This is a genomic window from Actinoplanes sp. G11-F43 (genome assembly GCF_050589265.1).
Taxonomy (GTDB): Bacteria; Actinomycetota; Actinomycetes; order Mycobacteriales; family Micromonosporaceae; genus Actinoplanes.
The window spans coordinates 1-42,140 of the sequence record NZ_JBNZCE010000002.1; the positions used below are offsets into that span (position 1 = coordinate 1).

The window sequence follows — 42,140 nt, forward strand, 5'->3', positions numbered from 1 at the left end:
GCTTTGTGGCCCGAATCGGGCCACAAAGCGGCACACGAACTGAGGCCGGACGCACGAAACGCGGAGGCCGGGAGGGGCCTCCGCGTTTCGGGAGAACTTCGGGGGAAGGGTGTCAGACGGTGGCGCCCAGCCCCACCTTCGGCTTCGGGATGCGCATCCGGCGGAAGGTCAGGCCGCGCATGATGCCGTAGAAATACAGCCCGCCGAGCCGCTGCTGGGTCTGCGGGAAGCGGGTGGTGATCTGCTTCTTGATCCGGCGGGCGATGAAGATGCTGTCGATCAGGACGCCGAGGGCCAGGGCGGCCCACAGCAGGTTGCTGGCGAGCTGCACGGCCGGGATGGCGATCGACGAACCGATCAGGACGACCACCGCGCCACCGATGAAGTACGACCCGACGGTGCGGCGGGAGTCGACGATGTCACGCACCAGGGAGCGCTCCGGGCCGCGGTCACGGGCCAGCAGGTAGCGCTCGTCGCCGTTGCGCATGCCCTCGGAGGCTTCCAGCCGCTCGGCCCGCTGCCGCTCACGCAACTGCTTGTAGGCCTCTTTGCGGCTGGCCGGGGCGGGATCCTGCACCCGGCGGCCCTGGGCGACCCGCTTGGGCGTCGCCACACCGAGCTCTTTCTTGCTGGGGGTGTAGCCCTTGGGGTGCGCGACGGCGGGCTCCTCCGGCGTTACCGAGGAGGTCGCGTCGGCGACGAGGTCGTCTGGCTTGCGGCGAAACAGCGGGGACACGACAGAAGCGTAGCCAAACGGCGCGGCGTGTCACACACCGCGCCGTTGATCGTGACTAAATCGGGCTGATCCCGCCACCGGAACCGCCCGGCCGGAGCCGGGCGGCAGCCGAACGGCCGACAAATGAGCCGCAGCCGCGGCCGACAAAGAGCCGCGTCCGGACGGCCGACAAGAGAGCCGCGTCCGGGCGGCTGACGAATGAGCCGCGGTCGGGCGGCCGGCAGAAGAGCGGTGGCCGTTCGGCCGGCAAAAGAGCGGCGACCGAACGGCCGGCGGAGAACCGTCAGGGACGCTCGACGTGGGCGCCGAGGGCGGCCAGCTTGGCCTCGAAGTCCTCGTACCCGCGCTTGATCAGGTCGACGCCGTACACCCGGGAGGTGCCCTCGGCGGCGAGCGCCGCGATCAGGTGCGCGAACCCGGCCCGCAGGTCGGGGATGCGCAGGTCGGCCGCGTGCAGCTTGGACGGGCCGGCGATGACCGCGGAGTGCATGAAGTTGCGGCGGCCGAACCGGCACGGGGTGCCACCCAGGCAGTCGCGGTAGACCTGGATGGTGGCGCCCATCGAGTTGAGCGCCTCGGTGTAGCCGAGCCGCTGCTCGTACACCGTCTCGTGCATGATCGAGATGCCGTGCGCCTGGGTCAGGGCGACCACCAGCGGCTGCTGCCAGTCGGTCATGAAGCCGGGGTGCACGTCGGTCTCCAGCGCCACGGCCTTGAGCTCGCCGCCGGGGTGCCAGAACTTGATGCCGCCCTCGGCGCCGGACACGCCCTCGCGGGCCACCCGGTCGTCGGTGATCTTCAGCTCGCCGCCGATGGACCGGAAGACGTTGAGGAACGTCATCATGTCGGCCTGGCGGGCGCCGATGACCTCGATCTCGCCACGGGTGGCGAGCGCGGCGGCGGCCCAGCTGGCGGCCTCGATGCGGTCCGGGATCGGCTTGTGCTCGTAGCCGTACAGCCGGGGCACGCCCTGGATCTCGATGACCCGGTCGGTGTGCACCGTGATGATCGCGCCCATCTTCTGCAGGATGCAGATGAGGTCCATGATCTCCGGCTCGATGGCCGCGTTGCGCAGTTCGGTGACACCCTCGGCGCGGACGGCGGTGAGCAGCACCTGCTCGGTGGCGCCGACGCTGGGGTAGGGCAGTTCGAGCTTGGCGCCGTGCAGACCGTTGGGGGCGCTCAGGTGCATGCCCTCGGGGGTCTTGTCGACGATCGCGCCGAACTCACGCAGCGCCTTGATGTGAAAGTCGATCGGGCGCGGGCCGATGTGGCATCCGCCCAGGTCCGGGATGAACGCGTGCCCGAGGCGGTGCAGCAGTGGGCCGCAGAGCAGGATCGGGATGCGGCTCGAACCCGCGTGCACATTGATCTCGTCGGTGCTGGCGGACTCCACATTGGTGGGGTCCATCACCAGCTCGCCGTCCTCGACGCCGGCGGCGACCTTGACACCGTGCAGCTCGAGAAGGCCACTGACCACCTCGACGTCGCGGATCCGCGGAACGTCGAACAGGCGGCTCGGGGTCTCTCCGAGCAGCGCGGCGACCATGGCCTTGCTGACGAGATTCTTGGCGCCACGGACCCGGATCTGCCCCTGCAGCGGCGTTCCACCGTGCACGATCAGGACATCGTCGGTCAACGTAACCTCCAGCCGGTGGGCGCCGGAACGCCCGAGGATCGAGTAAGCAGAGCGCGGGCGGGGGTACCCGATTCTGCAACCGGGGAAGCATAGCGCTGAGTGACAACCACGGCAGCCGTGGCAAGGCGTGAATCGCCGTCTAATGCTCTTGACTAAGCAAGTCTTAAGACATCCACCGAAGGGGTGGATTCGTTTGACTACGGAGAGTCACGGCAGGGCGAGCATCTGGTCCAGGGCGACCCGGGCCTCGTGGGCCGTCTTCTCGTCGACGGTGATCACGTTGGGGACGCGGCCGGCGACCAGCTCCTCCAAGGTCCAGACCAGATGGGGGAGGTCGATCCGGTTCATCGTCGAGCAGTAGCAGACCGTCCGGTCGAGGAACATGATCTGCTTGTCCGGGTGGGCCAGCGCCAGCCGGCGGACCAGGTTGAGCTCGGTCCCCACCGCCCACGCCGAACCGGCCGGCGCCGCGTCCAGGGCCTTGATGATGTACTCGGTCGAGCCGACGAAGTCGGCGGCCCGCACCACCTCGTGCCGGCACTCCGGGTGGACCAGCACGTTGACCCCGGGCACCCGCTCACGGACCTCACGCACGCTGTCCAGGGTGAACCGGCCGTGCACCGAGCAGTGCCCGCGCCAGAGGATCATCCGCGCGTTGATCAGCTGCTCGTCGGTCAGGCCGCCCTTGGGCTTGTGCGGGTCGTAGAGGACGCAGTCGTCCAGCTCGAAGCCCATCTCCAGGACCGCGGTGTTGCGCCCGAGGTGCTGGTCGGGCAGGAAGAACACCTTGGAACCCTGCTCGAACGACCAGTCCAGAGCCCGCTTGGCGTTGGACGAGGTGCAGACCACGCCGGAGTTACGCCCGACGAAGCCCTTGATGTCGGCCGACGAGTTCATGTACGTCACGGGCACGATCTGGCCGGTGATGCCGAGGTCCTCGAAGTGCTCCCACGCGGTCTCGACCTGGCCGAGCACCGCCATGTCGGCCATCGAGCAGCCGGCCGCCAGGTCGGGCAGGATCACCCGCTGCTCCGGCTTGGTGAGGATGTCGGCGCTCTCCGCCATGAAGTGCACGCCGCAGAAGACGATGAACTCGGCGTCCGGCCGGGCGGCGGCCTGCTGGGCGAGCTTGAACGAGTCCCCGGTGACGTCGGCGAACCGGATCACCTCGTCACGCTGGTAGTGGTGGCCGAGAACGAACACCCGGTCGCCGAGCGCCGCCTTGGCCGCCGTCGCGCGGGCGACCAGATCCGGGTCGCTGGGGGCGGGGAGTTCGCCGGGGCAGTCGACGCCACGCTCCGAGGCGGGGTCCACGCCCTTACCCAGCAGGAGCAGGGTCAACGGGGAGTCAGAGGGTTCGGTCCAGGTCGACGTCACGCCGCCCATGGTCGCACAGCGTCTGGGACGGTAGCTGCGCCCCGGAGAGTGGGCTGCCACACTCGCGGGGTGCGCGTACTGATCTGCCCGGACAAGTTCGCCGGTACCCTCTCCGCCCCTGAAGTCGCCCAGGCCGTCGCGGACGGCTGGACCGTCCCCGGCGACGTTCTGATCCAACGGCCGCTCGCCGACGGCGGCCCCGGATTCGTCGAGGTCCTCGCCACCGCCCTGGAGGGCCGGCGGATCCCGGTGGAGACGGTCGACCCGCTGGGCCGCCCGGCCCGGGGCGAGATCCTCTACGCGGGCGGCGTCGCGTACGTGGAGAGCGCGCAGGCCTGCGGTCTGCACCTGCTCACGGTCGAGGAGCGAAACCCCCGGACCACCACGTCGTACGGCCTGGGCCTGCTGCTGGCGGCCGCGGTGGAGACCGGCGCGGCCGAGATCGTGGTCGGGCTCGGCGGCTCGGCGGTCAACGACGCGGGTGCCGGCATGCTCGCCGCTCTCGGCGCGGCGCCCCTGGACGTGGCCGGGCTGGCCCTGCCGTACGGGGGAGCCGCCCTGTCCGCCGCCACCGCGCTCGGTGGGGTGCCGCGGCTGCGCCAGGTGCGGCTGGTGGCCGCGACCGACGTCGACAACCCGCTGACCGGCCTGCACGGCGCCAGCAACGTGTTCGGCCCGCAGAAGGGCGCCTCCCGGGAGGACGTGCTGCTGCTGGACGCGGCGCTGGAGAACTTCGCCGGGGTGCTGGAGTCGGCGTTCGGGATCACCGGCCTGGCCCTGGCGCCCGGGGGTGGGGCGGCCGGCGGGATCGGCGCCGCGCTGATCGCCCTGGGCGGCCGGGTCACCTCGGGTATCAACCTGGTCACGAATCTGATCGGCCTGGACCGGGAGCTGGACGCGGCCGACCTGGTGATCACCGGTGAGGGCTCGTTCGACCACCAGTCGCTGCGCGGCAAGGTGGTGGCCGGGATCGCGGCCGGCGCCCAGGAGCGCGGCCTGCCGTGTGTGGTGCTGGCCGGGCGCAACGAGACCGGCCAGCGGGAGGCGTCGGCCGCGGGAGTGACCGAGACGCACACCCTGGTGGAGCATTTCGGCAGTGTCGAGACGGCCCTGAGTGAACCGGCCCGCGGGCTGCGGGAACTCGCTGCCCGGATGTCTGAGCAGTGGAGTAGGTGATCTGGATTTCCCCCGGATTGGGAATCCCTGGGAATGGGGTTAGCGTTGGTCCTGTACGGCACATGTCCGCACCTGGCAGGGAGATACCTACGTGACCACTGAAGCGCACACCGAGTCGACCGAGGCGACCGCCCCGACCGGCGTCGTCCTCACCGACGTCGCCGCGGTTAAGGTCAAGGCCCTGATCGAGCAGGAAGGGCGCGACGACCTGCGCCTGCGCATCGCCGTACAGCCCGGTGGCTGCTCCGGCCTGCGCTACCAGCTCTTCTTCGACGAGCGTTCGCTCGACGGCGACGTCGTGAACGACTTCGACGGCGTCGAGGTCGTGGTGGACCGGATGAGCGCTCCCTACCTGGCGGGCGCGACCATCGACTTCGCCGACCGGATCGACGCGCAGGGCTTCACCATCGACAACCCGAACGCGCAGAACTCCTGCGCCTGTGGTGACTCGTTCCACTGAGTCGACGCCGCTACCTCCGAACAGGCCGTCCCGTTGAACGGGACGGCCTGTTCCGTTCTCCCGCCCGGTAGTCTCTAGCCGTAACGACCCCCTGCTCCCCAACCCTGAGGGCCGACATGAAGATCGCCGTCACCGGCTCGATCGCCACCGACCATCTGATGCACTTCCCGGGCCGGTTCGCTGACCAGCTCATCGCTGACCAGCTGCACAAGGTCTCGCTCTCGTTCCTCGTCGACGACCTGGTGGTCCGGCGCGGCGGCGTGGCCCCGAACATCGCCTTCGGGATGGGCAAGCTGGGTCTGCGGCCGATCCTGATCGGTGCGGTCGGCGCGGACTTCGCCGACTACCGGTCGTGGCTGGAGCGGCACGGGGTGGACTGCGACTCGGTGCACATCAGTGACGTGGCGCACACCGCCCGGTTCGTCTGCACCACCGACGACGATCTGAACCAGATCGCCTCGTTCTACGCGGGTGCGATGTCCGAGGCCCGCAACATCGAGCTGGCCCCGGTGAGCGAGCGGGCCGGCGGCCTGGACCTGGTGCTGATCGGGGCGAACGACCCGGCCGCCATGCTCCGGCACGCCGAGGAGTGCCGCTCCCGGGGTTACCGCTTCATCGCCGACCCGTCGCAGCAGCTGGCCCGGGTGGACGGCTCGGACGTGCTGAGCCTGATCAGCGGCGCCGAGTTCCTGATGACCAACGAGTACGAGCGCTCCCTCCTGGAGACGAAGGCCGGGCTGACCGGCGACCAGGTGCTGGAGCACGTCAAGATCCGGGTGACCACGCTGGGCAGCGGCGGCGCGGAGATCACCGGCAAGGGCATCGAGCGGATCCACGTGCCGGTCGTCCCGGACGTGATCGGCGAGGACCCGACCGGTGTCGGCGACGGCTTCCGGGCCGGGTTCCTGGCCGGTGTCTCGTGGGGGCTCGGCCTGGAGCGGTCCGCCCAGATCGGCTCGCTGATCGCCGCCCTGGTGCTGGAGACGGTCGGCACCCAGGAGTACGACGTGGTCCCCACCGAGTTCGTCAAGCGGTTCGCCGGGGCGTACGGCGACGAGGCGGCTGCCGAGATCTCGCCCTTCCTGCCGAGCTGAGCGCGTAGACCTGAAGAAATGGTTCTAGCGGTATTCGCCGGACTCCCCGGAGTCGGCAAGAGCACCCTGGCCGCCGCGGTCGCAGCCGAGCTGCCCGCGGCGGTCCTCGCCGTCGACACCGTCGACTTCACCCTGCGGCGCTACGGCGTGCACGAGCACCGGCCGGGCTTCGCCGCCTACGGCGTGGTGGCCGCGCTCGCCGAGGAGCAGCTCCGGATCGGGCACCACGTGATCATCGACGCGGTCAACCCGGTCCGGGCGGCCCGTGAGCTGTGGACCGACCTGGCCGACCGGATGCAGGTGCCGCTGCGGGTGGTCGAGGTGGTCTGCGGCGACGACGACGAGCACCGGCGCCGGGTCGAGGAACGGTTCCAGAACCGCGATCACGAGGGCATCCCGGACTGGGTCCGGGTCCTGGAGCGCCAGGCGGAGTACGAGCCGTACCTCGGCCCCCGCCTGGTCGTCGACACCTATCTGGCCAAGGATCCGGTGCCGTCGGTGGTCGATTACCTCAAGTGACTCTGCGCACGTCGTAGGCGTGGCCGTCGGCCGCGACGAACTCCTGGCCCTTCATCCGGCACCAGGCGGGGATGTCGTTGGCCGCGGCCGGGTCGTCGGCGAGCACCCGCACCACCTCGCCGACCGCCACCCCCGGCATCGCCTTCGCCAGCCGGATGATGGGAATCGGACAGCGCAGCCCACGGCAGTCCAGGGTGATCAGAACCCGGCCTCCGCCCTGATGTCGGCCACCACACCGGGCAGCACGGCCAGGAACCGCTCCACGTCCGCCTCGGTGGTCTCCCGGTGCAGCGACACCCGCACGTTGCCGTGACTGAGCACACCCATCGCCTCCAGCACATGGCTCGGGCGCAGCGTCGACGACGTGCACGACGAACCGGACGAGACCGCGAAGCCACGCCGGTCCAGGGCGTGCAGCAGGGCCTCGCCGTCCACGTACAGGCAGCTGAAGGTCACCAGGTGGGGCAGCCGCCGGACCGGGTCGCCGACGATCTCCACGTCCGGCACGGTGGCGGCCACCCGCTCCCGGATCCGGTCGACGAGCGCGCTCAGCCGGACCGCCTCGCCCGCCGCCTCGGCCACCGCCGCCCGCAGACTCGCGGCCGCCGCGACCACTTGCGGCAGGCCGGGCGAGGCCGGGTCGCTGTTGGGCCGGTGCGGATCGTCCTCGGGGTACGGGGACAGCCAGCGCACCCCCTTGCGCACCACCAGCAGACCCACCCCGGCCGGGCCACCCCACTTGTGGGCGCTGGCGCTCAGCAGCGACCAGCCGGACGGCAGCGGAGCGCGCCCGGCGGTCTGCGCGGCGTCCACGAAGAGCGGCACACCGGCCGTGGCGCACGCCTCGGCGGCCTCGGCCACCGGCTGCACCGTGCCCACCTCGTGACTGGCGCTGATCAGGCACGCCAGGGCCACCCCGGGCCGCTGGACGGCGGCCGTCCAGGCGTCCAGGTCGAGCCGGCCCAGCCGGTCCACCCCCACCTCGGCGGCCTCGGTGGTCCGCGCCGCGTGCAGCACCGCCGAATGCTCGATCGCCGAGTGCACCAGGACCCTCCCGGCCCGCCGCCGGCCACCGAGCCCGCCGAGCACCGCCGCCTGGGCCGCCGCGGCCCCCGAGGGCCGGAACGTGAGCTCGTCCGGGCGTACCCCCAATGTCTCCGCGACGGCCTCGGCCGACGCCTCCCGCAACCGTTGCGCCCGCCGGCCCGCCGCATAAAGCCTGGTCGGGTCGGCCCACCCGTCCGCCAGCGACGCGACCAGCGCCTCCCGGGCTACCGGATGGAGCGGCGCGGCGGTAGCGGCGTCGAGGTAAGAGTGCGCCCCGGCCGGATCGCCTGTGTAATCCACACAGGGAACGGTATCGTCCGGTTGTCCGGGTGTTTTCCCGGACGACCCCTTGTCAAAAGGGGCCCATCGCCCCCCGGTGGCGGGCGGCCCGGTCCTGGTCGAGTAGTGTGCGACCGTCGGTGAGCCTTGCCGCCAGGTGTCCGGTTTCGGCAGGCGGCGCTGCTAAGGAGGCATGAGCAGGTGGGCGCAAGGAGTTCGGCCAGAAGGCCGCGGGCAGTAGGCCGGGCGGCCGGGCTGGGTCTCGGTGGCGTGACGCTGCTGATGCTGCTCTCGGGCTGTTCGATCGAGGATTGGGGCAACGCGTTCGGCCACTTCGGCTGGCCGAGCCGGGGCATCACGCTTCAAGCCCATGAGATGTACGACCTGTGGATCGCGTCCACGATCGCCGCCCTCACGGTCGGCATCGGGGTGTGGGGCCTGATCTTCTGGTGTGTGATCCGGTACCGCAAGCGTGGCGAAGAGCTGCCCGTGCAGACCCGGTTCAACATGCCGATGGAGATCCTCTACACGGTGACGCCGGTCCTGATCGTCGCGGTGCTCTTCTACTACACCGCGATCGTGCAGACCAACGTGGACAAGCTGTCCAAGAACCCCGACCAGGTCGTCGAGGTCGTGGCGTTCAAGTGGAACTGGCAGTTCAACTACCGCGACGGCATGGGTGAGCAGGCCAACACGGTCGCCTCCACGGTCGGTTCGTCGGACGTCATCCCGATCCTGGTCCTGCCGATGGGGCAGAAGATCCGGTTCGAGGAGACCAGCAAGGACGTCATCCACTCGTTCTGGGTGCCGGAGATGCTGTTCAAGCGGGACGTGTTCCCCGGATCGGTGCGCAACGTCTTCGAGGTCACCCTCGACAAGGACGGCCGTTACGTCGGCCGGTGCGCCGAGCTGTGCGGCACCTACCACGCGTTCATGAACTTCGAGCTGGTGGTGACCACGCCGGAGAAGTTCGACCAGTTCCTCGCGGCGAAGACGGCCGGCCAGTCGACGCAGGAGGCGCTCACCGCCATCGGTGAGGATCCGTACGCGACGCGCACCTCGCCGTTCAACACCCGGCGCCAGGCGCACACCTGGAACTCGCCCGAGACCGTAGCCGCGGGGAAGTAGGACTGACGTGAGGACCGAATACAAGATCTTCGCGGCGGTCGCCGTGTTCCTGTTCGGCGCGGCCGCCGTGTACGGGGTCTACACCCACAACGTCGTCAACGACGGCAGTGGTCAGGGCTACAGCGGTGGCATGGAGTGGGTCGGCGTCGTCGCCCTGGTCCTGTCCGGCCTGCTCTGCACGATGTGCGCCGGCTTCTTCTGGTTCGTCGCCCGCCGCATCGACCTGCGGCCGGAGGACCGGGAGGACGGCGAGATCGCCGAGGGCGCCGGTGAGGTCGGCTTCTTCAGCCCGGGCAGCTACTGGCCGTTCGGTATCGCCCTGTCCGCCTCGATCGCCGGCATCGGCCTGGTGTTCTGGATGTGGTGGCTGCTGGTGTTCGGCCTGATCTGCGTGGTCTTCACCGCGTGCGGCATGCTGTTCGAGTACTACTCGGGCACCCGCCACCCCGAGGCGCACCTGTAAGCCTCAGACACCGGTAACGCCCGCCCCTCATCGAGGGAGCGGGCGTTTTCCGTGCGGGGCCGCATTCGCCCGGCGGTCGCCGGACGGTCCGGTGGGACGCATCGCTCGCGGGGTAGCCACAGTGCCTCGGGTAGGCGTACCCCCGAAAGGTTCTACGCCGCGGTGCGCTGAGCCGGAGCGACCCGGCCCTTTCCGGGGTTCCAGAGGTGTACGACGATCGGCGCGACCACCTCGGCGGCGCCGCAGCGGGTGCAGACCAGTTCCGGGCACTCGTCGTGGCCGTCCTCGCAGGGCGGCACTTCGAAGAGCATGTCGCCGTCGCAGATGACGCAACGGAGTTCGCGTTCCTGCACGGGAGTCTCCTTCGCGGGAGAGTGGAATTACCCGAATGCCATTCAGACGTTGTCACGCCTTTGTCATGAAATCGGGTAATTCGGGCGGCGTGTTGTCGGAAAATCCCGCTACTCAGCGGCCTTCGCGGCCTGTGCGGCGGCCACCCACCGGTCCAGCTGGGCGGTGGTGGCGCCAGAGTCGATCGCCTCGGCGGCCCGCTTGATGCCGGCCCGCAGCGTCTCGTGGAAGTCACCGGGGAAACCGCTGTGCGCCGCGAACGCCGCCGCCGCGTTGAGCAGCACGGCATCCCGCACCGGGCCCTGCTCACCGGCGAACGTCCGGCGGGCCACGTCGGCGTTGAACGCCACGTCCCCGCCCCGCAGATCGGCCGGCTGGCTGCGCGGCAGGCCCAGGTCCACCGAATCCACCAGCAGCTCCTCCACCTTGCCGCCACGGGCCAGCCAGACCCGCGTGGCGGCCGCCGTGGTGAACTCGTCCAGGCCGTCCTCACCGCGCATCACCAGCGCCGAGTCACCGCGCCGGGCGAACACCTCGGCCATCACCGGAGCCATCCGCGGGTCGAAACAGCCGACCGCCGCCGCCGTCGGGCGGGCCGGGTTGGTCAGCGGGCCCAGCACGTTGAAGAACGTCGGCACACCCAGCTCCCGCCGGGGGACCGAGGCGTGCCGCATGCCCGCGTGGTAGCGGGCCGCGAAACAGAACCCGATGTTCGCCTCGGCGACCGTGCGGGCCACCCCGGCCGGCCCCAGATCCAGCGGCAGGCCGAAGTGCTCCAGCAGGTCGGCGGTGCCGGTGGTGGAGGACGCCGACCGGTTGCCGTGCTTCACCACGGTCACCCCGGCCGAGGCGGTCACGATCGCCGCCATGGTGGAGATGTTCACCGTGTTGGCCCGGTCACCACCGGTGCCGACCACGTCGACCGCGCTGGTCCGGGTCTGCTCCGGAAGCGTGACCAGCGTGGCGCTGGCGATCATCGCCTCCACCAGGCCGGCCAGCTCACCCGGCGTCTCACCCTTGGCCCGCAGCGCGACGGCGAAACCGGCGATCTGCACCGGAGTGGCGTTGCCGGCCATGATCTCGCCCATGGCCCAAGCGGTGTCCGCGGTGGCTAGCTCCTCGCCCTTCAGCAGGGAACTCGTCAGATTGGGCCAGGTGCGTGCGCCCATGGCGCTGCCTCCCTTTAAGAGGTCGTGGTGTTCAGGGTGCCCAGGGGGATCGCTCCGTCACGGCGTGCGCGCAGCAGACCGGCCACCGTGCGACCGGTCTCCACCGGGTCCAGCGGGGCGATCAGGGTGGCGTCCACCTGCGCGTACGCCGCCAGCCATCGGTCCGCGGCGCGGGCGATCACCACACACGTGGGCGGGGGAGTCTGGTACTCGTCCTTGGTCTGGCGAGCGATGCCGATGCCACCGGCGGGGGTCGCCTCGCCGTCCAGCATCATCAGATCGATCTCGTACTCGTCGAGCAGGCGCCGGCAATCCTCCCAGGTGGATGCCTCGGCGAACTCGACCTGAAGATCAGCGGCAGGTCGCGGGCCGATGGCGAGCCGGATCCGGTCTCGCACGGCGGCGTCGTCGCTGTAGAGCAGAACGGTGTACTCGCTCATCTTGTGCCCCACCTCACGTCCTAGGTGCCGCCGATCGTACCGAACTTGTTATCCGGCCTTTTCCTCGGCTTCCTGCCGGTCAAGCGCCCGGTCGATCCGCTTGGCCTCACGTTCCGACTGACGGACCCACTGGACCACCAGGATGCCCAGCATCGTGACGCTGACGATCTCCCCACCGGCCCAGAGGATGCCACCCGCGGTGACCTGGTCGGCCTTGGGATCCAGCCAGCTCAGGCCCAGGTTCGGGTACCAGTCGCCACCCAGCAGCTCGTTGCTCTGCATGATCGTCAGGCCGAGCACGGTGTGGAACGGGACGCTCAACACCATCAACAGAGCCCGGCCCGGGTACGGCCACCGGTTCGGCAACGGGTCCAGCCCCAGCAGCGGCCAGAAGAACAGGCAGCCGGTGACGATGAAGTGGATGTGCACGAACTCGTGCACCCAGACGTGCTCCAGGGTCTGCCGGTACGCGCTGGTGAAGTACAGGACGAACGGGTTCGCGATGAACAGGCCGAACGCCACCAGCGGGAAGGTGAGGACCCGGACGTACCGGCTGTGCAGGACCCTGAGCAGCACCTTCCGGGGCCGGCCGGTCAGCAGCCGCAGCGCCAGGGTCGTCGGTGCGCCCAGAGCCAGGAAGATCGGCCCCACCATGGACAGGACCATGTGCTGGACCATGTGGACCGAGATCAGGGTCGTGTCGTACGCCTCGATCCCGGTGACCGTCACGGCCGCGATGGACCCCAGTCCACCCGCGACGAAGGCCGCGGTCCGCCCGGCCGGCCAGTGGTCGCCGCGCTGCCGGAGGCGCCAGACGCCGTAGCAGTACAGGGCCGCGGAGACGAACAGACCCAGCGCGATCAGGCTGAACAGGTTCACTTCGGAGAAGAAGGCCGCCGGGGTGAAGGGCGGAAGACCAGTATCCCCGCCGTCGGCCGCGAGAGGGGGCAAATCGTGAGAGTCCACCCCTCGAGGCTAGGCCCACCCGCTGGTCACAGAATATTCCGGGCTGCCCAGGGGGCCGGATTGGGGACCCCGGGGGACCTTGGGCCTATCTCGGATGAATAATGAGGCCGTGACAGCGGCAGCCATCGACAAGAGCCGGATCCACTCGCTGACCCGACCGAACATGGTCAGCGTCGGGACCATCGTGTGGCTCTCCAGCGAGCTCATGTTCTTCGCGGCGTTGTTCGCGATGTACTTCTCCATCCGTGCTGCGGACTACAGCATGTGGGAGGAGCACACGAAATCGTTGAACATCCCATACGCCACAACATTCACGGTGATCCTGGTTCTCTCCTCGGTCACCTGTCAGTTGGGTGTCTTCGCGGCCGAGAAGGGTGACGTGTTCGCGCTGCGGCGCTGGTTCACGATCACCTTCGTGATGGGCCTGATCTTCGTCCTCGGTCAGGTCAACGAGTACGTGGTGCTGGTGGGCCACGGCGTGAAGATCAACGCCGACGGCTACGGCTCGATGTTCTACCTGACGACCGGGTTCCATGGTCTGCACGTGGCCGGTGGTCTGGTCGCGTTCATCATCTACATGATCCGGACGACCATGGGCCGCTTCACTCCGGCACAGGCCACCTCGGCGATCGTCGTGTCCTACTACTGGCACTTCGTCGACGTCGTGTGGATCGCGCTGTTCGCCATGATCTATTGGCTTCAGTAGTCAGCGCCGACGGCGAGGATCGCAACAACAAACCAGAGGGACATAACCCATGACTTCTGACACCCCCGCCCGCAGGCGCGCCCGGGTGTTCTCCCGGCGGCGCGGTGCGCCCAGCCGGGCGCGCCGGCGACTCGGCGCGGCGGTGCGCATGCTCGCCGCCCTGGCCCTGGCCGGCGGCGTCTACACCGCTTTCACACCCGGAGCCTTCGCCGAGGACAACGTCCAGCTCTCCGCTGCCGCTCAGGAGGGCAAGGCGATCTATGACACCAGCTGCATCTCCTGCCACGGGCGGGACGGCCAGGGTGTCACGGAGCGCGGGCCCAGCCTGATCGGCGCCGGCTCCGCCTCGGTGGAGTTCCAGGTCAGCACCGGCCGCATGCCGATGGCGCGGCAGGAGGCCCAGGCCGAGCAGAAGCCGCCGCAGTTCAACGAGACCCAGACCGAGCAGCTGGCGCAGTACATCCAGGAGCTCGGCGGCGGCGCCGAACTGCCGGACGGCCCGCTCGTCGAGGACCTGAAGACCAACCCCGACGCGCTCGCGCGCGGCGGTGAGCTGTTCCGGGTCAACTGCACGTCCTGCCACGGCTTCGGCGGTGGCGGCGGCGCCCTCTCCTCCGGCAAGTTCGCCCCGAGCCTCAGCGCCTCGACGCCCGAGCAGCTCTACGCGGCCATGCTGACCGGCCCGCAGAACATGCCGGTCTTCGGTGACAACCAGCTGACGCCGGAGCAGAAGAAGCAGATCATCACCTACATCACCCTCCAGCTCCAGGACGACCGCGACCCGGGTGGCCTGTTCAACCTGGGCCGGTACGGGCCGTCGACCGAGGGTGTGGCGATCTTCCTGGTCGGCATCACGCTTCTGGTCTTCACGTCGCTCTGGATTGCGGGGAAGTCATGACGGCGGTCCACCACGACGAGACCGGCACGCCGCCGGTCGACGTCAACGATCCGCGGATGACGCGGTTCGACATCGTCAAGGAAGGACTCCGGCGCGACGACATCGAGATCGTCACGTACGAGTCGCACTTCCACGGGCCGAACTCGAAGGCGGAGAAGCGGATCGTCCGCAACATCTCCTTCCTGTTCCTGCTCTCCGGCGCGCTCACGCTGGCCTTCCTGGTCTTCTTCATCGTGTGGCCCTGGGAGTGGGAGCTCGGCCACTCGCTGAGCGACTACTACACGCCGATCCTCGGCGTCACCCTCGGCCTCGGCCTGCTCGCCCTCGGCTTCGCGATCCTCGCCTGGGCCAAGAAGCTGCTGCCGCACGAGCTGTCCATCCAGGACCGGCACGGCGACCCGTCCTCCGACGAGGAGCGGCTGATCACCGGCCAGACCATCATGTACCTGGGTGACGAGCTCGGCGTCCAGCGCCGGCCGCTGCTCAAGGGCGCGATCGCGCTCGGCGCCGCGCCGCTCGGCCTGGCCATCGCGGCCCCGCTGGTCGGCGGCCTGATCCAGAACCCGCACAAGGGGGAGGAGCCGATGATGTACCGCACCGGCTTCAACCCGGCGGGCAACGGCGGCAAGCCGGTCCGGCTGACCCGCGAGGACGGCAGCCCGATCCGCCCCGAGGACGTCAGCGCCGGTGGTCAGATGACCGTCTTCCCGGGCATCCCGCACGGCGCCACCAACGAGCACGCCGACTCGCCGACCCTGCTGATCCACCTGCGGGCCGACGACGCGGCGACCACCCGGGCCGCGGCCGACGGCGACAAGAACGGCCGCAACAAGGGCTCGATGTGGGGCAACTACGTCGCCTACTCCAAGATCTGCACGCACGCGGGCTGCCCCGCCAGCCTCTACGAGCAGCAGACCAACCGTCTCCTCTGCCCGTGCCACCAGTCACAGTTCCTCATCACCGATAACGCGCAGCCGGTCTTCGGACCCGCGACCCGGCGTCTGCCGATGCTGCCGCTTACAGTGGACGAGGAAGGTTTCTTCGTGGCAGCGTCCGACTTCAAGGACACCGTCGGACCTGACTTCTGGGAGCGGCCGTGAAGCGCCGGAAAATGGACCTCGCCGAGGCCCCCAAGACGTTCGCCAAGGGGGTGGACGACCGGTTCCAGGCTGCCACTCCGCTGCGTGGCCTGCTGAACAAGGTCTTCCCGGACCACTGGTCCTTCCTGCTCGGCGAGATCGCCCTGTTCTCGTTCGTCGTCCTGCTGGGCAGCGGGATCTTCCTGACCCTCTTCTTCGACCCGTCGATGAAGGAGGTCGCCTACGACGGCGAGTATCTGGGCCTCCGCGGCACCATGATGTCCGCCGCGTACGAGTCGTCGCTGAACATCTCGTTCGAGGTGCGCGGTGGTCTGTTCGTGCGCCAGATGCACCACTGGGCGGCGCTGCTCTTCATGGCGTCGATCATCGTGCACATGGCGCGCATCTTCTTCACCGGCGCGTTCCGCAAGCCGCGTGAGATCAACTGGGTCATCGGCGTCGTCCTGTTCCTGCTGGGCTTCTTCGCCGGCTTCACCGGCTACTCGCTGCCCGACGACGGCCTGTCCGGCACCGGTCTCCGCATCGCCTCGGCGATCATGCTGACCCTCCCGGTCATCGGCACCTGGCTCTCCGCCGCCATCTTCGACGGCGAATTCCCCGGCCACGTGATCATCGGCCGGTTCTACATCGCGCACGTGCTGCTCATCCCGGGCCTGCTGCTCGCGCTGATCGCCGCCCACCTGGGCATCGTGTTCAAGCAGAAGCACACTCAGTGGCCCGGCCCGCTGCGGACCAACGACAACGTCGTCGGCGAGCGGATGTTCCCGCGGTACGCCATGAAGCAGGGCGGCTTCTTCATGGCGGTCTTCGGCGTCATCGCGCTGATGGCCGGCCTCTTCCAGATCAACCCGATCTGGCTGTTCGGCCCGTACCGCGCGGCCGAGGTGTCCTCCGCCTCACAGCCCGACTTCTACGTCATGTTCATGGACGGCCTGGTCCGGCTCATGCCGAACTGGCAGATCTACATCGGCAACTACAGCCTTCCGCCGATGTTCTGGCCCGCCGTGGTCGGCCTCGGCGCGCTGTTCACGCTGCCCATGGCGTACCCGTGGCTGGAAGCCCGCAAGCTGAAGGACAAGCGCACGCACAACCTGCTGCAGCGCCCGCGCGACAACCCGGAGCGCACCGGCATCGGCATGATGGCCCTGACGTTCTTCGTCATCGCCACCATCTCCGGCGCCAACGACGTCATCGCCGACAAGTTCCACATCAGCCTCAACGCGATGACCTGGGCCGGCCGGATCGGCCTGCTCATCCTGCCGCCGCTGGCCTACTACATCACGGTCCGCATCTGCCTCGGTCTGCAGCAGCACGACCGTCAGGTGCTCGCCCACGGTGTCGAGACCGGCATCATCAAGCGGCTGCCGAACGGCCAGTTCGTCGAGATCCACCAGCCGCTCGGCCCGGTCGACGAGCACGGCCACCCGATCCCGCTGGAGTACGCCGGCTGGGTCGTCCCGAAGAAGATGAACCGGATCGGTGCCCTGGCCCCGGCCGTCAAGGGCTTCTTCTTCCCGGTCGAGAAGCCGGCCGAGGCCCCGGTCTCCCCGGCGGTCGGCGGCCCCGCCAAGCGCGAAGAGATCAAATCCGGTCGCTGACCGCTAGCACGCCGAGAAAGGCCCGCCGGGGTTCCGGCGGGCCTTTTCCGTTTCCGAACCTCGTCCTCGGCCGGCGACTTGCTCACGCTCAATTCCCCGCGCGCCCGTTCGCTTCCCAGCCGATCTTGGACTATTCACCACCTTTGTGAGTATTCTTCCGCGTCATCGCCCGATTCGTCGTCAATGTCCCGCGGTGGCCAGGGCCAGGGTGTTGCCGGCGATGAAGCCGCCGAGGCGCCCTGGCGGATTTTGGTCGGTTTACCGCTCTCGGCTGCCGGCCCGCTCGCGGACTCCCCGCGTGAATGTCCGCTTTCCGGCCCCGCCTTGGCTGATCTTGGTGGATTTACCACCGTTTCGAGCCTTCTTCGCGGCGGCTGGCCCGCTCGTGGTCAATTGCTCGCGTGAGTGTCCGCCTTCCAGCTCCGCCCTGGCCGACCTTGGCGGATTTACCACCGTTTCCGGTGGTAAATCCACCAAGATCTCAGCTGAGCGGGTCGTCCGCGCGAGGGATTGACCGCAAGTGATCAGGCAGCCGAGAACAAGACTCCTTCCGGTGGTAATCCACCTGGACCTCTGCTGAGCTGGTCGTCCGCGCGAGTGATTGACTGCGATTGATCAGTGGCCGAGGAGAAGGTTCTTTCCGGTGGCAAATCATCCAAGCTCGGCCAGGGGGCGGCGGGCGGCCGGATGCTCGCGCGGGGAGTCCCCGAGCAGGCCCACAGCCAAGAGCAAGGCTCTAGATCCTCCAAGATCACGTGATCCTGGGCCGTCCGCGCGGGATCGGCCGCAAAGGGTCCGACGGCCGAGGAGAACGGCACTTCTCCGTTACGTCAGGACCACGGTGACCCGGTCCCGCTCGGTCAGCAGGGCGACCAGTTTCCCGAACTCCTCCGCGCCGAACGCTCGGCGGGCGATCTCCGCATCTCCCCAGACCAGCGTGAACGGGGTGGACGCACCGAACCCGCCACACAGACAGTCATCCAGTGCGTCCAGGTTCCAGCCGAAGTAGCCGCCCGGGCCGTTGACCGCTTCGCCGATCGCGCAGTAGAAGCCGTCGAGATCGGTCACCTGCCTGCCATCCAGGTGGTACGTGGCACCGGCCGGCCGATCCTCGCCCCCACTCCGCCGTGAGCCGAGGGCCAGCCGTAGCCACTCGTGCCGAAGCCGCGGGTCCAGCGCCCGCCACATGCCGGTCTCAGTGGGTGCCGCAGCCAGCCAGGTGTCCCAGAGCGGGCGGGCCGCGGTGGGAATCGTCTCGTAGGCCCCCACACCGAGCCCCACATCGAACAGCCCGTCACCCAGAGCCGAGGCCCGAACCGTCCGCACGTCGGCGAAGATGCCCGAGACCAGCGTGTCGATCCGCCGTCCGTCAGCGGCCCGAGCCTCTATCGTGGCCGCCAGCCGGAGCCCGTCCGACACCAGCCCACCATCCGTCCCGTCCCGGTCAGCGGCATCCCTGTCGGCGTCCCCGCAGCCATCTCTGTCGCCATCCCTGCCAGCCTTCCCGTTGGCCTTCCCGCGGTCGGTGCTGTCCTGCCCAGCGCTGTCCCGGGCAGCGTCGTCCTGCCTAGCGTTGTCCCGGGCGGCGTCATCCCGGCTGGCTTCATCCTGGTCAGCGATGCTGAGGCGGGCTTCCTGGCGTGTCCGGCCGGCCAAGTGGTGCTGTGGCGCCGGACCGGTCATCTTCTCCAGGAACCAGGGCTCAGGCCGGAAACCGATCAGCGTGACCGGGGGAGTGTCCAACTCGGGGCGATGCCGGAAGACCCCCTCGACGGAACGGCACCGGACCAGCGTGGTGTCGTAGTCAGGGCCCAGACGGAAGCCCTCGCCCGGGGGGATCTCGTCGCCAGGCCGCTGGTGCCGTTGCTCGCCGACCCGGCCGGTCAACTCGATCCGGCCGCCAGCCGCGCCGACCACCGACACATCGTCCAGCCAGGTGTCGTGCCGGGCGACACCGTGGATGAAGGTCTCCAGCACCACCTCACCCAGCCACTGCGGCCGGCTGCCGAACCCGTCCGCAGTGGGCTCGCAGTCCACCAGGGTGAAGCGCTCCAGCCGGGGTGCCGGGACGTCCGCGAAGAGACCCACGATCTCGGCGCACTCCCCGAGTGGCCGCCACATCTGGTCCTCGGGCATGTCGTCGCTGAACTGGTCGGTCAGCAGCCACTTCGGTGATTCAGTTGTCAGGTCATCTCCAGGTGAGAGCCGGGTGGGATCGCGGTGGTGATCAGTCGGCGTCGGGGAGGCCGATGGCGAACGCGTCCTCCAGGTCGTGTTTCGAGTAGGCCCGGAACGCCACGAACGTCTCGCTGTTGATCACGCCTGGGGTCTTCGAGATGCGCCCGGCGATCACCTCGGCGATGTCGTCGAAGCGCGGCACCCGGACGATCGCGATCAGGTCGACGCCGCCGGCGACCGAGTAGACCTCGCTCACGCCGTCCAGCGCGGCCAGGGCCTCGGCCACCTCGGGAATCGAGTCGGTGGCGCAGTCGATGTGGACGATCGCGGTGTTCACCAGCGGGCTCCTCAACTGTGAGGGCGGATCTCGGTCGGCCCCATGCTATGCCGTTCCGCGTTCGGCCCGCACACGCCTGTGGATGACGGCCGGGCCTGTGGACAACGGGCGGCCGGAAGCCGCGGCCCGAGTAGCGTCGGCAGGGCGGAAGGCGAGGACGGGGAGCCGGCCTCGGAGAGCGGCGCGAGAGCACGGGGCCGGGGTGAGTGGGGTGAGGGGCGCGACCCGTGCGATCGGGCAGGGCGGGCGGCGAGGCCGGGGTGAGTGGGGTGAGGGGCGCGACCCGTGCGATCGGGCAGGGCGGATGGCGAGGCCGCGGTGAGAGGGCCGGAAGGCGCGACCAGACATAGAGGGAGAGAGCAGGGCAGGAGGCAGGACGGAAGCGAGGGGCAGAGCTTCCGGACGAGAGAGCGGGCCAGGCAGCGGGAGGACGGGAAGTGCGGCCAGGCAGCGGGAGAAGAGGTCAGCGGATGGTCAGGCCGTCGGAGGTGCGGATCGCGTCGGACAGGGTTTCGCCGAGGGCGACATGGGCGCCGGGGAGGAGGACACAACGGTGGATCACGCCGTCCACCCGGGCGCCGGCGCCGAGCACTGATTCGGTGGCGGTTCCGGTGACCACGGCCGAGGGGTCCGCCAGCAGGCCGCCGGCTGCCGCGTGCAGGTTGGCGGTCAGGTAGTCGGCGGGGGTGCCGGTGTCGAGGTAGTAGCCGTCGTAGGGGACCAGTTCCAGGTCGCCGGCGGCCTCGGCCGGGCGCCAGACGGTGCGGACCAGGCTGCTGTCCTCGTCGGCCAGGTCCTTGAGGTAGCGCCACGGGATCAGGGAGAAGCCGGCGAACCGCTGGCCGCTGAACCCGCCGGTCTCCCCGGGGCGGCAGGGCAGGGTGAGCATCCGGACGGTGTCGCCGGTCCAGCCGTCGAGCAGGGCGGCGATGTCCTTGCCGGGTTCGCGGAACGGGTCGTGGAGGTAGGCGTCGGCGTTCCCGGCGATGACCGCGCGGCCGTCCAGCCACGGGCGCAGCCGGGCCAGGCCGCCGGAGGTGCCGATCGGGCCGTCCTGTTCCACGGAGAGGTGCGCGCGGTCGCCGACGTGGGTGATCACCTGGTCGGCCAGGTATGCGGCGTTGACGGCGACGGTGGCCGGTCCGGTGAGGCCGAGACCGGCGAGGCGGCGCAGTCCGTGGTCGAGCAGGGGCAGGTTGCCGACAGGGCAGAGCGCTTTCGGCAGGGTCGCGGTGAGCGGCCGGAGGCGGGTGCCCTCGCCGGCGGCGAACACGACCCCGGCGACGGGGATGGCGGTGGTCATTGCAGCCTGCCTGAAGGGGAGAAGGCTCCCGAGTTGGAGAAGCCGCCCGGAGGAGGGGAGACATCGAGAGCGGGATGGGTGCCCGGCGTGGAGGAGGTGCCGGGAGGAGGAGTAGTGCCCGGCGTGGGGGAAGTGCCCGGCGTGGGGGCGGTGCCGGGCGTGGGGAAAACGCTGGGGTGAGCGAGATCAGTGGGGCGGGGCGGACCGAGGGGCGGTGCGGGGGTCACTGCGGGTCGCCCGGGAAGGAGGCGTGGTAGCTGCCGGACGGGAGTGAAGGGGGCAACTCGCCGGCTCGGGGGCCGATGCCGTAGATGCCGAGGAGGCGTTCGGTGGGCCAGGTCAGCTTGGGCAGGTCGTCGACCGGGAACCAGGCGGCCTCCAGGACCTCGCCGCCGTCGACCACCAGGGGAGTGCTGGACGCGGGAACCGAGGCGAACCAGACCGTGTCGACGACGCCGCCGTTGGGGTGGATGATCGCGTTCGGGTTGCCGGCGGTCAGGTCACCGGGCTCCACCCGTACACCGGCCTCTTCGAAAAGCTCCCGGGCCGCGCCGACCGCGGGCAACTCGCGGGCCTTGAGCAGGCCGGCCGGCAGGCCCCAGCCCCGGCCGGGTGGCTGGCGCAGCAGCAGGATGCGCTGCGGGGACTCCGAGTCGCGGACCACGGTGACCGCGCCGACCAGGTACTTCGGCGACACCAACCGGGCGATGCGGCGGCGGACCGGCAGGGGCAGCCCGTAGAAGGCCTGATAGGCGAAGCCGCGGATCTGCCGCTGAATGTTCACGCGCGTAAGGCTAACGGGGGACGGCGAACGCTTCAGTCGGGGTGGTCGACGAGGGCGATGAGCTGCTCGACCACCGCGTCCGGTTCGAGGCTGCGCTCGCAGACCGCGACCAGGAGGGTCTCCAGGTCGGGGTAGCCGAGTTCCTCGGCGAGGCGGCGCAGGGGCACCTCGCTGGCCAGGCCCCTGTCGTGTTTGCGGAGGGTGAGCCCGATGGTGGCGCGGCCGAGGCGAACCTTGTCGGCGATGCTGATGCCGGGCTGGTTGTTCTCGTCGAAGAACTTGTTGATCTGCATCTGGGCCTGGCTCGACTTGACGAAGCCGAGCCATTCCTTGCGGGGGCCGCGGGAGGCGTCCGGCTCGGATTCGGCCTCGGAGAACACCTCCACGACGTCACCGTCGCGGAGGGGCGAGCTGAGCGGTGCGAGCCGTCCGTTGATGGTCGCGGCGAGACAGTGGTCACCGTGGCGGGGGCCGAGTTCGTACGCCAGGTCGACCGGTGTGGACTGGCTGGGCAGCTCGTACGCGTTGCCGTGCGCGAAGACGGTGATCTGTCCTTCGGCGAGGTCACATCGCAGCGAGCTGAGGAACTGGGCCGCGTCGGTGGTGTCCTGCTGCCAGTCGAGCACCCGTTTCAGCCAGGTGAGCTGGTCGGCGCCTGGTGGCTCGTCGGATTCCTTCGGGTACCGGTAGCTGGTGGCCACGCCGTACTCGGAGTAGCGGTGCATCGTCTTGGTCCGGATCAGCACCTCGACCAGCCGGCCGTCGGGTCCGACCACGGTGGTGTGCAGGGACCGGTAGAGGTTGTTCTTCGGGGAGGCGATGAAGTCCTTGAACCGGCCGGCGACCGGGCGCCACTTGCCGTGGATGGCGCCGAGCGCGGCGTAACAGTCGGTGTCCGGCCCGTCGACGACGACCGCGATGCGGGGCAGGTCGAGCGGCACCGGATGGTCGCCGGCGACGGTGTCCTTCCAGATCGAGTAGTAGTGCCGGGGCCGGGGGGTGACCTCGGCGGTGACCTGGGAGCGGCGCAGTGAGGTGCGGGCCTTCTGCGAGACGTCGGCGAGATAGTCGTCCCAGCCGGGGCGGTTCTTGACGTGCTCGTCGATGCGGGCGAACGAGTCGGGCTCCAGGTGGTAGAGCACCACGTCGTCGAGGTCGCGTTTGAGGGCCTGGATGCCGAGCCGGTCGCAGAGCGGGACGAGCACGTCCAGGGTGGCGGTGGCGATGCGGGCCCGGCTGGCGGTGGAGCGGGCGCCGAGGGTGCGCATGTTGTGCAGCCGGTCGGCCAGTTTGATGATCAGGACGCGGACGTCCTTGCCGGCGGCGACGATCATCTTGCGGATGGTCTCGCCCTCGGCGGCCTTGCCGTAGTACGCCTTGTCGAACTTGGTCACCCCGTCGACCAGGTGGGCCACCTCGTTGCCGAAGTCGCCCTGCAGCGCTTCGAGCGTGTAGCTGGTGTCCTCGACGGTGTCGTGCAGCAGGGCCGCGACCAGGGTGGTGGTGTCCATGCCCAGCTCGGCGCAGATCTGTGCGACGGCGAGCGGGTGGGTGATGTACGGGTCGCCGCTCTTGCGCATCTGACCGCGATGCATGCTCTCGGCGATCTGGTAGCTGCGTCGCAGGATGGCCACGTCGGCGGACGCGTGGATGCTGCGGTGGGTCCTCGCCAGCTCGGCGACCGGATCGTCGTCGTTGTGCTGGAAGTTCAACAGCGAACGCAGTCGTCGCGTGAACGAGGGGGACGTGCTGGTCGGCAGAGCACGACCGAATGCGGCGCCGTGGCCGGCGTCGACGTCCACCCGGACACCCCCTCACCGATCGTCCACGCCTCACCCGGTGCGTGGAGTCGCCTCGCATTTCTCCTTCGCAAGCGAATCATCGGAGGGGCCTGATCGCCAAGGTCCAGGCCCACAAATGTGACGAATCATTTGCGAAGAAGCTGCTTGCTTTACAGCCTAAGCGAGCGAGCGTCATCCAAACGGTCAGTTACCGATAGGCGAACGGACGAGTCTTTCCCCGAAGTGGCAGCTTCAGCCCTGTTCAGCAGGCCGGTGAATCGCACCGCGCCACGAACCGGTGACACCCAGTCCCCCGACGTTTCCACCAACCGGGTGTCCGGCCTCTCCAGCCACGCCAGGATCCGCTCGGTCTCCTCGGCGGTGGCGGCCGGCACCGGGCCGAATCCGGGCCGCACCGTCTCGGCGGTCAGCTTCGCCGCGTCCAGCGTCGGGCGTGGATGCTCCCGGGGCGGCGAGGTGGCCGCCGCCGCCAGCCGGCCGTGCCGGACCACCACGATCTCCCAGCCGCCCTTGTCGTCGCGGCGGGCCGCCACCATCTCCGGCAGCCGGGTCAGCGCCTCCAGCCGTTGCATCCGGATCAGCGCCCGGAGCAGCGCGATCAGCCGGGACCGGACGACCGCCGCCTCCTCGTAGCGCTGTTTCTCCGACAGCCCGTCGATCCGCGCCAGGATCGCCTCGATCACCGGCCCCGGATCACCCGAGGTCGCGGTGCGGAACGGCAGCGCCGCCCGTACGTCGTACTCCTCAGGGGTTATCTCGTGCTCGCACGGCGCCGGGCATCGGCCCAGCTCGGCCAGCGCGCACGCCGGCGTCTTCGAGCGCAGCGAGAGTTTGTGGTTGCACTGCCGCAGCGGCACCGCGTCGTAGACGCCGGCCGCGGCCAGCTCGGCGGTCCGCCGGGAGGAGAACGGGCCCAGGTAGGTGGCGCCGTCCTCGGCGAGCCGCCGGACCACCGACAGGCGGGGGTAGGCCTCCGCGGTCAGCTTCAGCCAGACGACCCTCTCCGGAAACTTCGACCTGCGGTTGTACGGCGGAGCATGCGCCGCGATCAGCCGCAACTCCCGGACCTCGGCCTCCAGGCTGTGCGCGCACTCGACGGCCTCCACCCGCACCGCCGCGGTCAGCATCTCGGAGATCCGGGCGCGTTTCTCCCCGGCCGTGAAATAGCTGCGCACCCGGGTCGCCACGTCCTTCGACGTGCCCACATAGAGCGGCCGGTCGTCGGCGGCCCGGAAGATGTACACCCCCGGCACATGGGGCAGCCCGTCGGCCAGGTGCCGTTGCCGGCGCTGTGCCGGGGTGACCGCCTTGGCGAACTCGATCGCGTCACCCAGCGTGTGCACCTTGAAGCTGCCGAGCCGCTCGATCAGCCCGTGCAGCACGTCGACGGTGGCCTTGGCGTCGTCCAGCGCGCGGTGGTTGGGTTGCACCGGCGAGCGGAAGAAGTGGGCGAGCGTACCCAATTTGCGGTTGGGAACCTCGTCTTTGGTGAGTGCCCGGCGGGCCAGCGCGGCGGTGTCCAGGACCCGGGGGTTGGGCCACGGATGACCGTGCCGGGCGCAGGCCGCTTTCAGGAAGCCCACGTCGTACGGCGCGTTGTGGGCGACCAGGACCGCGCCGCGCAGGAACTCCAGCAGCGCCGGCAGCACCGCCTCGATCGGTGGGGCCGGGCGCAGCATCGCCTCGGTGATGCCGGTCAGGACGGTGATGAACGGTGGCAGCGGCTCACCCGGGTTGACCAGCGTCGCGAACTCGCCGAGCGGCTCGCCGGCCCGCACCTTCACCGCGCCGATCTCGGTGATCCCGCCGCCGTCCGGGGCTCCGCCGGTGGTCTCCAGGTCGAGCACCACGAACGTGGTGTCGGCCAGCGACAGCGCGGCCGGCTCGACCGACCCGTCGGCGGCCAGCAGCGTGTCCAGAGTGCCCTGCACGTAGGCCGGTTGCGTCACGGGCGGCAACGATAGAGCGGGGGTATGACACTAACCAGCGCCGGGCCGGGAAAAGATCACCTGCTCCACTGGGCGAATACGCCGTGCACGGTGTGAGAATGGGGGGATGTCCGCACTGCTGAACCCAGAGGGCCGCCCCGAGGAGGAGGCGGTACCGGAGGCTGCGGACCTCTCCCTGGAATCCGGCTTGTCACTCGAAACGGATATCTCACCCGAACCGGTGTTGCCCGAGGCGGTCCGCCAGCGGATCACCGTGCTGGCCGCCGCCGCCCTTCCCGGGCTCCCCGCCGACGAGATGCCCGTCGCCCTGCGCCGGGTCGCCCGCTTCGCCCCCAACCGCCGGGCCCGCCTCGGCGGCCGGGACATCGCCGCCCAGCTCGTCGCCGACCCACTCTTCCGGCAGCGCATCGGCACCCGGATCGTGACCGAGGCCGGAGACCTGGGCGCCGCCGTGACCAGCGGAGTCGCCCCGGCCGCCGCCGACCCGGTCGAGGTCGCCGCACTGGCCTACCTGGCCCGCCCGGACGGCTGGCGCGAGCTGATCGCCGCCGCCGGCGACGCGGTCCGGGCCGAAGCCGACAGTGCCGCCGTCACCGCCCAGGTGCGGGCCGCCGAACAGCGCGCCACCCGCGCCGAACACGACCGGGCGGTGGCCCGGGTCGAAGCCGAGAAACTCCGCGACGAACTCGCCCGGGTCCGGGAGGAGCTGGGCCAGCTCCGCGAGGAGGCGCGCACCACCGCCAAGGCGCTGCGCGAGGCCCAGGCCGCCCAGAAACGCGCGCAGGATCTGCTGGCCACCGAGAAGGGCCGCGCTACGCGCGTCAACCAGGACCACGAGTCTGAGGTACGCCGTCTCAAGTCCCGCCTCGCCGACGCCGAAGCCGCCGCGTCCACCGGTAGACAGGCGGCCAAGGACGCGCGGGCCGTCGACGACGCCCGCCTCTGGCTGCTCCTGGAGACGATCAATCAGGCCGCCACCGGCCTGCGCCGCGAACTGGCGCTCAATCCGGCCGACAAACTCCCCGCCGACTTCGTGGCCGACACCTCGGCCGAGCGGCCCGGCGCCCCCGAGCGCTCCACCGCCCGCGCCCAGGACACCGACGACCCCGGGCGGCTCGACCAGCTGCTCGCCCTGCCCCGGGCGCACCTGGTGGTCGACGGGTACAACGTGACCAAGCGCGGCTTCGCCGACATGTCCCTGGAGCAGCAGCGCAAACGCCTGATCACCGGGCTCGGCGGGATCGCCGCGCAGACCGGTGACGAGGTCACCGTGGTGTTCGACGGGGCCGAGCGGGTGCACGGGCTGCCGCCCGCACCGCGCGGGGTCCGGGTCCTCTTCTCCCGCAAGGGGATGACCGCCGACGAGCTGATCCGGCGGCTGGTGCGGGCCGAACCGCCGGGGCGCCCGATCGTGGTGGTCTCCTCCGACCGGGAGGTCGCCGACGGGGTGCGGCGGCACGGCGCGTACCCGATGGGTGCCGATTCGCTGCTGCGACGGCTGTCCCGATCGTAGAAAACTGTCGTACCCCTCGCTTAGCGTGATGGTCACCGATGGTGGTCGGCTCGTCGCTCATCCTTTGGCGTCGCCGGCCTCCACGTGAGGAGGGGTGATGATCATCGATTGTGGGCGCTGTGCCGAGCAGACCGATGAGTGCACCGGATGCCTGGTCAGCGTGCTCAGCGACACGCCGGACGGGATCACCGATCTGACTCCCGGGGAGTTGCGGGCGATCGAGGTTTTCGAGTTGGCCGGGTTCGAGGTGGAGCTGTTGGAGACGCCACCGCCGCCGGTCGAGGTCCCGCTCTACCGGTCGCGTCGTGACGTGGCGTGATCATCTTCGTGGGTGGGTTCATCCACAGGTGTTGTCGCGCGCCGGTTCGCCCGCGGTTTTCCACAGGCGGCGTCGCCGGCGCGCCGGTTCGCCCGCGGGATCTCTAGGATTGGCGGTCACACGGGTGGCGTGACACCGGAGGGATTCGATGTTGGTCTGTGATCGGCGATGACGCCGCGACTGTGGGCGGTCGGCACGTTCGCCGTGCTGCTGGTGGCCCTGGTCGCGTTCGCGGTCAGCGCCGTGCCGCGGCACCGGTCACCCGCGCCCCGGGCCGACCAGCTCGCCGCCCTCGGCCAGTTGCCCGCCGAGCAGGTGGCCCGCGCCCGCGCCTTCCACGCCGAGCTGCGCCCGAGCCGCTATGCCGGGATGCTCCTCGGCCTGCTGATCGCCCTGGCCCTCGGGCTGACCCCACTCGGCTCCCGTCTCGTCGAGCTGGCCGGGCGGCCGTTCGGTGATCACTGGCTGGCCCGCGCCGTCCTCGGCGGACTGGCCATCGTCCTCCTCACCGAGCTGATCACCCTGCCGCTGGCCGCGTGGCGGCACACCATCGTGGTCCGCTACGGCATCTCCACCCAGAGCTGGGGCGGCTGGGGCGTCGACCTGCTCAAATCCCTCGGGGTCGGCGCGGTGCTCGGCGCGGTCGTGCTGGCCGGCTTCTTCACCGTCACCCACTTCGCGCCCCGCTGGTGGTGGGCGTTCGGCGCGGCCGGGGCCGCCGGGCTCGTGGTGCTGCTCTCGTTCGTGCTGCCGGTGCTGGTCGAGCCGGTCTTCAACAGGTTCACCCCGATGGCCGACGGCCCACTGCGCACCGAGCTGCTGGAGCTGGCCGAGCGCGACGGCGTCCCGGTCAAGGACGTCCTGGTCGCCGACGCCTCCCGGCGCACCCGGGCGGTCAACGCCTACGTGTCCGGCCTCGGCCCGACCCGGCGCATCGTCGTCTACGACACCATGCTGACCGAGGCCACCCCCGGCGAGGTGGTCTCGGTGGCCGCCCACGAGCTCGGCCACGCCAAGGACGGCGACGTGTTCACCGGCACGATCATGGGCGCGCTCGGCGCCGCCCTCGCCGTGGTCCTCCTCTACCTGCTCGGCTCCTGGCGCTGGCTGCTCGACCTGGCCCGGGTCGACTCGATCGCCGAGCCCCGCGCCATCGGTCTGCTCCTGGCCGTGGCCACCCTGGCCGGCCTGGTCACCGGGCCCGCACAGGCCTGGATGTCCCGCCGGGTCGAGGCCCGCGCCGACGCCCACGCGATGGCCCTGACCGGCGACCCGGCCACCTTCGAGGCGATGCAGCGCCGCCTCGGCACCGTCAACCTGTCCGACCCCGACCCGCCGTCCTGGGAGCACACCATGTTCGCCTCGCACCCGTCCACCGTGCAGCGGATGGCCGCCGCCCGCGCCTGGGCCCGGGGAGACCGCTGATGGGGCGGACGCTGCTCGTCACCAACGACTTTCCGCCCCGGCCCGGGGGGATCCAGCAGTTCGTGCACAACCTGGCCGTGCGGCAGCCGGCCGGGTCGATCGTGGTCTACTCGTCGACCTGGCGGGGGGCCGCCGAGTTCGACGCCGAGCAGCCGTTCGAGGTGGTCCGGGAGAAGACCGGGATCCTGCTGCCCACCCCGGCCGTCGCCCGCCGGGCCGCCGAGATCGCGCGGGCCAACGACTGCGACAGCGTCCTGTTCGGCGCGGCCGCCCCACTCGGCCTGCTCGCCCACGGTCTGCGCCGCACCACCGGCATCCGCCGGGCCGTCGGCATCACCCACGGCCACGAGATCGGCTGGGCCGCGCTGCCCGGCGCCCGCGGCCTGCTCCGCCGGATCGCCCGGGGCAACGACGTGATCACCTACCTGGGCGAGTTCCAGCGCACCCGGCTGGACAAGGCCCTGCACGGCCTGACCGAGCTGAAACGCCTCGCCCCCGGCGTCGACGTCGACAAGTTCCACCCCGGCGTCGACGGCTCCGCGGTCCGCGCGCGGTATGGGCTGACCGGCCGCCCGGTGGTCGTCTGCGTGTCCCGGCTGGTCCCGCGCAAAGGCCAGGACATGCTGATCCGGGCCATGCCGGAGATTCGCCGGCGAGTCCCCGGGGCGGCGCTGCTGCTGGTCAGCGGCGGGCCCTACCGGAAAAACCTGGAACGGCTCGCCCGGGAGACAGGCGTCGAGTCCGACGTGGTCTTCACCGGTTCGGTGCCCTGGGCGGAGCTGCCCGACCACTATGCGGCCGGCGATGTGTATGCGATGCCGTGCCGCACCCGCGCCGCCGGCCTGGACGTCGAAGGCCTGGGCATCGTCTACCTGGAGGCGTCCGCCACCGGCCTGCCCGTCGTCGGCGGCGACTCGGGTGGCGCACCCGACGCGGTCCGCGAGGGCGAGACCGGCTACGTGGTCGGCGGCACCGACGTCCCCGCGATCGCCGACCGGGTCGCCGGCCTGCTGTCCGACCCGGTCAAGGCGAAGGCGATGGGGGAGGCCGGCCGGGCATGGGTGGAGCAGGAGTGGCGCTGGGAGAAACAGGCGTCCCGGTTGGAGGCCCTGCTCGCATCCTGAGGGTTTCGGGATTTCGGCGGGGCAGGGCGTGGAGCGGGACCGGCCGTGATCTTCTGACCGGTGGGGTCAGAGCCAGCCGGACTGGTTGGAGCCTGATTCGCGGCTGATGCCTGAGCCGGTTTCGGTGTGGTCGCCGAACTTCTCGCGATGCACGCGGTCGAAGAAGTAGCACATCGACTCGTGTTCGGCGTCGACGATCGCCACCTCGGGATCGGCCTTGACCGCCTCGTAGAAGGCCCGCCCGGACGCGACGATGTAGCCACGCGCGTACAGGAAACCGTCGTCGGAACCGTCGGTCACCTCCTGGACGTCCGCGCGGTCGATGTCGAACAGCTTGCGCTCCAGTACCCGATCCAAATCGGTCAACTCGATGCTCGACAGGTCGGCGGACATGGCGCGCAGGCGGTCCAGGAACGGATCGAGCCAGGGGCCGAGGGAGTACAGATCGCCCTCGTCGTGGTCCGGTCCCCGATGCAGGAGCCGGTGCCGGATCGCCGCCGGTTCCGGGCCGAGAGACGCCCAGGCGGACTCGATCAGTGACCAGAAACGGTCCTCATCGGCGGCGGTGGGGAGGCGCGGGCCGGGCATCTCGGTGGTCATGGCCCGGGAAGCTATCAAGACTCCGGCCGGAATGAGATCAGGCTTCCGGCCGAGGATGATCCGCCACTCTCTGCGCGCCGGGGCGGGGTGGGACTGGATGAGCGTGAATGAAACGCGGAATCCGGATCAGGCGGTGGACGGGGGTGGGGCGGGCGGCGTAGGAACGGGGCGGGAGCTTCCGGCGCGTCGAGTGGCGGGGCGTCCGTGCGTTGCGGGGCGGTCGTGGTCGCGGAGCCCCGGCGAGGGAACCGAGAGGTGGCCGTCGATGCCGGAAGCTGATCCTGGGACGAACGCCGACGAGGGGGAGACCCGGCAGGGAGAGAGCCGGCCGGGATCGCCCGGTGAGGGGATGCTGGCGGATCAGGAGGGGGAACTGGACCTTCCCTACTGGCTGACCAGCACCGAGGAAGCGGCCAACACCTCGTTCCCGCGGATGGTCCGGCGGCTTCCGCGGCTGCTGCGGGAGGCCTGGCTGCTCGGCTGGCGGGCGAGCCGCCGCACCACCCTGGCCGTTCTGGTCTCGCAGGTGGCGGCGGGGGTGGCGGCCGCGGTGGGGCTGATCAGTGTGGTGGGTGTGCTGGACGGGTTGTTGCGGGCGGGGCCCACCCCGGATCGGGTGCGGGCGGCCGTACCGTCGCTGGCTCTGCTCGTTCTTGCTCTTGCCGTGCGGGGGTTGCTGGCTTCGGCTGCCACCGCGGCTCATGGGCGGCTGTCGCCGATGGTGTCGGAGGCGGCGGAGATGCGGTTGCTGGATCTGACGACGCGGGTGGATCTGGCCACGTTCGACGATCCGTCGTGGCGGGATGCGATGGAGCGGGCCCGGGATCGGGGGATCAGCGCCGCCCAGCAGCTGGTGGATCACGGGATCGACCTGTTCACGCATCTGGTGGGGCTGGGGGTGGCGGCGGGGGTGCTGACGGTGCTGCATCCGGCGCTGCTGCCGATGCTGGTGCTGGCGGTGGTGCCGACGGCGTGGGCGGCGGTGCGGTCGGCGAAGTTGAACTACCGGTCGCGGTTGCGGCTGATCGCGGTGTGGCGGCGGCAGCGGATGCTCGGCTACCTGCTGGCGGCGCGGGAGCCGGCGGCCGAGTTGCGGGCGTTCACGGTGCGGCGGGTGCTGCTCGCCGAGGTGGGGCGGCTGTTGCGGGTCTCCACGAACGAGGAGATCCGGGTGATCGGGCGGGTGGTGCGGACGAATCTGCTGGGGCAGGCGCTGAGCGGGCTGGCGACCGGGCTGGCGTACGCCATGCTGTTCTGGCTGTTGTGGACCGGCCGGATGGCGCTGGCCACCGCGGGCGCCGCCGCCTACGCGATCAACATGGGGATCGGGAAGTTGACCGAGCTGGCGTTCACCGCGAACCGGGTGTACGAGCAGGGCCTGTACTTCGCCGACTTCCAGGGCTTCTGCGAGTTGTCGACGGCGCGGGCCGAGCCGGAGCCGGGCCGCCGGGCGCCGGACGGGTTCACCGAGATCCAGTTGCGGAACGTGACGTTCGCCTATCCGGATGCGGAGCGGCCCGCGGTGGACGACGTCAGCCTGGTGGTGCGCCGTGGGCAGATCATCGCGCTGGTCGGGGAGAACGGGTCCGGCAAGTCGACGCTGGCGGCCGTGCTGGCGGTGAGCCGGGCCTTCCACCGGGACGCGCCGCTGCTGATCTGCGACGAGCCGACCGCGAACCTGGACGCGCGGGCCGAGCACGAGGTGTACCGGCGGCTGCGGGAGCTGGCCGCCGGGCGGACCGTCGTGCTGATCACGCACCGGATGGCGAGTGTGCGGGAGGCGGACCGGATCTACGTGCTGGATCACGGGTCGGTCGTCGAGGAGGGGGACCACGAGGAGCTGATGGCGGCCGGTGGACTGTATGCGCAGTTGTTCACATTGCAGGCCAGCGCCTACCAGTCGGCGTGACCGCGAGCGATCATCGTCGGATGCGGGAACTGCTGGAACGGCTCGGGGTCGAGCCGGCCGACGCCACACTGCTCCAGTTCTCCACCGCGTTCTGCGCCCCGTGCCGGGCGGTGCGGCGGGTCAGTGCCGAGGTGGCCGCGCTGCTGCCGGGGGTGCGGCACGTCGAGGTGGATGCGGAGAGTCACCTGGCGGAGGTTCGTGAGCTGGGGATCGTACGGACGCCGACGCTGTTGATCCTCGACGCGGACGGGCGTGAGGTGCGCCGTGCCACGGGGGTGCCGGCCAAGCCGCAGCTGATCGCCGCGTTAGCCGGCGTGCTGGAGGGCGGGGGCGGGCCGGCCGGTGCGGATCAGGCGGCGGTTGGCGGGCACCAGCAGCATCCCGACACCGGCGGCGAGTAGGACGCACCCGCACACGGTGAGCACCCGGTCGATGCCGAAGTGGTCGGACAGCGGCCCGGCCAGCGCGTTGCCGATCGGCATGGCCACGAACGACGTCATGTAGTCCCAGGAGCTGACCCGGCCGAGGACCCGGTGCGGCACGTTCTCCTGGAGCGAGGTGTCCCAGGCGACGTCGTAGAAGAGCAGGCCGGCGTAGCCGATCACCGCGCCGATCATGATGGCGGCCAGGGTGCCGGGCCAGACGTACGCGAACACCCACACCGACATCAGCGGCAGCGCGAGCAGGCCGGCGAAGAGCAGCCGCCGGGGCCGGAACCGCATCCCGATCGCCGAGCCGATCACCCCGCCCAGGCCTTCGGCGGCGGCGATCCAGCCGATGGCGTGCGGGCCGCCGAGCCGTTCCATCGCGATGATCGGCACCAGGACCAGGATCACCCCGTTGGCGACGTGGTACGTGCTGGCGCCGATCAGGTTGCTGAACAGCCAGGTGCGGCCGCGGACCTCGGACCATCCGGCGCGCAGTTCGTGCAGAGCCGACGAGCGGGGGCCGCGCGGGGCACGTACGCCGATGAAGGCGACGGCGGCCATCGACAGCAGGAAGCTCACCGCGTTGACGGTGAACCCGGCCGGCGCGCCGAAGGCGGCGACGGTGATGCCCGCGGTGGCCGGCCCGGCGACCCCGCACATCGACTGGAGCAGGCTGAGGGTGGCGTTGGCCCGCTGCCGCTCCTCGGCCGGGACGAGCAGCGGTTTGAGGGCGCTCATCGCCGGGTTGAAGAAGCTGCCGGCCCCGGCCGACACCACGGTGAGGGCGCAGAGCAGGGCCAGGTGGTAGCCGCCGGTGCTGAACATGGCGGCGATGCCGGCGGTGGCGGCGAACCGGATCACGTCGGACAGCACCATGACGCGCTGCGGCTGGAGCCGGTCGGCCCAGATGCCGCCGAACAGGGTGCCGGCCAGCAGGGTGAGGATGTTGGTGGCCATGACCAGGCCGAGGTCACCGGCGCCGCCGCCGGTGGTGATCACCGCGACGGCGAGCGCGACGGTCTGGAAGGCGTTGCCGAGCCAGGAGAAGCCCTGGCCGACGGCGAGCAGCCGGAAGTCACGAGTCATGAGCCGAGACGGTAGTTCAACGTCTGACTATTAGCAATCGAATAGTCAGATGCGTGGCACACTTGGCGTATGAAAGACGGTGTGGATCAGCACGTGGACCGCTGGGCGTCGTTCTGGAAGGACGAACCCGCCTTCGCCCCCGAGGTCGAGGGGGCGCTGACCCGGATGAAACACATCCAGCGCTGGATCGACCGGGCCGACCTGGAGATCTTCACCGACGGCTTCACCGTGCAGGACTACAAGACCCTGCACGTGCTGATGGTCCAGCCGTGGCCGACCGAGGCGACCCCGGCCCAGCTGGCCGAGGCGGCCAAGGTGACCCGGGCGGCGATGACCAGCCGCCTGGACCGGCTCGACGAGGCCGGGCTGATCACGCGCGAGGTGGACGGCGCGGACCGGCGGCGGGTGATCGTGCGGCCCACCAAAGCCGGCCGGGAGATGTGGAACAGGTACATCTTCAAGGGCATGGCCGTCGATCAGCGGGCCCTCAGTGCGCTGAGCCACGACGAACTCGTGCAGCTCAACGGGCTCCTCCGGAAAGTCCTGCTGGCCCTGGAGGAGTGACGGTCAGTATCGGACAGATTCGGCGCCGGAAATCAGAAACGCCGAATCTGTCCGGAATACCTAGGTTCTGTGTGGTGGGTCCCGCGGGGCTGCGGCGCGGCTGGACCGCGCCTCGCTCCCACGCGATCCGCCACACAGAACCTAGAACTTCGGGGCGTCCGGGGCCTCCAGCAGGCCCAGGCGCAGCGCGGTCATCAGAGCCTGCGCCCGGTTCGCCGCGCCCAGCTTCTCGTACAACTTCGAGATGTGGGTCTTCGCCGTCGACTCCGAGACGAAGAGCTGCTTGGCGATCCCGGCCACACTCATGCCGTCGGCGAGCAGGCGGAGCACCTGACCCTCACGGGGCGAGAGCTGCGGACCGGACGGGGCGAGACGACGCTTCATCGCCTCGGCCAGATCGGCCGCGGTGAACGCGCTCGGCGCCGACGCGGCGTGCCGGGCAGCCGCCACCACCTCGTCCGCGGGAGCGGTCTTGGGGACGAACGCGCTGGCCCCGGCTTCGAGAGCGCCGAACAGCTGGTCGTCGCCGGCATACATGGTCAGGACCACGATGCCCATGTTCGCGTTGTTCTTCCGCAGGGCGCGGGTGGCCTCCAGGCCACTGCCGTCGGGCAGGCGGAGGTCCATGATCACGACATCCGGCTGCAGCGCGCCGGCCTGGCGCACCGCCTCCGCCGCCGTTGCGGCCTCGCCGACGACCTCGAACTGACGGTCGCGCTCGAATGCGTGTCGCAGCCCCTTACGAATCAGGTCGTGATCGTCGACAAGGAGGACCTTGGTGCGCGTCGTCGGCGCCGGACTGGTCGACATGCTCGGGTTACTCCCCTTCTGGAGCTGAAACGCCATCTCGCACGCTATCGCGCCGAGGCGGTGTTCCGAGCACTACGGCGACGGTTGTCCCGCTCGGGTGTCGCGGCGTGATCTTGAGACGGCCTCGGATGCGTTCAGCGCGTTCCGCCATGATGGTAAGACCGTAGCGTCCGTCAGGGCGGGTGTCCGCGAACCCCTTGCCGTCGTCGGACACTTCGATCTGCGCGTACGGCGGGTCGATCGCACAGGTCACCCACAGGTTGGACGCCCCCGCGTGCTTGCGGGCGTTGGTGATCGCCTCCTGCGCGATCCGGAGCAGCTCCGCCTCGGTCGCGGCCGGCAGCCGGGCCGTCGACTCGTCGAAGGTGAAATGCACCCGCAGACCGGCGCTGGTGCCCAGGGTCCGGGCGTACTCCGCGATCGCCGGGGCCAGACCGCCGTTGCGGTCCACCTCGGAACGCAACTCGAACAGGCTCAGCCGCAACTCGGTGATCACCCGGGTCACCTCGGCCCGCAGCGCCCGCAGCTCCTCGGCCGTCTCCTCGGCACCCTCCGGCAGCGTGGCCTGCGCGTTGTCGATGCCGTAACCGACCATCACCAGCTCCTGGGCGACCCCGTCATGGATCTCCCGGGCCAGGCGCTGACGCTCCTCGTTCGTGGCCAGCGAGCGGACGTCGTCGAAGAGCAGGGCGGCCTCCAGCCGCAGCGACGCCGGCCCGGTCACCTCGGTCACCGCCTGGAGAACCGCCGACGGGTACGCCCCCGAGGCGTCCGTCTCCAGGATCACCAACCCGATCGTACGGACCCCGGCCACCAGCGGCACCACCAGTGAGGACACCTCGCCGCCCTGGTGGCTGCGCGCCTGTGACCGGCTGGCCGTCTGCGGCTGCTGGGTGGCCCAGGCGTCGGCGATCCCGGAATCCGCGTCCAGCGTGGTCTCCCAGTCGACCCGCTCCGCACCGGTCTGCGCCAGCACCACCAGACGGCCACCGCCGCTCGCCGACAGCACCGCCGCCCGGTGCCCCGGCGCCACCGCCCGCAGCTCCTCCAGCAGGTGCTCGGAGATGCCACCCGGGTCCAGGGTCGCGCCGGGCAGGGACCGGGCCACACTGCGGAGCTGGGTCAGCAGACGGGTGGCCTCGGCGTACGGCTGAGGCGTCGGGTCCGGCGGCTGGAGCAGCTGGCGCATCGTCTCGGCGGCGAACGTGATGATGGCGCCGAGCACCAGCCACTGCCCGCAGGCCGCCAGATAGCCCGGCTGGCGCAGCGGCTCACCCGGCTCGGCCAGGGCGCCACCGGCCACCATCGTGGCGGCGGCGATGCCGAGCAGCCACACCCCCTCGGCCGGCCGCCGTCGCAGTGCCGCGGTCAGCAGCGGCACCGAGAGGTACGGCAGGACGGCCTCGGCGCCGAACCCGGCGTCCACCCGGTCGGCGACCTGTGCCGCGGCGGCCACCCAGCCGGCCGCCAGACAGGTCACCACCACCTCGGCGGCCCGGCCCAGCGGGGCCAGCACGGCATGGCCGCGGGCGACGAAACTGGGCACCGCCGCGATCGCCAGCAACCCGATCCAGCCCAGCTGACGTGGATCGCCGGTGGCGGTCAAGGTCAGCGCGGCGACGAGCATGAGCATGACGACGCGCGCCGCGGCTTCGGCCGGGCGGATACGCGCGGGACCACTGACTAGGGCTGGCACGTCACGGATGGTACTGGCCGGGGCCGCCATCGGCTCGTTCGCGCACGCCCCGGTGCGGTTCCGGGGAGCGTCCGGCAGGTAGCCTGCCGTGCATGGCGGACACCTCGGCACAGTCGATCCAGGTCCATGCGCCGCGGGCCCGGGTGGCCGCGGTGATCTGCGACTTCGCGTCGTATCCGGAGTGGGCGGAGTCGATCAAACGGGCGGAGGTCGTCGAGGAGTACGAGGACGGTTTCGCCGCCCAGGTGGCGTTCCAGATCGACGCGACCGTCCTGGTGGACGAATACACGTTGGAGTACGCGTACGCCGACGACATGTCCCGGATCGAGTGGCATCTGGTCGAGCCGTCCAGGACACAGCGGTCCCAGCAGGGGTCGTACGACCTGGTGGAGAACCCGGACGGCAGCACCACCGTGACGTACACCCTGGCGGTGGACCTGGCGATCGGGATGCTCGGCATGTTCCGCCGCAAAGCGGAGAAAATGATCATGGACACGGCCTTGAAGGAGCTCAAGCGCCGGGTCGAGAGCCAGGCCACGGCCTGAGGGGAGCTTCACATGCCCGGGTCAGCGCGGGAGGAAGCGGAACGGCTGGTCGCGACGATCCTGGCGCGGGCCGCGGTCGGCCAGGCGGCCGACGGGATCGGTCACCTCGGCGAGTCGGTGAAAGGCCTGCTCAACAGTGTCAGTGGCAACAACGCCGACGCCACCGGAGGGTCCTGGGCGACCGGCAGCGCCGAGTGCTGCGTCTGCCCGGTCTGCAAGGCCATCGCGGCCGTCCGTGACCCCAGTCCGGAGACCGCGGACCGGCTCGCCACCAGCGCGGGGGAGATCGCCAGCGGGGTGGCCGGGCTGATGCGCGCCTTCTCGTCGATGGCCACCCAGCCGCGCACCCCGGAGCCCCGGCCCAAGCCGGCGCCCGCACCCGACCAGGCCTGGTCCAGAGCGACCCGGGCCGACTCGGGGGAGCCGGCCCCGGCCGAACCCGACGAGCGCACCGATCCGTGGGGCGCGGCCAGTGCGGCGGACGCGCGCCAGGCGGCGGCGGAGGCGGCGGAGGCCGAGCGGGAACGTGCCCGGAAGGCCGCCGCGGCGGCCCGGGCGCGCGCCGTGGCCGCGGAGGAGGCGGTGGCCAAGGCGGTCGCGCTGGCCCAGGCGGCCCGTGCGGCCGGGACTTCCGGCCATGGAGGTACGGGTACCGGGCCCGCAGCATCGTCTACGGGCGCGTCCCGGGGCGACGTGTGGGCCATGGCGACCGCCGCCGAGCCGGAGCCGGAGCCGGAGACGGCCGCCGGCGACCGGCCCCGTAGCGTGGATCATGAGCGGGGTGCCTCGGCGCCCGAGGACCGTGACCCGGGGCCCGGCGACGGCGCCCGCCCCGGCGGCGCGGTGTGAACTGTTTGCAGAGGGGACGGGCAGCGTGACGCTGACCATCGGAATCGACGTCGGCGGCACCAAGGTCGCCGGTGCTGTGGTCGACGAGCACGGGGCGGTGCTCGCGTCGAACCGGCGGCCGACGCCGGCCGACGACCCGGCCGGCACCCGGGACACGATCGTCGAGGTGGCCATCGAGCTGGCGAAACTGCATCCGGAGGCGACCGCGATCGGGATCGGCGCCGCCGCGTGGATCGACGCGGCCGGTTCGACGGTGCTGTTCGCGCCGAACCTGGCCTGGCGGGATGAGCCGCTGCAGGCGTACGTCAGCGCGGCCACCGGCCTGCCGGTGGTGCTGGACAACGACGCGAACGTGGCCGGCTGGGCGGAGTTCCGGTTCGGGGTGGCGAGGAACGCCGACTCGATGGTGATGATCACGGTGGGCACCGGGATCGGCGGCGCCGTGGTGATCAACGGCCGGCTGTGGCACGGCGCCCACGGCATCGCCGCCGAGCTGGGCCACATCCAGTCGGTGCCGGACGGCCACCCGTGCGGCTGCGGCCGGCTGGGCTGCCTGGAGCAGTACGCGAGCGGTAACGCCCTGGTCCGGTTCGGCCGGGCCGGCGCGCGGCAGGAGCCGGACCGGGCGGCGCGGCTGCTGGAGCTGGCCGGCGGTGACGCCCTGGCGATCACCGGCCGGCAGATCACCGAGGCGGCGCGGGCCGGCGACGGGGTGGCCATGGACGCGTTCGCCCAGGTCGGCTACTGGCTGGGGGTGGGCCTGGCGGATCTGGCGCAGAGCCTGGACCCGGAGGTGATGGTGATCGGCGGCGGCGTGATCGACGCGGGCCCGCTGCTGATGGGACCGATCGAGCGGGCGTACCGGGAGCAGCTGGCCAACCGGGACCGCTTCCCGGTGGCCGGGATCCACGCCGCGCTGATGGGCAACGACGCGGGTGTGGTCGGCGCCGCCGACCTGGCGCGCGGGGTCTGAGGCCGGATGTCCGGGGTTCCGCTGCGGGTGGTCAGCTACAACGTGCACGGGTTGCGGGACGACCGGGCCGCGCTGACCGGCCTGATCCGTGAGCTGGCCCCGGACGTGCTGGTGGTGCAGGAGGCGCCGCGCCGGTTCCGGTGGCGGCAGAAGTGTGCGGCGCTCGCCTCGGAGACCGGTCTGGTGGTCGCCGAGGGCGGGCTGCCGTCGCTGGGCAATCTGCTGCTGGTGAGCCTGCGGGTGCGGGTCCGGCGGTCCTGGTGCCTGCGCTATCCGCTGACTCCCGGCCGGCACATGCGGGGCGCGGTGTTCGCCGAGGGCGCGGTGCACGGGGCCCGGTTCACCGTCTCCGGGTCGCATCTGGCCACCGATCCGGCGGAGCGGCCGGCTCAGGCCGCGCACTGGAAGGCCGAGCTGGACCAGGTCAAGGGGCCGCTGATCGTGGCCGCCGACCTGAACGAGGGCCCGGGTGGCAGTGCCTGGCGGATGGTCGAGGACGGGCTGACCGGCTCGTCCGGTGACCTGCCGACCTTTCCGGCGGCGGCGCCCAGCCGGCGTATCGACGGGGTTTTCGCCGGCCCCGGGGTGGCCATCGAACGTTACGAGATCATCTCGACTGACCGGGCACGCGTAGCGAGTGATCATTTACCGATCGTGGTGGACCTTTTGCTCCCTTCCTCCTAGGCTCGCCGTCTGCGAGGATCGCCGGGTGCAAGACTCCCCGGACCTGGGTGACCGTGGTGACGCCGTCTGCGTCGTCGGTGCCGGCGCCAGCGGCCTGACCGCTATCAAGAACCTCCGCGAGCAGGGCTTCGCGGTCGACTGCTACGAGCGTGAGACCTCCGTCGGCGGTGCCTGGAACTGGCGCCACGACCGCAGCCCGGTCTACGCCGGCACCCATCTCGTCTCCTCCCGCCCGCTGACCGAGTTCCCCGACTTCCCGATGCCGGACACCTGGCCGGACTATCCGGGCCACGGCAAGGTCCTGGAATACCTGGAGCGGTACGCGAAGCACTTCAGCCTGGGCGACGACATCTGGTACGGCATGGAAGTCACCGAGATCGTCCCGGTCGGTGACGGCCGCTGGGACGTGACCATCCGGTCCACCGGCGGCGGCACCACCCGGGTGCAGCGGTACGCCGCCGTGGTGATCGCCAACGGGCACAACTGGTCCCCGGTGACCCCGGAGATCCCCGGTGACTTCATCGGGCAGGTGATCCACGCCAACGCGTACAAGGACCCGGCCCGGCTGCGCAACAAACGGATCCTGGTGATCGGCGGCGGCAACACCGGCTGTGACATCGCGGTGGAGGCGGCCCAGCACGCCGACCGGGTGTGGCACTCCACCCGGCGCGGCTACTGGTTCGCCCCGAAATATGTCGGCAGCCGCCCGGCCGACCAGCTCGCCAGTGAGCGGGCGCCGTCCTGGCTGCGCCGCCGCCGGCAGCGCCGGATCGCCGCCGACCTGACCCGCTGGGGGATGCCGGCGCCGGAGCACACCCCGAACGAGCGCAACCCGGTGGTCAACGGCCTGCTGCCGCACTATGTCGGGCACGGCCGGATCGAGCCGGTGCCGGACGTGGCCCGGTACGACGGCGCCGAGGTGGTACTGGCCGACGGCCGCCGGATCGAGCCGCACCTGGTGATCACCGCGACCGGGTACCGGCCCCGGTTCGACTTCGCCGCCCCGGAGCTGCTGGACGCCGACGAACACGGCCGCCCCGACCTGCACCTGCACGTCTTCGCCCGGACGCACCCGACGCTCGCGGTGGTCGGCCTGGTCCAGCCGGACAGCGGCCTCTTCCCGGTGGCGCACTGGCAGAGTGTCGCGGTGGCCCGCTGGCTGAAGCTGCGCGCCCGGGATCCGGAGAAGGCGCTCGCGGTGCAGCGGGAGGAGTCGAAGCGCCCGCTGGAGTCGTGGTCGCGGCGCCGGGTGGTGCCGGCCCGGCGGTACTGGTTCGAGGTCGGTCACGTCGACTACCTCCAGGCGATCGAAAGCTTGCTGGTACGCATGGAGGGCACCAAATGAGCGAGATCCTCCGTTTCCAGGACTGGAGTGATCCGGTCCCGCCCGGCGACCGGGAGCTCGTCTCGAAGCTGCCCGAGGACGACGAGGGCCGCCCGCCGCTGCTGTTCGTGCCGGGCATGGGCCACGGCGCGTGGGCGTTCGCCGAGCACTGGCTGGCGCATGCCGCCGCCCGTGGTTTCCCGGCGCACGCCGTCACCCCGCGGGCTGGTGGTGATCTGCGCGCCCAGGCGCACGACGTGGTGCAGACGGCCGCCGCGCTGCCCCGCCGGACGGTGCTGATCGGGCACGGGACCGGCGGCCGGGTGGTGGCCCGCGCCCTGGGCCGGTATCCGGCCCGCGCGGCCGTCCTGGTGGCCCCGGTGCTGGACGGCTGGGCGGCGCTCGGTTCGGCGCTGAAGGCGAACCCGGCCGGTACGGTCCCGGCGCTGTTCGGCGGCCGGCTGACGTTCTCCGCCCGGCAGCTCTTCGGGACCGCCCTGCCGGCCGAGGAGGCCGCCGCCCACCTGGAGCGGATCGGCGCCCGGCCGCGGGCCGAGCTGTTCGGCCGGGACACCCTGCCGGACCCGGTCGGCGACCCGCCCACACTCGTGGTGGGCAGCCCGGACGACCGGGTGGTCGGCAGGCCGGCCCTGGACCGGGCGGCGACCCGGTACGGCGGCGCCCCCCTGCTCTTCCCCGGCATGGGCCACTACCTGATGCTGGAGACCAGCTGGCAGGAGCCGATCGACGCGATCCTGGACTGGCTGCAGAAGAACTAGGTTCCGGGTGGTG

At 70.8% G+C, this 42,140-nt stretch carries 42 protein-coding genes; 23 read left to right on the plus strand and 19 right to left on the minus strand.

Going from position 1 to position 42,140, the window contains the following annotated elements:
• Positions 1 to 112: 112 nt before the first annotated feature.
• From ACQ0O7_RS00870 to nadA, 3 genes are all read right to left on the minus strand, one after another.
• Complete coding sequence (locus tag ACQ0O7_RS00870; protein ID WP_430779767.1) at positions 113 to 736, minus strand: DUF3043 domain-containing protein; 624 nt, start codon at positions 734 to 736, stop codon at positions 113 to 115.
• Between the two features lie 283 nt (positions 737 to 1,019).
• Positions 1,020 to 2,375 carry a UDP-N-acetylglucosamine 1-carboxyvinyltransferase gene (murA, locus tag ACQ0O7_RS00875; protein WP_430779768.1) on the minus strand — a complete coding sequence of 452 codons (1,356 nt, stop codon included), beginning with the start codon at positions 2,373 to 2,375 and terminating at the stop codon, positions 1,020 to 1,022.
• Between the two features lie 207 nt (positions 2,376 to 2,582).
• Complete coding sequence (gene nadA / locus ACQ0O7_RS00880) at positions 2,583 to 3,761, minus strand: quinolinate synthase NadA (protein WP_430779769.1); 1,179 nt, start codon at positions 3,759 to 3,761, stop codon at positions 2,583 to 2,585.
• Between the two features lie 60 nt (positions 3,762 to 3,821).
• Between nadA and ACQ0O7_RS00885 the strand changes: the two genes are divergently transcribed.
• The 4 genes from ACQ0O7_RS00885 to ACQ0O7_RS00900 all read left to right on the plus strand — a co-directional run bounded on the left by ACQ0O7_RS00885 (position 3,822) and on the right by ACQ0O7_RS00900 (position 7,001).
• On the plus strand, positions 3,822 to 4,928 hold the full coding sequence (locus tag ACQ0O7_RS00885; RefSeq protein ID WP_430779770.1) for a glycerate kinase family protein: 1,107 nt from the start codon (positions 3,822 to 3,824) through the stop codon (positions 4,926 to 4,928).
• A 91-nt stretch (positions 4,929 to 5,019) separates the two neighbouring features.
• Positions 5,020 to 5,388, plus strand: coding sequence for an iron-sulfur cluster insertion protein ErpA (gene erpA / locus ACQ0O7_RS00890; RefSeq protein WP_430779771.1), 369 nt, complete (start codon positions 5,020 to 5,022; stop codon positions 5,386 to 5,388).
• A gap of 116 nt (positions 5,389 to 5,504) precedes the next feature.
• On the plus strand, positions 5,505 to 6,482 hold the full coding sequence (locus tag ACQ0O7_RS00895; RefSeq protein WP_430779772.1) for a carbohydrate kinase family protein: 978 nt from the start codon (positions 5,505 to 5,507) through the stop codon (positions 6,480 to 6,482).
• An 18-nt stretch (positions 6,483 to 6,500) separates the two neighbouring features.
• The gene (locus ACQ0O7_RS00900; protein WP_430779773.1) at positions 6,501 to 7,001 is read left to right on the plus strand and encodes an AAA family ATPase; all 501 of its coding nucleotides are present in this window, start codon (positions 6,501 to 6,503) and stop codon (positions 6,999 to 7,001) included.
• Here ACQ0O7_RS00900 and ACQ0O7_RS00905 read toward each other — a convergent pair.
• Positions 6,994 to 7,203 carry a sulfurtransferase TusA family protein gene (locus ACQ0O7_RS00905; protein WP_430779956.1) on the minus strand — a complete coding sequence of 70 codons (210 nt, stop codon included), beginning with the start codon at positions 7,201 to 7,203 and terminating at the stop codon, positions 6,994 to 6,996. The genes ACQ0O7_RS00900 and ACQ0O7_RS00905 overlap by 8 nt on opposite strands.
• Complete coding sequence (locus ACQ0O7_RS00910; protein ID WP_430779774.1) at positions 7,200 to 8,348, minus strand: cysteine desulfurase family protein; 1,149 nt, start codon at positions 8,346 to 8,348, stop codon at positions 7,200 to 7,202. The genes ACQ0O7_RS00905 and ACQ0O7_RS00910 overlap by 4 nt, the downstream gene beginning before the upstream one ends.
• A 261-nt stretch (positions 8,349 to 8,609) precedes the next feature.
• Between ACQ0O7_RS00910 and ctaC the strand changes: the two genes are divergently transcribed.
• Both ctaC and ACQ0O7_RS00920 read left to right on the plus strand, forming a co-directional pair.
• Positions 8,610 to 9,455, plus strand: a complete 846-nt coding sequence (gene ctaC / locus ACQ0O7_RS00915; RefSeq protein WP_430779957.1) for an aa3-type cytochrome oxidase subunit II — start codon at positions 8,610 to 8,612, stop codon at positions 9,453 to 9,455.
• Between the two features lie 7 nt (positions 9,456 to 9,462).
• Positions 9,463 to 9,918 (plus strand): cytochrome c oxidase subunit 4, encoded by a 456-nt coding sequence (locus ACQ0O7_RS00920; protein ID WP_430779775.1) that lies wholly within the window; start codon positions 9,463 to 9,465, stop codon positions 9,916 to 9,918.
• 152 nt (positions 9,919 to 10,070) lie between these two features.
• Here ACQ0O7_RS00920 and ACQ0O7_RS00925 read toward each other — a convergent pair whose 3' ends face one another.
• The 4 genes from ACQ0O7_RS00925 to ACQ0O7_RS00940 all read right to left on the minus strand — a co-directional run bounded on the left by ACQ0O7_RS00925 (position 10,071) and on the right by ACQ0O7_RS00940 (position 12,844).
• Entirely contained in the window at positions 10,071 to 10,271 is a 201-nt protein-coding gene (locus ACQ0O7_RS00925; protein WP_430779776.1) for a hypothetical protein, read from the minus strand.
• A 108-nt stretch (positions 10,272 to 10,379) separates the two neighbouring features.
• A complete protein-coding gene (gene trpD, locus ACQ0O7_RS00930; RefSeq protein WP_430779777.1) occupies positions 10,380 to 11,438 on the minus strand; it encodes an anthranilate phosphoribosyltransferase in 1,059 nt (352 codons plus the stop codon).
• Between the two features lie 14 nt (positions 11,439 to 11,452).
• The gene (locus tag ACQ0O7_RS00935) at positions 11,453 to 11,878 is read right to left on the minus strand and encodes a hypothetical protein (protein WP_430779778.1); all 426 of its coding nucleotides are present in this window, start codon (positions 11,876 to 11,878) and stop codon (positions 11,453 to 11,455) included.
• Between the two features lie 48 nt (positions 11,879 to 11,926).
• Positions 11,927 to 12,844, minus strand: coding sequence for a cytochrome c oxidase assembly protein (locus ACQ0O7_RS00940; RefSeq protein WP_430779779.1), 918 nt, complete (start codon positions 12,842 to 12,844; stop codon positions 11,927 to 11,929).
• A gap of 109 nt (positions 12,845 to 12,953) precedes the next feature.
• Here ACQ0O7_RS00940 and ctaE point away from each other — a divergent pair, with 109 nt between their 5' ends.
• From ctaE to qcrB, 4 genes are read left to right on the plus strand one after another with little or no spacing between them, the layout of a single operon-like run.
• Entirely contained in the window at positions 12,954 to 13,550 is a 597-nt protein-coding gene (gene ctaE / locus ACQ0O7_RS00945; RefSeq protein WP_430779780.1) for an aa3-type cytochrome oxidase subunit III, read from the plus strand.
• 49 nt (positions 13,551 to 13,599) lie between these two features.
• Positions 13,600 to 14,448 (plus strand): cytochrome bc1 complex diheme cytochrome c subunit, encoded by an 849-nt coding sequence (qcrC, locus tag ACQ0O7_RS00950; RefSeq protein WP_430779781.1) that lies wholly within the window; start codon positions 13,600 to 13,602, stop codon positions 14,446 to 14,448.
• Complete coding sequence (qcrA, locus tag ACQ0O7_RS00955) at positions 14,445 to 15,548, plus strand: cytochrome bc1 complex Rieske iron-sulfur subunit (RefSeq protein ID WP_430779782.1); 1,104 nt, start codon at positions 14,445 to 14,447, stop codon at positions 15,546 to 15,548. The genes qcrC and qcrA overlap by 4 nt, the downstream gene beginning before the upstream one ends.
• Positions 15,545 to 17,146 (plus strand): cytochrome bc1 complex cytochrome b subunit, encoded by a 1,602-nt coding sequence (gene qcrB / locus ACQ0O7_RS00960; RefSeq protein ID WP_430779783.1) that lies wholly within the window; start codon positions 15,545 to 15,547, stop codon positions 17,144 to 17,146. Before qcrA ends, qcrB begins: the two co-directional genes overlap by 4 nt.
• Before the next feature lie 825 nt (positions 17,147 to 17,971).
• Here qcrB and ACQ0O7_RS00965 read toward each other — a convergent pair.
• The 6 genes from ACQ0O7_RS00965 to ACQ0O7_RS00990 form a co-directional block, all read right to left on the minus strand.
• Positions 17,972 to 19,282 carry a barstar family protein gene (locus ACQ0O7_RS00965; protein WP_430779784.1) on the minus strand — a complete coding sequence of 437 codons (1,311 nt, stop codon included), beginning with the start codon at positions 19,280 to 19,282 and terminating at the stop codon, positions 17,972 to 17,974.
• A gap of 91 nt (positions 19,283 to 19,373) precedes the next feature.
• On the minus strand, positions 19,374 to 19,661 hold the full coding sequence (locus tag ACQ0O7_RS00970; protein ID WP_092546969.1) for an Lrp/AsnC family transcriptional regulator: 288 nt from the start codon (positions 19,659 to 19,661) through the stop codon (positions 19,374 to 19,376).
• Between the two features lie 463 nt (positions 19,662 to 20,124).
• Entirely contained in the window at positions 20,125 to 20,964 is an 840-nt protein-coding gene (locus ACQ0O7_RS00975; protein ID WP_430779785.1) for a nucleotidyltransferase family protein, read from the minus strand.
• 223 nt (positions 20,965 to 21,187) lie between these two features.
• Positions 21,188 to 21,748 (minus strand): NUDIX domain-containing protein, encoded by a 561-nt coding sequence (locus ACQ0O7_RS00980; protein WP_430779787.1) that lies wholly within the window; start codon positions 21,746 to 21,748, stop codon positions 21,188 to 21,190.
• A 32-nt stretch (positions 21,749 to 21,780) separates the two neighbouring features.
• Positions 21,781 to 23,550 (minus strand): RelA/SpoT family protein, encoded by a 1,770-nt coding sequence (locus ACQ0O7_RS00985; RefSeq protein WP_430779788.1) that lies wholly within the window; start codon positions 23,548 to 23,550, stop codon positions 21,781 to 21,783.
• A 149-nt stretch (positions 23,551 to 23,699) separates the two neighbouring features.
• The gene (locus ACQ0O7_RS00990) at positions 23,700 to 25,499 is read right to left on the minus strand and encodes a DEDD exonuclease domain-containing protein (RefSeq protein WP_430779789.1); all 1,800 of its coding nucleotides are present in this window, start codon (positions 25,497 to 25,499) and stop codon (positions 23,700 to 23,702) included.
• Between the two features lie 106 nt (positions 25,500 to 25,605).
• Between ACQ0O7_RS00990 and ACQ0O7_RS00995 the strand changes: the two genes are divergently transcribed.
• From ACQ0O7_RS00995 to ACQ0O7_RS01010, 4 genes are all read left to right on the plus strand, one after another.
• Entirely contained in the window at positions 25,606 to 27,012 is a 1,407-nt protein-coding gene (locus ACQ0O7_RS00995) for an NYN domain-containing protein (protein WP_430779790.1), read from the plus strand.
• Between the two features lie 97 nt (positions 27,013 to 27,109).
• Positions 27,110 to 27,331 carry a hypothetical protein gene (locus ACQ0O7_RS01000; RefSeq protein WP_430779791.1) on the plus strand — a complete coding sequence of 74 codons (222 nt, stop codon included), beginning with the start codon at positions 27,110 to 27,112 and terminating at the stop codon, positions 27,329 to 27,331.
• Positions 27,332 to 27,499: 168 nt separating this feature from the next.
• Positions 27,500 to 28,756 carry a M48 family metallopeptidase gene (locus tag ACQ0O7_RS01005; RefSeq protein WP_430779792.1) on the plus strand — a complete coding sequence of 419 codons (1,257 nt, stop codon included), beginning with the start codon at positions 27,500 to 27,502 and terminating at the stop codon, positions 28,754 to 28,756.
• The gene (locus ACQ0O7_RS01010) at positions 28,756 to 29,880 is read left to right on the plus strand and encodes a glycosyltransferase family 4 protein (RefSeq protein WP_430779793.1); all 1,125 of its coding nucleotides are present in this window, start codon (positions 28,756 to 28,758) and stop codon (positions 29,878 to 29,880) included. The genes ACQ0O7_RS01005 and ACQ0O7_RS01010 overlap by 1 nt, the downstream gene beginning before the upstream one ends.
• A gap of 66 nt (positions 29,881 to 29,946) precedes the next feature.
• Here the strand turns inward: ACQ0O7_RS01010 and ACQ0O7_RS01015 are convergent, their stop codons facing one another.
• Entirely contained in the window at positions 29,947 to 30,480 is a 534-nt protein-coding gene (locus ACQ0O7_RS01015) for a DUF4240 domain-containing protein (protein ID WP_430779794.1), read from the minus strand.
• A 265-nt stretch (positions 30,481 to 30,745) separates the two neighbouring features.
• Between ACQ0O7_RS01015 and ACQ0O7_RS01020 the strand changes: the two genes are divergently transcribed.
• On the plus strand, positions 30,746 to 32,389 hold the full coding sequence (locus tag ACQ0O7_RS01020) for an ATP-binding cassette domain-containing protein (RefSeq protein WP_430779795.1): 1,644 nt from the start codon (positions 30,746 to 30,748) through the stop codon (positions 32,387 to 32,389).
• Positions 32,390 to 32,409: 20 nt separating this feature from the next.
• Positions 32,410 to 32,790 carry a TlpA family protein disulfide reductase gene (locus tag ACQ0O7_RS01025; protein WP_430779796.1) on the plus strand — a complete coding sequence of 127 codons (381 nt, stop codon included), beginning with the start codon at positions 32,410 to 32,412 and terminating at the stop codon, positions 32,788 to 32,790.
• Here the strand turns inward: ACQ0O7_RS01025 and ACQ0O7_RS01030 are convergent.
• A complete protein-coding gene (locus tag ACQ0O7_RS01030) occupies positions 32,695 to 33,903 on the minus strand; it encodes an MFS transporter (protein ID WP_430779797.1) in 1,209 nt (402 codons plus the stop codon). The genes ACQ0O7_RS01025 and ACQ0O7_RS01030 overlap by 96 nt on opposite strands.
• 69 nt (positions 33,904 to 33,972) lie before the next feature.
• Here ACQ0O7_RS01030 and ACQ0O7_RS01035 point away from each other — a divergent pair, with 69 nt between their 5' ends.
• Positions 33,973 to 34,467, plus strand: a complete 495-nt coding sequence (locus ACQ0O7_RS01035) for a MarR family winged helix-turn-helix transcriptional regulator (RefSeq protein ID WP_430779798.1) — start codon at positions 33,973 to 33,975, stop codon at positions 34,465 to 34,467.
• Between the two features lie 141 nt (positions 34,468 to 34,608).
• Here ACQ0O7_RS01035 and ACQ0O7_RS01040 read toward each other — a convergent pair whose 3' ends face one another.
• A complete protein-coding gene (locus ACQ0O7_RS01040; RefSeq protein WP_014688640.1) occupies positions 34,609 to 35,277 on the minus strand; it encodes a response regulator transcription factor in 669 nt (222 codons plus the stop codon).
• Positions 35,278 to 35,284: 7 nt separating this feature from the next.
• Entirely contained in the window at positions 35,285 to 36,973 is a 1,689-nt protein-coding gene (locus ACQ0O7_RS01045) for a GAF domain-containing sensor histidine kinase (protein ID WP_430779799.1), read from the minus strand.
• Positions 36,974 to 37,065: 92 nt separating this feature from the next.
• Here ACQ0O7_RS01045 and ACQ0O7_RS01050 point away from each other — a divergent pair, with 92 nt between their 5' ends.
• Genes ACQ0O7_RS01050 through ACQ0O7_RS01075 form a run of 6 tightly spaced genes read left to right on the plus strand, consistent with a single transcriptional unit; the run spans position 37,066 to position 42,127 of the window.
• Entirely contained in the window at positions 37,066 to 37,518 is a 453-nt protein-coding gene (locus tag ACQ0O7_RS01050) for an SRPBCC family protein (RefSeq protein WP_430779800.1), read from the plus strand.
• 12 nt (positions 37,519 to 37,530) lie between these two features.
• Complete coding sequence (locus ACQ0O7_RS01055) at positions 37,531 to 38,367, plus strand: hypothetical protein (protein WP_430779801.1); 837 nt, start codon at positions 37,531 to 37,533, stop codon at positions 38,365 to 38,367.
• Between the two features lie 25 nt (positions 38,368 to 38,392).
• Positions 38,393 to 39,340: an ROK family glucokinase gene (locus ACQ0O7_RS01060; protein WP_430779802.1), complete on the plus strand. Its 948-nt coding sequence runs from the start codon at positions 38,393 to 38,395 to the stop codon at positions 39,338 to 39,340.
• 6 nt (positions 39,341 to 39,346) lie between these two features.
• Positions 39,347 to 40,024 carry an endonuclease/exonuclease/phosphatase family protein gene (locus tag ACQ0O7_RS01065; RefSeq protein WP_430779803.1) on the plus strand — a complete coding sequence of 226 codons (678 nt, stop codon included), beginning with the start codon at positions 39,347 to 39,349 and terminating at the stop codon, positions 40,022 to 40,024.
• Positions 40,025 to 40,049: 25 nt separating this feature from the next.
• Positions 40,050 to 41,369, plus strand: a complete 1,320-nt coding sequence (locus tag ACQ0O7_RS01070) for a flavin-containing monooxygenase (protein ID WP_430779804.1) — start codon at positions 40,050 to 40,052, stop codon at positions 41,367 to 41,369.
• Positions 41,366 to 42,127 carry an alpha/beta hydrolase gene (locus ACQ0O7_RS01075; protein WP_430779805.1) on the plus strand — a complete coding sequence of 254 codons (762 nt, stop codon included), beginning with the start codon at positions 41,366 to 41,368 and terminating at the stop codon, positions 42,125 to 42,127. Before ACQ0O7_RS01070 ends, ACQ0O7_RS01075 begins: the two co-directional genes overlap by 4 nt.
• Positions 42,128 to 42,140 lie beyond the last annotated feature (13 nt).

Coding starts and splice junctions, on each gene's coding strand:
- ACQ0O7_RS01050 (WP_430779800.1), top strand. CDS start 37,066: ATGGCGGACACCTCGGCACAGTCGATCCAGGTCCATGCGCCGCGGGCC.
- ACQ0O7_RS01010 (WP_430779793.1), top strand. CDS start 28,756: ATGGGGCGGACGCTGCTCGTCACCAACGACTTTCCGCCCCGGCCCGGG.
- ACQ0O7_RS00895 (WP_430779772.1), top strand. CDS start 5,505: ATGAAGATCGCCGTCACCGGCTCGATCGCCACCGACCATCTGATGCAC.
- ACQ0O7_RS01055 (WP_430779801.1), top strand. CDS start 37,531: ATGCCCGGGTCAGCGCGGGAGGAAGCGGAACGGCTGGTCGCGACGATC.
- ACQ0O7_RS01040 (WP_014688640.1), bottom strand. CDS start 35,277: ATGTCGACCAGTCCGGCGCCGACGACGCGCACCAAGGTCCTCCTTGTC.
- qcrA (WP_430779782.1), top strand. CDS start 14,445: ATGACGGCGGTCCACCACGACGAGACCGGCACGCCGCCGGTCGACGTC.
- qcrC (WP_430779781.1), top strand. CDS start 13,600: ATGACTTCTGACACCCCCGCCCGCAGGCGCGCCCGGGTGTTCTCCCGG.
- trpD (WP_430779777.1), bottom strand. CDS start 11,438: ATGGGCGCACGCACCTGGCCCAATCTGACGAGTTCCCTGCTGAAGGGC.
- ACQ0O7_RS00975 (WP_430779785.1), bottom strand. CDS start 20,964: ATGACCACCGCCATCCCCGTCGCCGGGGTCGTGTTCGCCGCCGGCGAG.
- ACQ0O7_RS01030 (WP_430779797.1), bottom strand. CDS start 33,903: ATGACTCGTGACTTCCGGCTGCTCGCCGTCGGCCAGGGCTTCTCCTGG.
- ACQ0O7_RS01035 (WP_430779798.1), top strand. CDS start 33,973: ATGAAAGACGGTGTGGATCAGCACGTGGACCGCTGGGCGTCGTTCTGG.
- ACQ0O7_RS01025 (WP_430779796.1), top strand. CDS start 32,410: ATGCGGGAACTGCTGGAACGGCTCGGGGTCGAGCCGGCCGACGCCACA.
- ACQ0O7_RS00935 (WP_430779778.1), bottom strand. CDS start 11,878: ATGAGCGAGTACACCGTTCTGCTCTACAGCGACGACGCCGCCGTGCGA.
- ACQ0O7_RS00965 (WP_430779784.1), bottom strand. CDS start 19,282: ATGCCCGAGGACCAGATGTGGCGGCCACTCGGGGAGTGCGCCGAGATC.
- ACQ0O7_RS01005 (WP_430779792.1), top strand. CDS start 27,500: ATGACGCCGCGACTGTGGGCGGTCGGCACGTTCGCCGTGCTGCTGGTG.
- nadA (WP_430779769.1), bottom strand. CDS start 3,761: ATGGGCGGCGTGACGTCGACCTGGACCGAACCCTCTGACTCCCCGTTG.
- ACQ0O7_RS01075 (WP_430779805.1), top strand. CDS start 41,366: ATGAGCGAGATCCTCCGTTTCCAGGACTGGAGTGATCCGGTCCCGCCC.
- ctaC (WP_430779957.1), top strand. CDS start 8,610: ATGCTGCTCTCGGGCTGTTCGATCGAGGATTGGGGCAACGCGTTCGGC.
- ACQ0O7_RS00995 (WP_430779790.1), top strand. CDS start 25,606: ATGTCCGCACTGCTGAACCCAGAGGGCCGCCCCGAGGAGGAGGCGGTA.
- ACQ0O7_RS00900 (WP_430779773.1), top strand. CDS start 6,501: ATGGTTCTAGCGGTATTCGCCGGACTCCCCGGAGTCGGCAAGAGCACC.
- ACQ0O7_RS01000 (WP_430779791.1), top strand. CDS start 27,110: ATGATCATCGATTGTGGGCGCTGTGCCGAGCAGACCGATGAGTGCACC.
- ACQ0O7_RS01015 (WP_430779794.1), bottom strand. CDS start 30,480: ATGACCACCGAGATGCCCGGCCCGCGCCTCCCCACCGCCGCCGATGAG.
- ACQ0O7_RS01020 (WP_430779795.1), top strand. CDS start 30,746: ATGCCGGAAGCTGATCCTGGGACGAACGCCGACGAGGGGGAGACCCGG.
- ACQ0O7_RS01065 (WP_430779803.1), top strand. CDS start 39,347: ATGTCCGGGGTTCCGCTGCGGGTGGTCAGCTACAACGTGCACGGGTTG.